This is a genomic window from Oscillospiraceae bacterium, from assembly GCA_035353335.1.
In the GTDB taxonomy this organism is placed as follows: Bacteria; Bacillota; Clostridia; order Oscillospirales; family JAKOTC01; genus DAOPZJ01.
Genome location: DAOPZJ010000013.1, coordinates 1 through 51,369, shown reverse-complemented (window position 1 = coordinate 51,369; position 51,369 = coordinate 1). Strand labels below are relative to the sequence as shown.

Here is a 51,369-nt window from a genome sequence, read left to right as displayed (position 1 = left end):
GCTTGCAATTCTCTCAAACATCACCGTCACATTAAAACCCTATATCCTCGAGCGCGTCATCGACAACAACCTGATGACCGGTTTGAACGATTATAACTCGCTGATGATTTGGGCGGGGTTGTATCTCGGCGTGATTTTATTCGGCGTTGCAATCTCGTACATTCAATCCATCGCTTTGGCTTCACTCGGGCAGCGCATTATGCACAAGCTGCGCACGACGCTGTTTTCTAAAATCCAGAACATGTCGATGCGGTTTTTCGATAAAAACGCCTCTGGCAGCATTTTGACGCGTGTCTCCTCGGATGTCGAATCACTATCCGAATTGTTTTCGGACGTGATCATCAATTTCGTCAGCGAGTTTTTACTGGTGATCAACGTCATCTCCATGATGTTCATTTTGGATGCGAAACTTGCGGTTGCATGTATGATCATCATTCCGGTTGTGATTGCGATCGCATTAATCTATCGTTACCTCGCCCGCAAAATCTTTATTAAAATCAAGGCACAGTTGTCGCGCATGAATGGGTTTTTAGCCGAGAACATCATCGGAATGCGCATAGTGCAGATGTTCGGAAGCCAGAGTAAAAAATACGAACAGTATGACGAACTCGCCAAGGGTTATTATAAACTCAGCATGATGGATATGATTTTACGTTCGCTTTCGAACCCGCTCCTCGGATTGGTCGGTGACATCGCAGTCGGCGTTTTGATCATTGTGTATGCCAAAGATGTGTTCACAGGCGTTTTGCTGGTCGGCGTTCTGCACGCCTTTACCACTTATATCAAACAGTTTATCAACCCGATTTCGCGCATTGCCGAACAGTTCACCAACATCCAGTCGTCCTTAATTTCTGCGGAGCGCATTTTCGATATCATCGACAATACCGCCGATACGGAGGATATCGAAGTCGGCGAAAAAGTGGATAAAGTCAGGGGCGAAATCGAGTTTAAACATGTTTGGTTTGCCTATGACGAGGAAAACTGGGTGCTCAAAGATGTTTCGTTCAAAGTGCTCCCGGGTCAGACAATGGCAATTGTAGGCGATACGGGAAGCGGAAAAACCACCGTGATTTCGCTGCTTGCTCGGTTTTACAAGATTCAAAAAGGCGAAATTCTGATTGACGGAAAGAACATCGAGTCCTTCAACCTCTCTTCGCTGCGCCGTCTTGTCGCAGTCGTAATGCAGGACGTCTTCCTGTTCTCCGGTGATGTTGGTTATAATATCCGTCTCAACGATGAAAACATTTCTGACGAGGACATCGACAGAGCCGTGAAAACGGTGCATGCCGACGATTTTATCCAATCGCTTCCGTGCGGCATTCAAAGCCCTGTCTCAGAGCGCGGTTGTACCTTCTCGGCAGGACAGCGGCAATTGATCGCTTTTGCCCGAGCGGTGGCGTTTGAGCCACGCATACTGGTATTGGACGAGGCGACGGCGAATATCGATTCGGCAACCGAAGCCGCTCTTCAAGACGCTTTGACCGCAGCTTCAAACCAGCGCACAAGCATCGTCGTCGCCCACCGCATCAGCACAATCATGTCGAGCGATATGATTTTAGTCATGCGGCACGGTGAGATCATCCAGCGCGGAACCCACAGTCGGCTGATTGCGGAAGGCGGACATTACGCCGATCTCTGCCGCGCTGCGGGAAATCGAAACGGACAGTAACATTTTGTGTACTTCCCGCATAAAATGAACTATCTGGATGCGGGGAGGGGCAGCGATGATCAGCAGCTTTTTTGAATTGCGGGATAAGGACGTCGTGAATATTAACAACGGAGAAAAACTGGGGCGAATCTGCGATATAGACATCGATCTAGAGACGGCGCGGGTATGCGCGCTGATATTGCCGGGGAGATGCCGAGTTCTCGGACTTTTCGGACGGGAAGACGATATTGCTATTGCCTGGAACGAGATCACATTAATCGGCGAAGACGTCATTTTGGTCAACAAGTGCATGCCGGTTTGCAATAATAAGCGCCCGAAAAGCCAACATATTGACTAAGAATGTATAATCGCGTATAATAATACCCATATGAAAGGGGCGGGTACTAAGATGCGCGTGATCGCCGGCAGCGCAAGACGCAGGCCGCTAAAGAGCACTGAGGAGCCGGAGATGCAGCCCACCATGGAACGGGTCAAAGAAGCGGTTTTTTCAAAGCTCCATTTTGAACTAGAGGGCAGGCGCGTGCTGGACCTTTTTGCAGGTTCGGGGCAGCTCGGTATCGAAGCGCTTAGTCGAGGCGCTGCCCATTGCGATTTTGTGGACAACTCCAAAACATCGCTTGCCTGCGTGAAAAAGAATGTGGAGACCTGCGGCTTTACCGATAAAGCGGGAATTTTCGGCACGGACGCCTTCGGATTTATCAAATCCGCTGACAAAAATTATGACATCATTCTGCTCGACCCGCCTTTTAACCGTGGGATTTTGGACAAGATGCTGCCGCTCGCGGCAAAGCATATTGAAAAAAACGGTGTGATCTATTGCGAAACCAGCGAAGGGGAACGCCTTCCGGAAGCCGCAGGGGATTTTGTGATGGATTCTCAAGCGAAATATGGCTATATCAAAACAACATATTATCGCCATCGGGATTACCTCAGGAAAAATTAAAATGACCGATTAAAGATAATAAAAAAGAAAGAATGATCGAATAATGAAACGGATTGCAATTTGTCCCGGGAGTTTCGACCCCGTGACCTACGGACATATCGACATCATCCGGCGAGCTGCTCAGATGTTTGACGAGGTCATCGTCGTGGTCGCAAGCAACCCCGATAAAAAACGCCATTTTTCGGCGCAGCAGCGCTTGGGGTTCCTGAAAGAGGCCATATACGATATCCCGAATGTCTCGGTTGATGTTTGGGACGGCCTTACCGCCGATTATGCCCGGCAGAAAAAAGCACTGGCGATCGTCAGGGGACTGCGCGCGATGACAGATTTTGAAAATGAGTTTCAGTTGGCATTAACCAATAAAAAACTCTATCCCGATGGTGATACGGTGTTTTTAACCACTAAGCTCGATTATTTATATATGTCGTCTTCGATGGTGCGGCAGCTGGCCGCTTTCGGCGGTGACACTTGTGAATTTGTTCCCCCTTGTGTCTGTGCTGCCTTTAATGCCGAAAAGAAAAAGAATTAGCTTTATACATAGAATAATAACCGGCGGGAATTTCCGACCTTCGTGAAAGGATGAATTGCATCTTATGTCAGAAAAACAGCTCAGTATCGAAGACATCATTGACGAGATCCATGACTTGCTTGACAAGGCCTGGGATCTGCCGTTGTCAAGAGGCCGCAGCGTCGTCGATGCGGCGAAAGTGCGCGAATTGCTGGAGGATATTCGAAACGGTCTGCCCGAGGAGATCGGCCAGGCGCAAAAAATCGTCGCCGACCGAAGCGATATCATCACTTCCGCCAAGCGCGAAGCCGAATCGATCATCACCTCCGCTGAGGAGCGCGCAAAAAAACTCATCATGGAAGAGCGGATTGTGCATGATGCCAAGGAACTGGCTCAAAATATCATCAGTGACGCCGAATACAAAGCCGGGGAAGTCAAGCAAGGCGCAGTTGTTTTTGCCGACAACATTTTAAAACGCACTGAAGACGAATTCACAAAGGGACTCAACGACCTTCGGCAGTCGCGCGCATCTCTTCGCAATACCCGCAGAGAGGAATAAATAGGTTTATACATGGCGCGTAAAAAAGAGATCATCTCAACTTTATTTAATAGCGGTGTCGTCTGTGTTGCTCAGCCGGACCGGCCATTTTGGCGTCCGACCGGACGACTTGCCGCCGTTAAAATCCGTACGCAGCGCATTCTGGAAAACGACGATGCGGCTGCTTCGGCGACGGCGCTTGCCGATACAGCCTCCGACAGCCCGATGCTGATTACGCGGACGCTCGGGACATTATGCAAGCAAATGTTGGAACGGTCACAGGCTTACCGGACGGTGATCGACCGTTCAGTAGATTTCCTGACGTCCGAACTCTCCTGCCAAAAGGCGAATGCGGTGGCAGGGAGTCCGAATAACGGCTGGCTGTTTTCGATCCCAATCGCACAGAGGATGGGACTTCCACACGCGATGATTTTTGACGATAAAAAGATCGTACTCTATAGTGATAACCGCACCGAGCAGGACGGTATTATGGGGAAAAAGATCTTGTTGGTCAGTGATATCATCGGGGGCGGAAATACTTATAACCGTGTCTGGCTGCCCGCAATCAACGAGGCGGGTGCATCTGCCGCAGCCGTCTATAACATCATTGACCGCAGACAGGGCGGGAGTGACCGATTGGTTACGCTTGGCATTCCGCCTTTTTCAATGTGCGAGATTGACACAGCTTTTTTCCGCGAGGCTTTTGATTATAATCTCATCGATCAGGGACAATTGGATTTTGTATTGGCTTATATTGCAGATCCGATCAAGTCGATGCTGGACTTTGTGCGCGACCACCCCGATTTTATTACCAAATCCCTCGAGGGCGATGAAAAAACAAAAGCCGCCGCGACGCTTTGCCTCGAACACGGCTACTATACAGTCAAGTAAAGAGTAATTGTGAGTAGTGAAGAATATGGTGTTTGTTGTTACATTTGTTTAGTTTTACTTTTACTTTTGAATTAAAAAATAACATGCTGACAAAATAAAATAAAAAACAACAGAAAGGTGTTACCATGAAATTCCGCCAGATTCACCTTGATTTTCACACATCCGAATGCGTTCCGGACGTCGGGGGAAAGTTTGATAGAAAGCAATTTCAGGAGGCGCTGCAAGTTGGCTGCGTCGATTCGATTACGCTGTTTTCAAAGTGCCATCACGGCTGGTGTTATCACCCGACCAAGGCCAATATCATGCACCCGAAATTGAAGTTCGACCTGCTCGGCGCTCAGCTCGAGGCCTGTAACGAAATAGATGTGCGCACTCCGATCTATATCTCGGCGGGACTCGATGAAAAAGAAGCGGTACGCCATCCTGAATGGCTAGCGCGCAATGGCGACGAGAGCTTGCTTTTCTGCAAGAGTTTTGACCTGCCGGGTTATCACTGGATGTGCTTCAATACCGATTATTTGGACGTGCTTTTGGCACAGGTAAAAGAAGTTGGCGAGCGGTATCATCCGGTCGAAATTTTCCTGGATATCTGTGCGCCGAAACCCTGTTATTGCAGCCGCTGCCGCGCGGATATGAAGAAAAAAGGGCTTGATGTCACGAATCCCGAAGACGTAATGATACAGGCCGAGGATGTCTACGCCAATTATGCCCGCAGAGTCCGTGAGACCGTCGATTCGGTCGATCAAAACATCGCCGTCTTTCACAATTTCGGTCATCTTCACTGCGGTCGCCGTGATCTGGCAAATACCCAGACTCATCTCGAACTCGAATCCCTGCCGACCGGCGGCTGGGGTTATGATGATTTCCCGTTCTCAGCGCTCTATGCCGAGACGCTGGGTAAAGAATACCTCGGCATGACCGGAAAATTTCATAAGAGCTGGGGCGAATTCGGAGGGTTCAAGCATCCGAACGCCCTTCGTTACGAGGTCTCGCTCTCGGCGGCGCTCGGCGCCGGCAGTTCAATCGGTGACCAACTGCATCCGCTCGGGAAAATGGACATGTCCACTTATAAACTTGTGGGCGCCGCATACAGCGAACTCAAAGAAAAAGAACCGTGGCTCAAAGAGACTCATGCGGTGGCTGATGTCGCACTGCTGTCTTCAGAAGCCGTGGGGGTCTGTGCCGGAAAGAGCGTTCCGAGAACTGCCGACATCGGAGCAAATCGGATGCTGCTCGAGGGGAAATATCTCTACAGCGTCATCGATACCGAAGAGGACTTTTCAAAATTCAAACTGCTTGTCATGCCCGACTGCGGAAGAGTGACCCCTGCGGTTGCGGCGAAACTGAATCAATATCTCAAAAACGGCGGTAAACTGCTGGCTTCCGGCACAAGTTGCTTAGCTGTCGACAAAGACGAATTCGCGGTCGATCTCGGAGTCAAATACCTCGGTGAAAACGAATTTTCATCGACTTATCTGAGCAGTCACGACCAGCTCAAGACCAACAACGGCGTTCTGTTGATGTATGGTAAAAACCATAAGTTCGAGTCAGCGGGCGCAACCGAATTCGTTGCTGTCCAGAATCCCTATTTCAACCGCACCGCAACGCATTTCTGTTCGCATGCCCATACGCCGAACGATCCGGTCGATGTCGGCCCGGGCGCGTCTCTGACCAGGAACACCGCCTATATCGGCTGGGAGATCTTTTCCGACTATGCGACCAAAGGTGCATTACAATGCAAAGAATTGGTCGTCGCCGTGATCGAAGCGCTGATCGGCAAAGAAAAGACTCTCAAGACCAATTTACCCGACCGCGGGATTGTCACACTGCGTAAAAAGGGCGATTCGCTCATCAATCATATCCTGTTCGCGCACACCACTGTCCGGGGCACCAACACCGAAATCATCGAGGATTTGCTTCCGATCTGCGACACCACCGTCGAGATCAAACTTCCGACAGCGCCGAAGTCGGTTATCTTGCAGCCACAGGGCAAGGAGATTCCGTTTACTTATCAAAACGGCGCCCTGTGTTATACTGTTGATAAATTCACCTGCCACCAGATGATTGAAATTAAATAAAAAAGTAAAGCGGGATGAGTATGGGTTATCAGTATATTTTGCGCTATTGCGTCGCGCCGGGTTTTCACGAAGAAGAAGCCGTTGCGCGGCTGCTCGAGTTCTGCCAAAGCGCTAAAATCGACAATGTGATGTTCCATATCAACTGCGAACAGCTCAACCGCGGGCATATTTCGATTGAACAGACAAAGCCGTGGCTCGAGGCGATCCAAAGGGCGGGGGAGCAACTAGCCGAAATCGGCGTAAAGACCTCAATCAACCCTTGGATCACGACGCTGCACACCGACCGGGGCCGCAAGCTATGGGATTTTAATATGTTCGGTACAATGACCGATCCGTGGGGGCAAAAGGCCTCTGCGGTCGCTTGCCCGGCTGATCCCGAGTTTCAAAAATATATCTGCGAGATGTACGCCTATTATGCCTCAATCAACCCCGATACGATCTGGGTCGAGGACGATTTCCGTCTGCACAACCACGCGCCGCTCGAATGGGGCGGGTGCTTCTGCGACCGGCATATGCAGCTCTACTCCGAGCGTGCAGGGAAGGCTTTAACCCGCGAGGAATTTGTCGCGGGTGTGCTCGCACCCGGAGAACCGGGTCTTTACCGCAAAATCTGGCTCGACGTCTCCCGTGAGACCATGCGGGGACTGGCCGAGAAAATCGGAGCTGCCGTACATGCGGTTTCGCCCGAGACCAAAGTCGGTCTGATGAGTTCCGCACCCAAAGTCCACTGCGCCGAAGGCCGCGACTGGGGCGGTATTCTGCAAGGTCTCGCAGGTGAAAACACACCGGTCAGCCGGCCCCATCTGCCGTCTTATCAGGATGCAACGATGGCGCAATATCAATGGAATTTTTGTGCGCACAGCTGCCAAACGGTTGCGGATTGCCCGTCCGAAACTCTGATCTACCCCGAGCTCGAGGGCTTCCCACATGGCCGTTTCGTCAAATCCCGCGCCATGATCAACGCGCAGCTTTTAACCTCGGTTTTGCTTCCGGCAGACGGCATGACGCTGAACCTCTTCGACATGATGGGCGATGTCATCATCAAGGAATACGAATACGATAAAGTTCTTGCACAGGCAAAGCCGGTTTTAGACCGCATTACAGCGCTTGGACTTAAGAATATGCAGCGCAAAGGCGTCTGCGTCCCGATCAGCGAGAAGGCCTCCTATACGCTGCACACCTCTAAAGGCGAGCGTATGGAAGAACTCTATCCCGACCAAAGCTTTTGGTTCTCGTTTTTATCTGCTTTCGGTATCCCGTGCCGTTATGTCAAAACCGCTGAAATCAATAACGAGATCGTCGCGTTCTCAGGGCAGTACTTCCGTTCTCTGTCCGCCGACGCAATTAAGAAATTATTCGCCCACAATTTTGTGCTGGTCGACGGCGAAGCGGCGAATACCCTTTTCGAGATGGGACTCGGAAAACTGGCCTTGATCACCGACTGCAAACGGCAGACCGGCGACGCAGGCCCGGCAATTTATCATCAAGTCGTCAATAACGTCGAATACGCCGGAATTCCCGAGGCCAGGGTCGGCAACGGCGAAAGTTATTTCAACATCCAATACAGCGAAAAGCCCTATTTAATCACAGAAGCCAAGAATTATATGGGCGAAGCGGTCGGCAACGGCATTGCGCTGACCGGATCCAAATGTCTGGTTTTTCCGTTCTCGTCGCCCGATACAATGCCAACCGTCCTTTTGACGCCGGTTTACCGCGATATCCTGTTCGGTGTAATCGCCTCCTGTAAAGCGACGGTGCCCTGCGTGGTCGGCGGGACCTATCTGTTCCCCGAGGTGTTTTCCGACGCCGAAAAAGACATCGTGCTGATCGTGAATTTCTCACCGGACGACGCTGAGGACATCACTGTATTTATTCCGAACCCCGAGCAATATCAAAGAATCACGCTGGACGGATGCGAAGAAAAATATGAGCATAACGGTGAGTATTACAGCTTCCGCAAAAAGCTTGCAGCCGGGGAGGCAGCCATACTCATGCTGTTGAAGTGAGGAGGTAAGCCGGATGCTGGATAAATCCAAAGTAAAGGTTTTTAACGAGCTCAGAATCGGCCTTGTGTTATCGGGCGGCGGCGCAAAAGGCGCTTATCAGGGCGGCGTGATCGCAGCTCTTTACGACCTTGATTTGCACGACAAGATCAAAGCGGTGTCCGGAACTTCCATCGGCGCGCTGAACACGCTGATATTTGCAACCGGCGATCCGACATTCTGTTACAACCTATGGAACGAAACGGACGTAGCGGAGTTCATGTTTAAGAACGGCAGAGTTCCCTCCGAAAAACGCAGAGAGTTTTTAAAATTCGTCAACACCGGACGCGGCTTTCCCGATTTTCATTCGGCGATCTCTTACATAGCTGCCGGAAACCAAACGGCTTTTACGCTTGAGGGCGTTAAAAATTTCATCGAAAAGTCCTGCGACATCGCACCGCTGTGGCGCGACGAGCGAGACTATTATGTCTGCGCTTATAACTGCGAGAAGTATGAGCCCGAATATTTTCACCTCAACGACTGCGATTATAAACGCGCGGTCGACTGCACGCTGGCTTCGGCTGCGATTCCGTTTGTGTTTGAGCCGATTGTAATGGACGATATTCGATACTGTGACGGCGGCATCGCAGCACCCGGTTCCCCGGAGGAAAATGCCGACGGCACGCCTTTCAAGCCCCTTTTGGATCAGGAGCTCGATATTCTCATCGGCGTACATCTGCGGGAGGCGTCGCAGGTCAAGACCATCCCATCAACGTCCGAGCGCGAGGTCATCGACATCATTCCAAGCCGTTCCATCGAACCGGTCAAAGGCATCTCGGCGATGAATTTCACCCATTCCTATCTGCGCGATAAATACGAACTCGGTTATAGGGATGCAATGAATATCTTAGCGCCGAAAATCATCGGGTGGTTAAAAGAAGACAAGGCCGAAGTAAAAACGGTGAAAAAGAAGAAATCGATTTTTAATCGCACTTAAGGCCGTTTATAAGCGAACCAGACATCCACTGTTTCTTTGGAATAGATAAATCCGATGTCCTCATAAACCCGCATCGCAATCGGGTTTTCCACCCACAAATAGATATCTTTATTATTGTAATGCCCGAGTTGATAACGCATCGCTGCGCTCATCATGGCCCGGGCATATCCTTTGCCCCGAAACTGCGGCAGGGTAAAAACATCCTGCACCAAAGCAAGATCGGTAATTTTATCGTGTTCGATGCTGACCGAAGCCGCGCTCTGTTCACCGGAGAGAGCGCCGATTTTTTCACGCCCCACAAACACATCGATGCTTCCGTAATTCATGCAGTCGCGGGTTGCCAGCGCGCACCAGTCGCCGCCGTCATGGGCAAAAAACAGATTATAAATCTCATCGTCAAAGTGTTCTTTATGTGTGATCTGTAAAGCAGGGGAAGTATATTCTTTGGGCTCGCCGCCGCCCCAGAACATCAATTTTCGGTCGATGATCTCGATTGTCCAACCGCGCTTTTCAAGCGTTGGCGTCAGCAGTTCCCGCTCGTTTTCAAAACCGCCGAAAAAGATGCGCGGTGTGACCGCCTTGCTGTAATAAAATGCCTCAATTACCGCCAGTGTCGTCTCCGGGTCGGAAAAATCGGAAATCACCGCATGGTTGCAGTCGTGCGAACTCTTATTGGTATCGGAATAGAAAAGATGCGCAAACGAGGTCTTGACAAGGTTTGCACAGTGACAAATCAAATTGTTTTCGCAGGCCATGATGGTTTTCAAGTCGGTCATATCGTGTATCCTTTCACAGAAAGCGTTAAGTTTATATCTGAGCAATCCTCCTATTTCCATCATACACCAACAAGATAAAAAAATAAACATCTCTTGTAACAAAACGACGAAAAACGCGGTCATATAAGCGGAACGGAGGCGTGAGCATCCGCCTCCGTTCCAACGGCCATACCTAGGGAGATAACACAAACGAGGCAGTCGCAAGACTGCCTCGTTTGTGTTTGGGATTGATTATATCAACGTCAACTGCTCGTCATTCTCTTCCAATGTGTTCATATACTTAAAAATTTGTCCCACATCGTGCATGATACCGCGCTTTTCGCATTCATGATGAAAAATCTTCATCAGCGCCGGGCTGTTGTCGCTGACACAGGAATAGGCAAGCCCGAATTTTTGAATATATTTCTGCATAATCCCCGGGAAATGGCGGTTGAGCGCGGCGAAAAAGTATTCGCGGTCACCGTCTCGAAGCGTCACACCGATGTCAAAACAGATAATACCTTTAACTTTGGCCTCAAAGCAATACGATAGAATTCCGCGCAGATTTTCCTCGGTGTCATTGATGAAAGGCAGCAGAGGACACAGCCAAACCACCGTCGGAATACCGTAATCGCGCAGGATTTTCAACACTTCGAACCTCCTTTTTGTCGTACAGACATTCGGCTCGAGGATTTTACATAAGTTTTGGTCGAAAGTCGTCAGCGTGATCTCAACCACGCATTTGGCCTTTTCGTTGATGCTTTTTAATAAATCGAGATCGCGCAGAATCAAGTCGGACTTCGTCAAAATCGCAAGCCCGAAGCCCAAACGGTCAATCACTTCAAGACAGCGGCGGGTATATTCCAGCTCTTTTTCAAGCGGGATATACGGGTCGCACATCGAACCGGTTCCGACCATGCTCCGGCTGCGTTTTCGTAATAATTCGCTTTCCAGTTGTTCCGGCGCACCGGTCTTGACTTCGATGTCCTCAAAATCGTGGGTAAATTGATAACACAAACTGCGGCTGTCGCAGTAGATGCACCCGTGCTGGCAGCCGCGGTAAATGTTCATGCCGTTATGCGGTGATAAAATGGACTTATATTTTTTAAAATGCATTTATTCGGTGATGAAGAAGCAGATATCGAGAATAACCTCGCAGGTTTCGTTCGGCGTGGTAAAACGCGGGCATGCATACCGCTCAAAAAACCAGCATGCGTCCTGTTCGTCATTTACAATCTTCATGCCGTCGGCTCCAAGTTGTTTACAACATAGATCTTCTTGGCAATAAACTGTATCCTCTTTGCCCTTGACCCAGCAGACGCCGAGGTCTTTGGCGGGGAAATCGTGAAAGGAATATCCGTTGGGAACCGCTGTCTCAGCAGGGAGAAACATACCGATCCAATACTCAAATGGCTCGCTGTTCCTGCACCGCATCAGCCCGATATAAGCGCCGCCGTCTTCATATTCGCCTGAGAATTCCGACGTGCATAATGTTTCAAGCGGAGCAAAACGGTTGTTTTGAAACCACTCGCTCCATTTTACCCCGAAACCCCCATTCACGCGGTCTCCGTCGCCGTATTTAACGCCGATAAACCGTGCGGCGGGTACTTTCTGTCGATAACACTTGATAATCTCCGGCATGGCATCTCCCCCTTTGATAAAATTATGCCTTTTTGATAATTCTTGCACCGGTTACGCCGACGATGCCCAGAATCCGACTTAACAGCTGTTCGTCGTCAGTGAGACCGTTGTCAATATCGATCAATGTATAAGCCCAGTTGCCGCGGCTCTGGTTGGACATATAGTCAATATTGTGCCCGTCGCCGGAGATGATAGAGGTAATCGAGCTGACCATGTTCGGGATATTCTTGTGGCAGATCGTGACGCGTGTTTTTCCGCTGTAAGGCACCTCACAGGCAGGGAAGTTGACCGAGTTGCGGATGATACCGTAACGGAGGTAATTCACCATCTCATCAGCGGCCATCTCGGCGCAGTTGTCTTCGGATTCGGGCGTCGAAGCCCCCAGGTGCGGAATGCAGAGGGTATTCGGCAGCGAAAGCACTTCTTTGGACGGGAAATCGGTGGCATAACAGGCAATAGTGCCGTCGGCGATGGCGTCTGCAAGCGCGTCGGTATCCACGAGTTCCCCGCGCGAAAAGTTCAACAGCCGTGCGCCTTTTTTAGTGGCATTAAAAAGCTCTTTTCCGTACATGCCTTTGGTTTTTTCGGTGTAAGGAATATGTAAACTGATATAGTCGCTGGTCGAGATTAACTCTTCGATTGAGGCGGCTTTCTTTACGGCGCGCGACAAACTCCAAGCTGCGTCGACGCTCAAAAACGGATCATGGCCAGAGACCTGCATCCCAAGTGCATAACCGGTGTTGGCAACCTGCGCGCCGATGGCCCCGAGGCCGATGACGCCGAGCTTTTTACCCTTGATTTCGGGTCCGACAAATTGCGCTTTGCCTTTTTCAACAGCTTTTGCAACATCTTCCGAATCAGTCAGTGTTTTCGCCCATGCGACGCCGTCAGCGATCTTGCGGGAGGACAACAACATTGCTGCGACGACGAGCTCTTTGACGGCATTGGCATTTGCACCCGGCGTGTTGAAGACCACGATGCCGCGCTTGGCGCATTCTTCGAGCGGTATATTATTGACACCCGCGCCCGCTCTGGCAACCGCCAGCAGCGATTTGGGAAGCTCCATCGAGTTCATGTCAAAACTGCGCAGAATGATGCCGGCGGGTTCTTTTGTATCGGGAGAAACCTCAAATTCGAGCGGCGTCAGTCTGCTTAGCCCGCTGTCCGAAATGGCGTTGAGTGTTTGAATTTTATACATTTAGATTACCACTTTCTCATTAATTTAGGGATATTTGGCCCTGGAAAGGCCAAACTCCGAGTTTGAAAAACTTATTTTTCAAACTCTCTCCCTTCGAACTTATCCATAAAGTCAACCAAAGCATGAACGCCCTCGACCGGCATCGCGTTATAAATGCTCGCGCGCATGCCGCCGACGGTACGGTGGCCCTTGAGGTTGACAAATCCGGCCTGCTTGGCCAGTTTGATGAACTTCTCATTAAGCTCTTCGGTCGGCAGCACGAACGGGATGTTCATCAGCGAGCGGTCCTTTTTGGCCACCGTGCCTCGGAACAACTTCGAGTTATCGAGGTAATTATAAAGAATAGCGGCTTTTTTCTCGTTTATTTTCTGCATCACGGCTACTCCGCCGCGCTCGAGCATCCATTTGAATACCAACCCCATCACATAAATCGCATAAGTCGGCGGGGTGTTGAACATCGATTTGTCTTTAGCATGGATCGCGTAGGATAGCATGGACGGCGTGTTCTCCGGCTCATGCCCGATTAAATCGTTACGGATGATCACAACCGTGACGCCCGCCGGGCCGAGGTTTTTTTGCGCCCCGGCATATAACAGACCGAATTTGGTGATGTCAACCTGCTCGGCGAGAATCGACGAAGACATGTCCGCAACAAGCGGAATATTCCCGACTTCGGGCAATTTTGTAAACCGGGTGCCGTAGATGGTGTTATTCAATGTGATATGAAAATAATCCGCGTCCTTGGAAAAGGTCTTTGAGTCAAGGTCGGGGATATAATTAAAAACTTTGTCTGCAGAACTGGCGACCACATTCGCCGTGCCGAATTTCAAGGCCTCTTCGACGGCGCGTTTGGCCCATTGCCCGGTCACCACGAAATCGGCCTTTTTAGATCCGGTCATCAGGTTCATCGGGATCATATCAAACTGCAGCGACGCGCCGCCCTGTAAAAAAAGCACGGTATAGCTGTCGGGGATTGCCATCAAGGTGCGCAAATCGGCCTCGGCGGTCTGTATAATAGCTTCATAGTCCTTAGATCGATGGCTCATTTCCATCACCGACATACCGCTGGTACCATAACTGACCAGCTCGCTCTGTGCTCTTTGAAGGACTTCGAGCGGCAGCATAGACGGTCCCGCCGAAAAATTATAAACTCTTTCCATTTCTGCTTTTCCTCATTTCCCGATGGCAAAATTATCGCCGTAATATGTATCATTATACGATGTTTTTGCATATCGTGCAACCCCGGAGAGGAAAAAGAATTTTGTTCTTCTGAACCGCACTTATTTGACAATAGGTTTCAAAGGATCTCGGACTGGTTGGAAATTGAAAAGGCGGAGATATCCCCGCCTTATAAAATCATGTATTTTACCGCTGAACCCGGCCGCTGCCGTCGCCGCCCGCGAGGGCTTTAACCTCTGCCACCGAGACGTGGTTGAAGTCGCCTTCGACCGCGTGCTTCAGGCAGGAAGCCGCAACCGCGAACTCGAGCGCATCGGCGCTGCTCATTCCGGTCAAAATGCTGTAGATCAGCCCGCCGCCGAAGCTGTCACCGCCGCCAACCCGATCGACAATGTGCACGTCGTAGTCCTTGGAGAAATAGTAGTCTTTTCCGTCATAAAGCATTCCGGCCCAGTTGTTGTCGTTTGCCGACTTGGAGCTGCGCAGAGTGATTGCGACTTTTTCGCAGCCGAACCGCTTGGAAAGTTCCGCCGCGACGAATTTATAGCCCTCGTGGCTCAGCTTGCCGCCGCTGACATCAGTATTCGGAGCTTTGATTCCGAAGACCTTGTCCGCATCTTCCTCGTTGGCGATGCACAGGTCCACATACTTCATCAGCTCGCCCATGACTTTGCCGGCCTTCTCGGTTGACCATAAGTTTTTGCGGAAGTTCAGATCGCAGCTGACCTTGACGCCGAGCTTCTTCGCGGCCTTGACCGCGTCCAGACAAGCCATAGCGCAGTTGTCGGACAGGGCAGGGGTGATACCGGTGAAATGGAACCATGCACAACCCGCGAAAATTTTTTCCCAGTCGAATTCGGACGGATCCGCCGCTGCGATGGAGGCGTATTTGCGGTCATAAATGACTTTAGACGGACGCTGTGAGGCGCCTTTTTCGCAGTAATAGATGCCGAGTCGTTCGCCCCCGCGCACGATCATGGAGGTATCGACACCGTAGCGGCGCAGCTCGTTGACGGCTGCCTGTCCGATCTCGTGCGACGGAACCTTGGTCACAAACGCCGCATCAAGGCCGAAGTTGGCCAAACTGACGCTGACATTCGCTTCTCCGCCGCCGTAGAGCGCATCGAAACTGTCGCATTGGACGAACCGTTGATAATTCGGAGGCGAGAGCCGAAGCATGATCTCGCCGAAACAGACGATTTTAGCCATTTCGAAAATCCCCCTAAAACTTTTTCTGCAGCAGGTGCAGGGTGAAGCCGTTCAGGTCGATATCGAGGTAAGCCGCGTTCAGCTTGCCCTTGTCGTTATACTTCATGCCATCCGGGTTGAACTTGATGCCTTTGTCGGTCATATAGCGCACGCCGCGTTCGGTGCTGTTGGTCGCGATGGCGACATGGCCTTTTTCCGCCAGATAGGGGGTCATAACCTCGAACTCGGTGCCGACAAAGCCTTTTGTTTGGGGCAAGTCGAACGTCATCGAAAGAAACGCCTTGACCGATTCGGTCTGCGCGTCGTCTTTGGTGTAGATACCGACATGGGCGATCTGATAGCCTAAAATCGCTTTGACGGCGGTTTTGGTCAGTTCGGTGATTTTGGCGTAGTTGCCCTCCTTGATCGCAGCTTTGTCAATGACGAACGAGCCGCCGCAGGCAAGGACGTTCGGCAGCGCCAGATAATCTGCGATGTTTTTCTCACTCACGCCGCCGGTCGGCAAAAACTTCATCTGGGTATAGGGGCCCGCGAACGCCTTGAGCGACGCGATGCCGCCCATCTGTTCGGCAGGGAAGAACTTGACCGCAGTCAGCCCCATTTCGAGCGCCGCTTCGATTTCTGCGGTGCCGGAGACGCCGGGCATGACCGGGATGTTATTGTCGATGCACCACTTGACGACTTTTGGATTAAAACCGGGTGCGACAATATATTTTGCGCCGCAATCGACGGCTTCTTTCGCCTGATCCACGGTCAGAACCGTGCCCGCGCCGAGGATGATTTCGGGAACTTCCTTGGCGATGCGGCGGATGCACTCGGTTGCACAAGAGGTGCGGAAGGTGATTTCGGCGACCGGAAGGCCGCCCGCGACCAGCGCTTTTGCCACAGGCACCGCAGTGTCGGCATCGTCTAACGCGATAGCGGGTACGAGACCGTATTCGCCGATAAGTTTTAATAAATCATTCATATTGCTATCCTTTATTTCATGTCAACGGGCTTGATAAAGTCCTGATCGGTAAAAGTGTAGTTCTCACCGGCCATAGCCCAGCAGAAGGCGTAATTCGAGGTACCCGCCGCAGAGTGGATCGACCAGTTCGGGCTGATCACGGCTTCGTGGTCTTTCATGACCAAATGGCGGGTCTCGGTCGGTTCGCCCATCAGGTGGAATACCACGTTTTCAGGGCTGAGGTCGAAGTAGAGATAGGCCTCCATGCGGCGGTCGTGGGTGTGCACCGGCATGGTGTTCCAGATGCTGCCCTTTTCGAGAATCGTGACGCCCAGCATCAGCTGGCAGCTCTTTGCGATACCGTCGGCATGGATGTATTTATAAATCGTGCGCTCGTTGCAGTTAGCTTTGTCGCCCATATGGGTCGGCGTTGCCTTGGTGATGTCAATCAGTACTGTGGGGTAAGCCATATGCGCCGTGCAGGAGACGAAATAGAGCTTGCAAGGGTTTGCCGCGTCTTCGCTGGCGACGGTGACTTCCTTGTTGCCTTTACCGACATACAGTGCGTCTTTGTTGTTCAACACATATTTCTGGCCCTCGACCGTGATTACGGCTTTGCCGCCCGCGGTGTTCAAGAATGCCATTTCGCGGCGCTCGAGGAAATACTCGGTCTTGAGTTCCGGTTCTTCGATCTTCAGGGTCTTTTTGACCGGAATGCAGCCGCCGATGATATAACGGTCGTAATGCGAATAGACCATCTTGATCTCGTCGGCATTGAACAGGTTTTCAATCAAAAACCGCTCGCGCAGTTCGTCGGTGGTCAATAATTTTGCGTCATCGGGATGGGAACAATGTCTGATTTCCAACATAATTATAACATTCCTTTCATTAAGGGCGGGATGTTTGGCCCGTAAGGGTCAAACTACATGGTGATTTGAAAAATCACCTAGCCAGCCAGCCGCCGTCACAGGCGACTGTGAAGCCGTTGACATAGTCGGAAGCGGGTGCAGCCAAAAATACCGCGACACCGGCGACGTCGTCAGGAGTGCCCCAGCGGCCTGCCGGAATGCGTGCAAGGATGCTGGCTTCGCGCTCGGCGTCGGCACGGATCGGAGCAGTATTGTTGGTGGCCATATACCCCGGGGCGATTGCGTTGACGTTGATGTTGAACTTGGCCCACTCATTGGCAAGTTCCATCGTGATGCCCTTGACGCCGCTCTTGGATGCGCAGTAAGACGGAACGCGGATGCCGCCCTGATAAGAAAGCATCGACGCGATATTGATGATCTTGCCGCCGCCCTGTTTCATATATTCTTTGGCGACCCGCTGGGACAGGAAGAAGACGGTTTTGAGGTTGATGTTCATCACGTCGTCCCAGTCCTTCTCAGAGAAGTTGATCGAATCCTCACGGCGGATGATGCCCGCGTTGTTGACGAGGATGTCGACGTGGCCGAACTTGGCAACGCAGTCGGAAACGATTTCGTCGATCGGCTCGACGGACATCAGATTGGCCTTTTGGCCTTCAAACCGTCTGCCGCAGGCCTCGACTGCCGCTTTGATCTCGGCGAAATCACCGGGGAAAGAAGCACCGTAGATGTCCGCGCCCGCTTCGGCGAGACCCTTTGCCATGCCGTAGCCGAGACCGACTTCGCAGCCGGTGACGATCGCGACTTTGCCTTTGAGAGAGAAATTGGTTGACATAAAAACACTCCTTTGAAATGATATAAAATGAACTTGAAGGTGGTTGGACTTTCAAGTATAGGACTTTTATCTCGCTAACCAGCCGCCGTCGCACGCAACCGTGAAGCCGTTGACATAGTCGGAAGCGGAAGAAGCCAGGAATACCGCAACTCCGGCGACGTCTTCAGGAGTGCCCCAGCGGCCTGCAGGAATTCGGGCGAGGATGTCGGCCGAACGCTCTGCATCGTCGGAGAGCGGTGCGGTGATGTTGGTTGCGATGTACCCGGGGGCGATGGCGTTGACATTGATGTTGTATTTTGCCCATTCGTTGGCGAGTTCCATCGTGATGCCTTTGACGCCGCTTTTGGAGGCGCAGTAGGACGGAACCTGAATGCCGCCCTGATAGGAGAGCATCGATGCGATGTTGATAATCTTGCCGCTGCCCTGTTTGATAAACTCCTTTGCTACGCGCTGTGAAAAGAAAAAGACGGTTTTGAGGTTGATGTTCATCACATCATCCCAGTCCTTCTCGGAGAAGTTGATCGCATCCTCACGGCGGATAATACCGGCATTGTTGACAAGAATGTCGACGCGTCCGAACTTCGTGATACAATCGTTGATAATGGATTCTATGGGTCCAACGGTCATCAGGTTAGCTTTCCGACCCTCAAACCGTCTGCCGCGGGCCTCAACCGCTTCTTTGATCTCGGCGAACTCCCCGCGAGAAGACACACCATAGATTTCTGCGCCGGCTTCTGCCAGCCCTTTTGCGATGCCGTTTCCGATCCCGGCACTGCATCCGGTGACAATGGCGACTTTGCTTTTTAGTGAAAAATCAACTGACATGAAACGCCTTTCAGAGATTGTTATTTCAATGTGTTTAAGGCGTTGTCGAGGTCTCCGCACAGGGAATCGGCGTCCTCGAGACCGACCGAGATTCTAAACAGTCCTGACGGGATATCAATTTCGGCGAGCTTTTCGGGTTCGCCGCCGCCCGGGAAGTTGAACAAACTCTCATATCCGCCCCAGCTCGGTCCTTCTTCGAAGTACTGCAGCGATTTCAACGCCTGAAGGACTTTTTCTTTTGGGGCTTTGGCGATAAACGACATCAGACCGCAGTAACCGCGCATCTGTTTTTTACCGAGTTTATAACCCAGATCGCTCTCGAGTCCCGGATAATATACCCGTTCAATCATCGGATGCTGTTCGAGGAATTTTGCGACTTTCAAGCCGTTTTTGCAATGTTGTTCCATACGCAGCGGAAAACTGCGCAGTGAACGGGTCAGCAGCCAGGCCTTCATCGGATCGACGCAAGCGCCGTAGGTAGTGCGCTCGTTCCAGCCGAAGGTGCTGAGTTCGGGGTCTTTGGTAGCGATGACGCCCGCGATAATGTCGCTGTGTCCGCCGAGGTATTTACTGGCGGAATGCATCACAACATCCGCGCCCAATTCGAGCGGATTTTGAAAATACGGCGTCGCCCAGGTGTTGTCAATCAGCACTTTGATGCCTTTGGAATGCGCAAGTTTACTGATCGCGGCGATGTCCTGCACCAAAAAGATGTTCGAAGACGGGCTTTCAAGATAAATGATTTTCGTATTTGGTTGAATCGCCGCTTCAAATTCGTTTAAATCGTCGCCGTGCACATAGGTCACGCCGATATTGTAACGCGGAGAAAGCGTGGTATCAAAAAAGGCTTTGACCGGAACATAGACGCTTCGCACGACAACCGCGTGGTCGCCCGAGGACAACAACGCCATTAATGAACTTGTAATCGCCGCCATACCGGAGGCAAACAACAACGCGTGATTTCCTTTTTCAAGTTGGGCGATTTTCTGTTCGGTAACCTTGACGGTCGGGTTGTCCACGCGGGTGTAAACGTAACCGAAACTCTTTTCCTTGCGCGTAAACAAGGTGTTTTCAAAGATCGGGGGCACGACGGCTCCGAGGTACTGGGTATAATCGTCGCCGAGATGAGCGACGGTATTCGGTACTTTTGAGTAATCCTTTTCCATGGTTGATTCGCACTTTCTGCCCTTCGTCGGGCAAACAAATTAAGATTTAAAACCCCATCCGGGTCCATTTTCCCGCTTCGGTCATCGGGATTCCGAGAATCTCCTTGACTAACGAGACGTAATAGCGATAATTTTCAATCGGAACGCCGTTCGGGATACGGTGGTCGAGCCCAAATGCGATGCCGAGATCGTTTTTGAGAGATCCGACTTTGTATTCAACTTCGCGGCGAATATCCTCTTTGGTTCCGCGCAGAGCATATTTATCGATTCCTGCTTTGAATGCGAGGCGGTTTCCGAACTGTTTGCGGCAAGCGACGATGTCCATTCCGGAGCCGGGTTCCATCGGATAAAACACGTTAATGCCGCTCTCGGCGATGTTTTTCATCAACGGATTCATGTTTCCGTCACTGTCTTGGGAAAAGATCGCGGTGCCCATGGACTTTGCCGCCGTCCATATTTTTTCGTAATACGGCTTGACAAATTCGTCAAATAACGACGGACCAATTAACGGGCCGCTCTTTCCGGCCATGTCTTCGTGCACGAACAGATTGTCGACGACGAGTTTGCCTTCCAACCGTTCCAACACTTTCAACGTGGTGTCGGCGCAAGTGTCGAGCATATCCTGAATCAGTTCCGGCTCGTCGTAATAGGCGATGCACAGGTTTTCCTCGCCCATTAATTCACGCGGCATATCGAATCCGCCGGGAACATCCAGATGCACCAGCGCATCATGTTCACGTGCTTTTGCCGCTGTGTTCACTGCTTCTATGTCGATGCGTTTCTCGTCAAACTGAAACTTCGGCTTGATTTTCAGCCAGCTGTCGAAATCGGTGACGGGATAAGACAAGGGCAGGGGGATCGTCGCGGTGGCGGTGCAGAGCTTGACTTTGCGTCCCATCGCATCCTGCGAAATCACATAGCCGTCGCCTTTTTCAAGCACTTTTTCCTCGTACGGGTCCATCAATCCGCAGTTGATGCCGGCTTGTACGCGGTTTACCCAGTCGAAATTGAAAGCCGAAAGGTCGCGTTCGGCGTCGGTCGCACCTTGTGCCGCCCATTCTTCATCGAGCCCAATCAGTTTCCCGAAAATCTCGATAAACATGGGGCGAGGTGCGCCTTTGAAGGTCATTAGGTCAATGTATTGCTGTCTTGTCCAAAACATGCTATTTCTTGAGTCCGCTGAGATATTGCGTCAGCGCCAGCAGCGTCAGCGACTGGCCGTAGCCGGTGGAGGTCAGGCGGATCTGTTTATAATAATCCTTGGTCATATGCACAACCGTGCCGTAAGAGGCGTTTTTGACAATGCCGTCGGGGCCGATTTCGTTCCAGAGACCTTCCAAACCCTTGTCGCAGACAGCTTTGTAACTGCTGTCGAGCACGCCAGATGCGACGCCTTTTTGCAACCCATAGATGAAACCGGCAGAACCCGAACTCTCGAGATATGCGGTTGGGTCGTCGACCAGCGTGTGGAACAGGCCGGACTCGTCCTGATATTTTTTGAGCGCTGCGCATTGTTTACGATAGCCGTTTAAAATCGCAGTCTTGTCCGGCTCGGGGATTTCGATATATTCGGTCATGTCGATCGAAGCCGCCGTGAACCAACAGTTGCCGCGGCACCAGAGCGCCTTGCCGAAGTTGTGGTGCCCGTCAAAGGTCCAGCCGTGGAATAACAACCCGGTCTCGGGGTCCTGGAGATATTTGATGTGAATTAAAAACTGTTTAATGGCTTCGTCTTTGTAGGCCTGATTTCCGGTGATCTGGCCGATTTTCGCCATCGAGAGCGCGGTCATAAACACCGTGTCGGCCCAGAGCTGTTGGGTGTTCAGCGAGTCGATGGTCAGATGTTGAAGCCCGCCCTCATCGGTACGGATCATATCATGGAGCACCCATTCGGCCCAGCGGATGCAGAAGTCACGGTATTTTCCGTTGCCCGTCTCTTCATAGAGGTGCGCCATGGTCGAAAGCGGCGCCATGGTGTTGACGTTTTTCATGATCTTGTCTTCGTCGGGCATTTTGGAGTCAAACCACTCGATTAAATAATCAAGATATTTTTTTTCGCCGCTGTATTTATAATATTTATAGATGCCGTAAAGGCCGACGCCCTGAGACCAGTCCCAGATGTTCATATTGAGCAGGATGTTGGTACCTTCGGTGCCGATTGCGATCAGGGTATCGATGATCTGTTCGCATTTTTGTTCGACAACCGCTTTATTTTCCAGCATGATGTTAACCTCCGAACCATAATCGGGCGGATTTTATCCCATCCGAACCCATGTTACATTGTACCACGATCCCATTCCGATGTAAACCCTGAAAGACGAGAAAGCCGTGCCGAAAAAGTGATTTCGTCACACAGTTGATTTGTTTAATTCGTCTGTGTTTAAGAGTCGGATAACTGTAAATATTCATCGAAAAAACATAATGAGCTCTTGAAATGGAATGGACGTTTTGGTATAATCTGTAATTGTAAGAATCTTAGAGAAAAACATTTACATTCACCGCAATCATATGAAAAGGAGGACATTATGAAAAGAGTATCAACTGTCTTTTCAATTCTGATGGTTATTTTCCTTTTGCTGGCTTGCCAAAGTTTTGCCAACACTCCCGAGGTCGCAACCTCTACCGAACCCATGACATCCGAGACCACAAACTCACCCGAGTATTCGTCATTCGAGACCACAACTTCTCCCGAGTCCTCAGTTGGAAAAGCAACAGAACCTTCTTATGATCATACTTATTTTAAAACAACACAAGAATTATTGGATTATCTCAAACAAAATTCAGCCGAGAAAGAGATCAACGGAGTAAAAATCCAAAACTTTATTAAGGATAATCAAATTGCAATCTATGAACCGACCTTCACTCCGCCGTATGGTTTTCATTTAAGCAGTGTTGAAATCTGGACGGTATATGGTTCTTACACTTATGTTACCGATGATTTGATCGATTATCTCGATAAGATCAGAAGTTCCGCTCGGGCCGCTTTTGAATCAATATCGCATCCTCAGTCACCATATGTTACGAAAGTTGAAAGTTCGATTCCAAGCGAAATGACTACAAGCAGTGATAAAAGTTCACCCTCCGAAGACTATTCGGCTTTCAGTGCGAAAAACATGATTATCTTGCAATGGTGTACAGCAAAATCAAAAATCCCAGGCGCGGCACTTGCTTGGGATATTGAAAATTCCAATTTACAACCGCTCGGAAATGCCGAGCAAGCAGAGTTTTATTATTCCGCTAACTCTACGGGTCCTGATGGCATTCCGACAAATTACCATATATATTGGGAAACCGACGGATATGTTTGTTTCGCAAGCATTCCCGGCGCACTGTTCAGTGAAGAAAATGTGGAAAAGATTTGTTCGTTCAAGCCCGTCACGGTTCCGCTTGGTTGATATAAAAATCCGCTCCACTGTTTAATTCGGTGGAGCGGATTTTTTAATTATTCTAATACCAGCGTTTCAAAAAGCCGTGCGGCAAAAAGCGCATGCATCTCTCTGGTCGGGTGGTTGATGTGGTTTGCGAGCAGCGAGGTGATGTCCGCACCGGCTTGTTCGAGCTTTTTCCAATCGGCGTAGCAGTCGCACAATTCGACTTCATTTTCACGGCTGACCTGCCTTGCGTCTTCCATATATAAATCCATCACGCCCTCGGTCTGCAGGCGGCTGCAAGAAGCGGCCGCTTTGGCGCAGATGCCGCCCTTGGGATATTCGGGCGAAACCGAAGTGCACATCATGTTCGGTGTCAAAAAAATCGTCTTGATTTTGGCGGCTTGAAGACGTCCGAACAGGAGCGAAAGATTCTTTTTATAACCTTCCAGTCCCACCATCCCACCGCCAACATCATTTAACCCGTAGCAGACAATCGCGATGTCGGGGTTGTGGTCGATCACATCTTTTTGAACGCGGGCAAGTCCTCCGGCGGTGTTATCCCCTCCGATGCCCGCGTTGATGATTGTGACGGGGCATTTCGGAAACACAATATCGAGCATCCGTTTTAAACGCGCATGATAGACGTTTTCATAATCTACGGAGCCGTCAAATTGGCCGTTTGTCTCCCATGTTTCAAAACATCCGTGGGTCACGCTGTCGCCTAAAAACGCGATTTTTAAGGGGTTTTCAATGCGTTTTTCCGTTCTTTGCGCACAAACTTTTTCCAATATGCTGTTCATTTTTAACATCACACTTTCACAGAGGTTTAAAACAAATACTTACCTCTGCAGGATTTGTGGCAATTATACCACACCGTTATTTGCTTGGCAACGCCGCAGATTTATGATAAAATCTTAATGAAACAACTTTTTCAAAGAAAAGGCAACAAAACATATGAAAAAGAATTTAAAAGTTATATCCATTATTTTCGGCTTATTCTTAACCGTATTCGCATTGCTCCCGTATTTCGTCTATGGATTAATCAACATCGGTGTGTGGTTTCCTGCGATACTCGGCGTTTTCTTCATTGCGCTTCCGTTCATCAATCCTGTGGCGAGAAAGCTGTTGAAAAAGGCCTATCTACCCGTAAAGATCTTTTTTTGGTCGGTCTTTTGCGTCGGCGCGGCATATATGCTGGTGATGATGGCTATTGTCGCCCGCGGTTCTTATGTTGCGACTTTTGCCAATCCCGATGCCGTAATTGTAATGGGCGGCGGCATCGAAGGTGATCGTCCGCAATTGCTGTTGCAATATCGACTCAATGCAGCGGTGGAATTTTTAAATGTTCATCCCGGCATCACCTGTATTGTCAGCGGCGGCGAGGACAGCAACAGCGATCGGACCGAAGCTGACGTGATGAAGCAATATCTTGTCGAAAAGGGAATTGCCGCAAGCCGAGTTCTCATGGAGGATAAATCGACCGACAGCCACGAAAATCTCAATTTAAGCGCGGAAATTCTCAAAATAAACGGATTTGGCAATAAAGTAGTGATTATCACCGACCGGTTTCATCAATACCGCAGTGCCCTTTATGCCAAACACGCTGGGCTCGACAGCACTCCTTATTGCTCCGGAAGCCCGTATTTATTGCAGCAATCCTTCTGGATTCGTGAGGCCTTCGCAATGCTGAAGTATTATTTAATCACCGGATCCGGCAACTGACAGGTGCTATTTTGGCACCTGTCGGGTTCTTGACATTTTTGACAAAAAGAACTAAAATTTTCAAATGAAATCCGTATCTTCATCCTGAAAACAGAGGTATTTTTTGTGCGGATTCGGCGAAAGGAATTTTTACTAATGAGTAAGAAAGTACTGCTGATTCTGGTTGACGGAATGCGTCCGGATGCGGTTGCGAAGTGTCCGCATCCGTTTATCAAAGAACTTCAAAATAGGGGAAGTTATACCGCCGAAGCAAGAACGGTTATGCCGTCGGTCACGCTTCCTTGCCATATGTCTTTATTTCACAGCGTGACATCGCAAAGACATGGGGTAACCACCAATCTTTATGTGCCGCAGGTCCGTCCGATCAAAGGCCTTTTCGACGTCCTGCGCGCCAATAAAAAGATTTCCGCAATGTTTTACGACTGGGAGGAACTTCGCGATCTCAACAGACCCGACGCCCTCGCCCATGCTTGTTTTTATTCCGGCCATATCATGTCTTACGAAAAGGCAAATATCTGCATCACCGACGATGCGGTTGAATACATGCGTAAATATTCGCCCGATTTTGCTTTTTTGTATTTGGGTTTCACCGATGAAGCCGGACATAATTTCGGCTGGATGACCGACGAATACATGCGATCGGTTTACGAGAGCTGGATTTGCATCGAGCGGATAATCAAATCTCTGCCAAGCGATTATACGGTCTTTGTGACCGCCGACCACGGCGGACACGAGCGCAGCCACGGCACTGAGATGCCCGAAGATATGACGATCCCGCTGTTCGCGGCGGGAGACGGATTTGCTCCCGGCGGTACAATTGAAAATGCGAGCATCATGGATATCGCGCCGACAGTCGCGAAGATACTCGGAGTTTTGCCCGAAGAAGAGTGGGAAGGGAAATCTTTGCTGTAATCCTTCATAAATGGAATTAAAAAGAACCGCAGACGAATTCGTCCGCGGTTCTTTTATACTTGCTTTAACCTTGGGAAGGTGTAGATGACGTGGCTGTTGAGCTCTGCGGCAGGGAAGATGGGATCGAGTTCTCCTGTGAAGAAGCCGGTTCGCTGGATGCGGTCGGCTGCGAGGAGGTTGTGCTGCCGCTGCCGACGATGCCGTTTGAAGCGAAGTAATCGATGATTCCCTTGACCGTGGCACGAGCAAGGCCGTCCTGGTTGTTCGGATCGATGAGCTTCTGCAATTCCGCGGAATTGCTCATGAATCCGTATTCGACCAATGTGGAGGGGCAATACCAATAACGGGTGACGTAGAACGGGTAATAGTTGCAGCCGCGCTTATAGGCGCTGGAGTTAGCTCCTGGATACATGCCGCTGTCGTAGTAATCGGTCACGCGGTTGTAGATGGAATTTGCGAGATCTTTTGAGAACGGCATGAAGTAGAAGGAGTCGGTGCCGTAGGCACTGACCGCGGGCGCCCAGTTATGGTGCAGGCTGATGAAGATATCGGGTTTATACCGACCGCAAAGGACGGCGCGGTTTTCGATGGAGATATAGACGTCGGCCGAGCGCATCATGATGACTTTCGCGCCGAGCCCTCTGAGAATATCCGCAACCTTGTTGGCTAAATCAAGGTTGACACGCTTTTCGGGATAATTCGGGTTCGCGCCGATTGCGCCGGATGAATTGCCTCCATGGCCTGCGTCGAGTAGAACCGTGATGCCCTCGAGCGAATAACCGTAGCTGTTGGAAGAGGTTGAAATCACGGGAGGGTTATTAAACGAGAATACCAGTGTATCTCCGCTGTATTCGGTATACATGCCATAGAAAGATTTTGCCAACGTCAGCGTGATGCTGTAATTGCTGCCATCTTTTTCCCAATTGCCGACCGATGTGAATATCGGACTGCCGGATAACGCGGGTAAAGCCGAAGCGTCGGTGACGTAATTGAAGGTCAGCTTAATTTTTTGAGCGGTGAAATCGCCGATGGTGAAATTGGGCACAGTACTGGTGGCGTCAACATAACTCTGCGGGAGCAGTTCGACCGTGAACGGCACCTTGCTGCTCATATCCAGATACAACTTGGTATAGTCGCTCGTTACCTCGAATCCGGGATTGCTGATCGTGGTATACGGTACGGTGGAACCTGCTTCGACAATGACGTCTGTCGACGCGACGCCGTCTTTGCTCTTGTAAATGCGCTTACCGGACTGAAGCAGATAGTAGACATAGACATGGCTTGCACCGTCTTCGGAGAAGGGCAGTGTGACTTCGCCGATGATGAAATCGCGCGTGCCCGCGGGCAGCGGATAGGCGGTCGGCACGGATTTATCGTCGACGGTGCCGTACCGGAATACCTCGGCACCGGCCTCTGAGATGACTTTGGCGACCCGGACGGTGCTTTTGTCAATTTCTTTGACCTTGACGTCGGCGCAGTCCTTGGCGGTTGTGTAGCCGTCCCAAACGCCGGTAATTTTTATACCGCTGATCGTGCGTGATTTAGAGCTTTCGGGGACGGTATAAGAACCGGTGTAATTGATGTAATCGCCGAGAGATTCGTTGGATTCATCCAGCAAAATAGCATCTTCGTGCATGTCGATTCTGGTTCCGTCAATATCGGCATAGACCTTGCTGCCTTTTAGTGCGGTCGCGCTGAACACAATCGGCGTTCCGGCAAAAATTGTGATAGATTTGGTCGGATCTACCGTCTTGACGACGAGGATCTTACGATCAACGGTATAGGTCACTTTGGTGCCTTTATGTTCAAAGACATAAGTGTTTTTACCGACAGCCAAATCAAAGTTGAACGAGAAGTAACCTTTTGAAGTGCGTTCGATCGGCTTGCCGTTTAAAATGACACTGAAGTTCGGATCAGAACTACCTGAAAGAGTGACTTTCGATTCATAAGTCGTGGTGTCTTTTTTATTCGGAGAAGTAATGACGAGTTTTCTTAAAATGTCATCTCCGTCGACTTCGCCGCTGAAGGAATTCGTAATAACTGCCGGAATCTCCGAGTATTTCACTAATTTCGAAACGCCGCTGATGATGCTCCCGGCATAAGATTCGGATTTTTGCGCCTCGAGAATTTGTTTAGGAATCTGGTCGTAAAGCGACCACCCGGTTTCGGTCGAAGCAATCTTTTCGCCGGCGTGGACAACCATCAACGGAATATCGGTTCCCGCTGCCCGGGTCCACCATTCGAAGATTGAAGCGAACGGCTGATCTTTATTGGACAGAGAGCCGTAATCTTCAACTTGAAAATAGTCGAAAATACCGTTGGATAGCCAAGCTTTGGTGTCTGCGTAGCCATCGGTATAACTCTCGTAATCACAGACGGCATCGATGCCGTCGGAACTGTTGGAAGAGAGCTGCCAGATCGGTCCGACGCGGACGCCGACCAAAACGGTATCGCTGCCTGCGCGCAGCGTCTGTGCAATGTCAAACAAGGTGTCGGAGAGGGCGCTGCGTTTGTAGACCTCGAAACCGCTTCCGATGTTCGAAGCGGCATAATCGGCATAAGTGCCCTGATTCGGATTATATTCACAGTCTGTAAGAACGTAACTTGCGGCGCCGAGAGCGGCAATCTGAGCAGCGGCGGTAGAAATCAACGCGCGGTCGGACGGTTTAGTCGGATCGAGCGTGACCTGACTGCCGCCTTTGACCCAGGAAAGCGGGGAGAAGGAAAATGAGATTTTTATCCCGTTTTCGCTCCCTTTGGTGACGAGATAAGCAGGAAGCTGTCCGTTGAACAGTGTGTCAAAGTCATTCACTGTGACAAAAGAACCCTCGCTGCATTGCAGCGGGAGAATCAATTCGGTAGCCTTCATGGATAAGGCGAAGGCTATGAGATTATCCAGTTCCTTCATGACTTCGTCAAAAGTCATCCCGGATTTTGTATAGAAGTCCACACCGGGCAGTGCTTCGAGCGCCAGTGTCTTGTCATAAATGGCTCCGCCCGATGTCTGCGAAATGTAACTAAGCGGTTTATATGTATAACGTGCCGCCAGATAATCCGGATCGGTCTCAGAAAGCGGTACGATGTTCACTTCTTCCTGTTTCCAATTGTCCACAAGGTCGAGGATCTGATACCATTTCGCGTACGTCAGCGTACCACCCGCCAATATTAAAACGGCCAAAACCAATGCGGTGATTTTCAAACTGAGGCGGCTGCCGGGCTTTTTCGGCTCCTTTGGCATTTTCTCCGGTTTCTTATCCGGATTTTCGTTATGCTTTGGCAATATTACCTGCTTTTCCGGTTTCTTTCTTTCAACGGCAGTTTCGTTTGAAACGGCGAAAAGAGCCGCAGTATCGATCTTTTCTTCTTTCTTTTCAAAGGCCTTTGGTTTGTCTTTTTTTTCGAGCAGTGATCTGCCGCCGTTTCTGCTGCGCCGCCTGGCGCTGTAATCCTGCATAATGTATTTACCTCCCTGGCGCCTATTTCAATAATTCTCTCAGCGCTTCTTTTTCTTTCGTATTGTTATTGCTGACCATAGCGGTATAACTGTATATGATGAACCCGTCGCATTTTGTCTGCCGTGCAGCCAGTATCATGCGTTTCAAAATCTCCGTATCGGTCTTGAATTCATATTTCCCCGAACCGGCGCCGGAATCGGTTTCACCGAGTTTATAAGCCGGAAGCCCGATATAGAGTTTAACAGTGGGATTGGTTGCAATGCCGAGCCAGTCGTTTAGCACTCCCAAAAAAGGCATAGTGTCGTGCTTAAAGCCCCAATATATCTGAGGGCACAGATAATCGACGTAGCCGCCGGAGCTGCCCCAGAGTGCCACATCGGCGTACATCTGATTCATCACACGGCTGATGTTTCCCGCTGGGCTGACGCCGAACGGAACGTTTTTCGACGCGCAGAGTTCATGTACCTGCAAAAGCAGCTTGTCGACGTTCTGTCTGCGCCAGTCGGCGAGCGCCAGCAGCCCGCCGTCATGTTTATAAGCGTTATAGGAGACGGAGTCGAAGGTAGAGTCTGTTATCGGATAAAAATAATCATCGAAATGGACGCCGTCTACCGCATAATTGTCAAGCATCTCCGCGATGCCTGCGGTGAGCAAATCGCGCACGCCCTGTTCGGCGGGGTTATAATAGAGCCCTTTTCCCGTTGAGAGCACATAATTGTCATTCGCGGGGTTGTCGTCAGTCTCAAAGATATAGGCGGGATTGTTCGTCGACAGGTAAAAGATGTCGGCGGAAAGCGTCCAGATGCGGTAGGGATTCCACCAGGCGTGAATCTGGAGTCCGCGATTGTGCGCGGCGCTGACGGCATAAGCAAGAGGGTCATAACCGGGATCGACGCCCTGAATCGGATCGCCTTTCGGGGTCTTGTAGCCGATGTAATGAGTAAAGGGGAAAATCTTCGACGGATAAAAGGAGTCACCGAAGGGGTGGACATGGAAGAAAATCGCATTGAATCCGATCGCTTTGGCATTGTCGAACATGGTGTCAATGCGGGATTTGTATTCGTTGTAATCGGTGATATCGGAGAGCTCGTAAAAAGAGATCCAAACGCCGCGCATCTCACTTGATCCGGAATTAGGAATCTGCGCGCTTGAAGTCTGGGATGAGCTTGAGACAGCGGATTGAACGGACGCCGGTTGGGAAGAGGTGGGTTTGCTGGACACCGTTTCGCTCGATTTTACAACTTCGCTCAGTTTCGGCCGGCTCGAAGAAGTCGCTTTGGATGAACTCGTTTTTGAGGATTTTGTCGCCGAACTTTTATCAGAGGAAGACGGTACGTTCGAAAGCGCTATGCTTGAAAGATCAGAACTATCGACAGAAACTTCCGAAACGGGTGAGTTTATCGACGCAGGCAAAATCAGCGCGTTCTCTCCGGCGGAGCTGAATGAACCGGAAACAGGCGCGCAAGCGGTCGATACAATACCGACAAATAACGTGAGTAAAACCAGAATTGATATAATTTTTTTCATGTCAATTTGTCAACTCTCCGAAAAGTCTCCGTTACCGCTTGAGTATATCAAAATTCGCATTTCGATACAATCGTTAAAATCAGGGAAATTCAGATGAGCTCAAGGATCTCTTCTGCTCTATCGACGATCTTATCGGTGCCGGCATTCTCCAATTCATCCGGTTCGGAGAAGCCCCAGCGCACCCCGATGGAATAAAACCCGCAGTTCTTTGCAAATAAGGTGTCGAATTTGGAATCACCCACCATTACGCAGTCTGAAGCCGATAAGCCGTGTTTTTGTAAAATGTATTGCCCAAGCTCAGGGCGCGGTTTCGGAGGGATGCCGTCCATCTGCCCGATGACATCGTCAAACAGCCCTGAAAACAGCTTGTCTGCGATAATTTTGGCATAGAGATCGGTCTTATTGGATGCCATGATCAACATACAGCCTTTTTTCCGCAAAGCCCGAAGCAGTTCAATCACGCCGTCATAGACGGTGGTCAGATCGGCCAGATGATTTTTATAATATTCGCCGTAAACGTTTTTTATAACCGAAAGCTCTTCCTCGGTAATGATATGGGGCAGATTGATGTGGCGAAAAAAATCGTCCAGCCCGTGGCCGACGTTTTTTCGGACTTCTTCAAGATTGCGGGTGGGCAGATTCAAAGCGGCAAACGCTCGGTTTGCCGCGGTTTGGATATCGGGCAAAGAATTGATTAAAGTACCGTCAAGATCAAAAATAAATGTTTTCATGAAATCTTTAACTCCGAAAAATTTCGACAAAACCGAACAAATTCTGTCAAGAAGAATTATAGCATAAAAGCACAGATTTGCAAAGCGGAATTCCCGATTTAATGGATTTTTTTCATTTATACAGTTTACTTAATCGGCATTGCCATTTGGATAATTCTGTGATATAGTGTGCAATGTACACAAAACAAAGGGAGGACATTTCAATGCAGGATCAAAAAAAGCCGGTTCATGTGAACTTAAAACTCGGCGAGCCGGTGGTCATCGCACAAGCCCCGCCGCTTCCGTCCGACCAAGACAACTGGGGTATCTGCCAGTTTCCGCTGGTCGAACTGCTCTACGACGGAAAACTGCATTGCGAATATCATATCGGCAAGGATTCCGCGCTGACTTACGGCAAGCCCAAAGGCCATGCGATCAGCACGGACGGCGGTGTGACTTGGCAGGAAAGCGAAAACCCCGGCGGCGGCGTGACCATTCCCGGCGGGCGGTATCTGCGTTATAAAGTTGCATCAGCTTTGCAGTTATCGGACATAACGCTCCCTGAAAAATCCGACGACTTCTTAATCTCTTACGGCTGGAAACGAAACGTCTATAAAGCGGAAAAACTGCCTGAAGAATTTTGGCGGTTCCCCTTTGAAATCACCGAAAAAGACGGAACATTTAAAACGGTTTGGAAAAAGATAAAAGTACCCGATATGGCGGCTTACACAAGTGAAGGAGTGTTGCCGAGGCCGATGTTTTGGCGCATTCGAAAAGCGCCGAACGGCGGTATCTGGGCCATCGGGTATCCCTATTTTCTCATTGAGGGCAAACCCGCGTTATGCGGCGCGCTGTTTTGTGTCTCGGAAGATGACGGCGAGACCTTTTCCTATCTCAGCAAAATCCCCTACGAACCCGATCCGATTGCCGATTGTTATTACCGTGTCCGGGGCGGTTTCGGCGAACCCGACGTCTGCTTTCTGCCCGATGGTTCCGTTTTTTGTTTGCTGCGAACCACCGACGGGAACGGCATCGGACCGACCTATTATGCCAAAAGCACCGACGGCGGAAAAATATGGAGCAAACCGGCGGCGTTTGATAACAACGGAGTCTGGCCGTGCTTATGCACACTCAAAAACGGCGTGACATTGGCGAGTTACGGCAGACCCGGATTGTTTTTACGGACAACAGCCGATGAAGAGGGGCTCGACTGGGACGACCGGATTGAATTGATTCCGCCCGGAGCATATCAAACCGATACATGCTCTTACAGCGAGATGGTTCCGGTCGGAGATAATGAGGCCTACATCGTCTATTCCGATTTTGCCTACCCAAATTCAGACGGAGTGAAAGTTAAAACAATTTTAGGGCGAAAAATAACAGCAGTGGTGAATTGAGCATTCTCTATTCCGCTTTACCAAATCGTTTTGGTTGACAAAAAGGCCGGAAGTGATATAATAGTCGAAAGCGCAAAGCGCGATTCTTATGAATTCGAAAGGTATAGAATTCAAAAATGAAAAAACTGATTCCTGTTTTATTATCTGCGCTCATCCTTTTTTCAGGATGTGCGATCAATGTCCCGGTCTCATCCGCCGCATCTTCGGACGAACTTGCCGTGGGCCTCAATACAATCCTGGCGCCGGGCGTCGAAACCGCTTCCGTCGGTTCCGGAACTGTTACCTCGCAGAAAACCGCAAAGAGTTCAGCGACCGAAGCCGAAGATTCGGCGATTCCCACTGCGCTTCCGGCTTTCACACGGGACTCAAATTTCGATTGGGCGCTGATTTTAGTCAATAAAAGCAATATTCTCTCAGATACTTATAAACCCGAAATCGTCGAATTCAGCTCCACGCGCAAGTTTGAGAAACGGGCACTGACCTATCTGCAGTCCATGATAAAAGACGCCGAGGCAGACGGAGTTAAACTCAATGTGATTTCCTCCTATCGCAGCCCCGAACGCCAGGCGGAGCTTTATAATGCAAAGATAAAAGAATATATGGATGCGGGCGATACCCGCGAAGCGGCCGAAATCGAAGCCGCAAAGATGGTGGCTCCGCCGGGAACGAGTGAACACTGTACGGGGCTCGCGGCGGACATTGTCAGTATTGATTGGTACGAAACCAACAGTTCGCTGACTTCGAAATTCGAAAAGACCAAAGAATATGAATGGCTGAAAGCCAACTGCACAAAATACGGTTTCATTCTGCGTTATCCCTCGGGAAAAGAAGATATCACGATGATCGACTACGAGCCGTGGCACTATCGTTTCGTCGGCCCCGACAACGCGAAATACATCATGGAAAATCATCTCACACTCGAAGAATTCTTGGCTCTGTTTAAATAGTCGTAAATGCACAGGCGGTGCGGATTTGTATCCGCACCGCCTTATATTTGAGTTGTTTAAAAATAAACGAAAAGCGCTTGAAAATCAGGGAAATCTTTGATATAATATGCTCATATGCGGGGAAACCCGCTTTATAATTGAATGGCAGAGTAGGAATTTGCGCGTTAAGTGCTGCCCGAACGGGGAGTTGTCGGGCAGACGAAAAGGTTTCTTGCGGTGCAGATTTCGCATCCCGCTGCTGCATACCGAGCGTCGTCATTATTTTAGTGATGATTGTCGTTGTGGCTTTCACAATTTCTCCTTATGCGGCAAATGCCGGAACATAAGGGGGAATTTTATTATGGATTTTGAACACTCCAAAAAAATGATGCAGGGCTTCATACGGCAGGGAAGCTATCTTGGGCTGGAGAGGGTGTCGGCACTGCTCGCGCTGCTCGGGAATCCGCAGGATAAATTAAAATGCGTGCATATCGCCGGGACAAACGGAAAAGGCTCCGTGGCTGAGATGACAGCGAGCATTTTGCAGGCTGCCGGCTACAAGACCGGGCGATACATCTCTCCTGCGCTGTTTGAGTTCAATGAACGTATTTCGATAAACAAAAAAAATATCTCCGATGGCGAACTTAAAAAGCTGATTGTCCCTGTCAAAAACGCAGCCAAGCAGCTGGGGAAAGACTTCGGTGAATTACCGACCGAATTCGAATTCGTCACGGCGCTGGCGTTATTATATTATGCAAAGGAAAATTGCGATATCGTCGTGCTGGAGACCGGATTAGGCGGGCGGCTCGACGCAACCAATGCGATTAAAAATCCTGTCAGTGTGGTCATCACAGCCCTCGGAATGGACCATATCAAAGAGCTCGGCGATACGCTTGAAAAGATTGCGGGCGAAAAGGCCGGCATCATCAAACCGAACAGCGACGTCGTCAGTTATATTCAGGAACCGGAAGCGGCAAAGGTGATTGAAGACCGCTGCAAAGAAACCGACTCGCGGCTTCATACCGCGGAAAACGAAAAGGTAGAAGTCAAGTCCTGTGACCGAAACGGATTGGTTTTCGATTACGGCGAATTGAAAAACCTGCGGCTTCCGTTATGCGGAACATACCAGAGCGCAAATGTTGCGGTCGTCTTGAAGAATATCGAAGTGCTGCGTAAAAAGGACTTCGAGATTTCCGATTCTGCTGTCCGGAAGGGCCTTCAAAACACGGTCTGGCCCGGTCGTATGGCCTTTATCTCGAAAAAGCCGATCGTCTTATTTGACGGGGCGCATAATCTCCACGGCGTGAAAGCACTTATCTCCTCGTTAAAGCAAATGTTTCCGAACCAAAAATTCATTTTTGTGATGGGCGTCCTCGCCGATAAGGATTATCATGAAATGATCGCGGAATTCGCTCCGCTTGCCGCGCATGTGGTCACCGTTGCGCCGCCGAATCCGAGAGCGCTTCCGTCAAATGAGTTGGCAAGAGATATTTCAACTTATGTCAAAGATGTGCGTCCGGCGGACAGCATCAAAAAGGGCGTCGCCGATGCGAAGGCGCTGCAAAAAGAGACCGGCCTTCCGATTTGTTATTTCGGATCGCTCTATTCGGCAAAAGAGGTCTATGATTGTTTTCCCGAATCCGCAAAACCGAAAATGACCGGTAATAATGTTTTGAAGATGGTCGTCACCATGGCGCTGATGATCGCATTGGAGATCATCCTGCATCGTATTTTATCAATCAAGCTGCCGATGGTTCAATTTCATCTCGGATTCCTTCCGATTGCCGCGCTTGCGATTTTATACGGTCCCTGGGCGGGGCTTGCTTGGAGCATTGCCGAATTCCTCGGCGCGTTGTTATTTCCGGTCGGAGCCTATTTTCCGGGATTCACGATTTCATCCGCCCTTTACGGCGTCGTGCTCGGATTGTTCTTATATCGTTTTCGTTATAAGTTTTGGAAAGTTGTCGTCGCCTCCGTCATCTGTACGATTGCTTTTTCATTGTGCATGGATACTTTCTGGCTTGTTCAGTTTTTCGGACAGGGGCTGTTTGCAATCATTCCGATTCGATTGATAAAAGCGGGCGTCCTTATCGCGCTTCAAATCGCTCTCATCCCGCCGCTGCATCAACTTTTGAAAAAGCAGAAGTTGTTATAATTCATTTATCTGATGAAAAACAGAAGACGCCCCCGGAGTAATTTCCCGGGGGCGTCTTGCCATTGATTATTTAAAACGCGACCTTTTTATATTCGTCCATCACCGATTCGACGATGCCGAATCGTTTGATTTTCTTCGAGGTGTTCTTGACGAACTCTTCTTTTCGTATGATCGTGACGGTCATGCGTTTGTAGGCGGGTACGATCTGATTGACCGTTTCCACGGCCGCTTCAAGTTTCGCCTTGACTTGCTGGCCGGTATAGCCGGGACCGTATTCCTCGGTGAATTTTTCCTCGTCGGGCACGACGATGGCGACAATGTCATAATCGCGCTTGCGCTCATTCATAATGCCGACGATGACGCTCTCTTTGACGAACGGGTCGCGAGCCAGATAGGTTTCGAGTTCCTCGGGGAAAACGTTTTTGCCGTTGGCTGTAACGATGACATTTTTTTTGCGGCCGGTGATATGCAAAAATCCGTCTTTGTCGATGAAGCCGAGGTCACCGGTATAAAACCAACCGTCGCGGATGACTTCTGCGGTCAATTCGGGAGCATTGAAATATCCGAGCATGATGTTTTGGCCCTTGTATCGGATCTCGCCGGTACCGTCGGGACCCGGATTGTAAATCTCCAATTTTCCGTCTACGGGTGCCAGTCCGGCAGAGTCGTCTTTAAAATAATGGTCGCGGTTGAGCGCTGCGATCGGGGCGCATTCGGTCAATCCGTAGCCTTGAATGGCGTTGATGCCGAGGTCGCGTAAACCGGCCAGGACCTGCGGATCGACGGCGGCGCCGCCCGAAATCAGCATGCGCAGATGTCCGCCGAACGTATTATGGATATCCTTGAACAGTTTTCTTGACATATCGATGCCGGTCTTTTTCATGGCATTGTTGATCTTAATCGCTTTTTTAAGGGTCTCGGTCTTGCCCTTTTTTTCTGCGCCCTGCCAGATTTTTTTATACATCGATTCGATCAGCACCGGCACGCACAGCATCATAGTGACTTTGGCTTCCTGCATGTTCTTGGTGATATAACGAAGACCCTCGCAGTAGGCGATGGTGCTCCCGCGATAAATCTGGCATAAAAATCCACAGGTGCACTCATAGGTATGGTGCAGGGGCAGAACCGAGAGGAAGACGTCTTTTTCGTCGATATAGCACATCATACACATCTGCATCAGGTCGAAGCAAATATTGGTGTGGGAGAGCATGACGCCCTTTGAGACTCCGGTTGTTCCGGACGTGAATAATAAAATCCCCAGCACATCGGGATCAATCGGGGCATTGAGATATTTTTCTTCGCCTTTTGAAATCAATTTCGCACCTTTATCGATAAATCCGCAAAGCTGAGAAAAGGGGATTTTAACGACGCCGCGGATCGGTTCAATCTTCGGGGCGACCGAATCGGAATAGACAATCAAAGCGGCCTGAGAGAGACTGACGATGTTCTCGATCTCCTCCGCGGGCAGTTCTTTGTCCACAGGCACGATGACACCGAGCCCGCAGACTGTAGTCATATAGGTCACAGCCCATTCGTAGCAGTTTTCACCGATGACAACGACACGTTTTCCGCTGTATCCGAGATCCCAGAGAGCGGTTCCGAAGCCCTCAACGTCGGATCGGAAACGTTTAAAGCTGATGGGTTTATAAGCGCCGTTATCTTTGACCAAAAAGGCGGTGTGGTCACCGAAAATATCCACGCTGGAACGCATCATCTGACGGATATCGGTAATATATCGGACTTTGTGATTCCTTTTATTCTTCATGTTTCAACCTCTTTTCTTTCGAACTGCAGACTTGTATTAATATATTACATCATAAGGAGCGAAAATGCAACCAAAAAACGAAAAAAGGGACGGAAATCAATCCGCCCCGCTTCTGTGAAATGAAATGCTCAGACAGTGCCGCGTGGGATAACGCCGTATTAGATTGCGCGTGTAACCTTGTTCGAACGCAGGCAGCGTGTGCAGACGTGAACCCGCTTCGGGGTACCGTCGACGATGGCCTTGACACGGCGCACATTGGGTTTCCAGGTTCTGTTGGAACGTCTGTGCGAGTGGGAGACCTTAATCCCGAACACCAATTCTTTTCCGCAAATATCACATTTCGCCATATATAATCATCCTTTCTTGTCTGCGATGAATGTAGAGTAAGCATAAAAGAAACCGCTGTCCTTTGACAGCCCGTCTATTTTAACACAGAAAAGATGAAGATGCAAGCGGTTTTTCGAAATATTTTAAGATTTTTCAAAAATTAGGTTGACAATTGTGTACCTGCCTGTTATACTGTGATTGGGTTGACAAGTGTGTACCAAATGGAGGCGATATTATGAATCTTTCGGACGGCGAGTGGAAACTGATGAACCGGCTTTGGCAGGGCGGACCGTATACGATCATGCGGCTGACTGAAGCGCTAAAAATGGAAACCGGGTGGAGCAAACACACGGTGATCACGATGCTTGCGCGGCTCGAAGCCAAGGGTGCGGTACGCCATGAAGAAGGTGAGCGGGCCAAACGGTATTATCCTGCGGTCGAGCGCGGCGAAATATCGGCGGCAGAGACCGAGAGTTTTCTCTCGAGGGTTTATAACGGGCATTTGGGCGGACTGGTAAACGCCATGGTCGATCAAAAAGCACTTTCTAAACAAGAAATCGACGAGCTCTACGAAATTTTACGTCGGGCGGGAACAACGGAAGAGAGGTCATAAATATGACGGAACTGCTGATCACATCCTCAATATTAATTATCATTGTCGCCGTGTTGCGGTTTACGCTCAAAAACAAACTCTCCCGGCGGATTCGTTATGCGCTGTGGGGATTGGTGGTGCTTCGCCTGCTGCTGCCGTTTTCGCTGTTCACAAGTCCGATTTCAGCTGTTGATAAAAAGACGGTCGCATCAGTGAACAATGCGGCGCAGTCGGTGCGCGTTCCGGTTAGACCTTACGAGTATTACACGTTGCAAGAATATTTGGAAGAATACGGCTCGGTTTTGGAAAAACCGCTTGAACAGGTCAATGGCCTCGACCTCGAAGCGGCTTCGGTCAAGCGCCAAACCGTCCCGCTTGAAACGCTGCTCAAGTGGATTTGGACCGGCGGCGCGGCAGCGGCTGCGGTCTGGTTTTTTATTCAGAATACGATTTTTTACATCAAACTACTGAAAGTTCGCGTTCCGGTCGAGACCGACGAAAATTATAAGTTGAAAGCTTATCGAGCCGATTTTTTGCATTCGCCGTGCCTGTTTGGCTTGCTCAGACCGGCTGTCTATCTCAACGAAAAAGCGCTTGCGGATGAAAACACCCAAAGAAGTGTGTTGACACATGAACTCTGCCATTATGCGCACGGCGACAACTTGTGGTCGTTTGTGCGGTGCGTCCTGCTTGCGGTCTATTGGTTCGACCCGTTTGTCTGGATGGCGGCGGCGATGTCGAGAACCGACTGTGAGTTGGCCTGCGACGAAGCCGCGGTTAATAAACTCGGCGAGGAAAATCGCATTTCGTATGGTAAAGCGCTCGTCGGCATGATCGAAATCAAACAAGCGCCCGTGGGTCTGACCTGCGCGGCGACCACCATGGTATCGGGCAAAAAAGGGATAAAGGAACGTGTGAAGATGATTGCCGATAATCACAAGACACGGGCTTGGGCTGCAATTGCATTAGCGCTGGTAATAATGTTCACCGTCGGCTGCACGTTCGGTATCGCTAAACAAAAAGAACCGGTCACGGCTTCCGAGATGACCGTCGCCGGTCTGCATCTCGGCATGTCGACGGACGAAGTCACACAGTTGTTAGGGGAGCCGCTTACAGCGCAAGAAAAGAAAGTACGGGAAGATTCCCCTTATACTTATCGGATATGGGAATATGATGGCTTAAAACTATTATTTACATATTCCGAAGCGGAAGGCAGGCATTTATTATCAAGCGCGACGATTTCCGATGAGTCTTACCGTCTTCCGAGCGGCTTGAAAGTCGGCGTGAATTATGAAAAAGTACTCAAAACCTACGCCAAGGGTGAAGATTACGGCGAGTCGAATTCCGATTATTCCGCCGATTTATTGATGTTTGGTGCAGACAAAGACATCAGCAGTTTATTTCGACTGATCACAAACGACCCCGCCGATATCACATTAATATACCGCAACATGGCCGACGGCGATCAAACCGGGAGCGGAACCGCTTATTTTTCAAAGACATATGCGGGCGGAATGATCAATTATTGCTGGTACCCCTCGGACTCCGACGCATTTCTCGTGTTATCATTTATCTTTGACGAAAGCGGAAAAGTTACCAAAATCAGTTTTGGCGACGCAGAAAAGAATCCGGTATCATGGTCATGGCAATCCGGTCATGTCGTAACCCCGGATGATATGGCGTTCGGCGAACTCAAACTCGGTCTCACCATGGATGAGGTGCGTACTATTTTAGGCGAGCCGACCAAAATTCTCGACTCCGACGAGCTTGAAGAGAACACTTTCATCTACGGTCATTATTATACTTGGTATTACGGTGAAGAACTTCAATTAACATTCTATCGGTTCGACGGAATCTTGACAGCGCCCTATCAGCTCGGCAGTATTTGGTCGGAAAGCAAGGCCTATCAATTGCTTTCGGGTCTGACAGTCGGAGACAAGTTAATAAATGTGATTGAGGCCTATGCGCAGGATAATCATTTCGGAGAAAAAGTTATCGGCAACGACGGAGAGCCGTTCGGTTATTATCTCTACGGCGGTGTTACAACCGAGGACTTTAACGGACTTCCGCTCACCGAAGCGGTCGGAACAGCGCATGTGGATCATGACACCGGTACCGGCACCGGATCGATTATTTATCACTGGTATCCGGTCGGCAGTTACGGTTTCGAAAAAAGCTATTCGCTCATTTTCGATTTAGATTCTTTTAAAAACGTCACTCGTATTCGATTTTATTATCATTCATTGATGGATCCGCCGCAAGAGGCGCAGTAAGTGTTTCCCACGCGGGGTTATTCTTAATCGATTGTTATGTTTGACAAAATAAGGAATGCGGGTTATAATTGATATATCACAAGCAGCTTGAGGATGTAGTCGGAACACCTTTCGGTAATCTTAGTTCCCGACGGTACGTTCTATTTTACCAAACTCTCTTATGATGACAAACTTAAGGTTACGTGAAATCAGGGTTTGTTACGAGGTTTATCCGTTCGGCATGTTTTCAAGTAAAGCGATTGGGGGGCATTATGGCAAAAAGAACCACAGTTATAATTTCATTGACAGCAGTCATTTTGGTTTTGATTATGGTTACCACCGGTTGTGCTTTTAAAACCAACCGGGAAAAGGAACCGGTCACATCCGCTGAGATGACGGTAGCCGGGCTGCGGCTCGGTATGTCCATGGAAGCCGTGAGGGAATTGATGGGAGATCCGATCACCAACAGCTCAAAAAGTGAATACGGAGACAACCCGCGGTCTTATCAGGTTTGGGAGTTTGGGGGTCTTTCGGTATGCTTCGTCACCTATTGGCAGAGTACACCGGTTGTTTGCCGCGTGACCGTCACCACAGAGGCCTATCAGCTTCCGAGCGGTTTAAAAATCGGATCGCATCGAAGCCGGGTGCTTGATGTTTACGCAAAAGACGATCATATGGGATTGCCGCTCTCGGGTTTTGACGCCGAAATGCAATTGATTGATTATCATGAAAGCGAACTTCGAAAATCCGTTGCCTACGGTTTGTCAAGCGCTTCTTTTGTATATCAGGACTTGACGGACAAATTTGAATCCGGCGGCGGAACGGCGTATCTGTTCGAATCCGAATCCGGCAGTATCCTCAATTATCATTGGACTCCTTCGGACAACGGGACCCCCTGTCAGCTCTCGTTTGTTTTTAATTCGGAAGGGAACGCGGTTGAATTCATATTTTCCAATACGGATGATACGCCGTATTACAATCAAAAACCCGTCAAACCCGATGATTTGGCGTTTGGAGAGATCAAACTCGGTCTCACCATGGACGAGGTGCGTGCCGTCTTAGGCGAGCCCACCAAAATCGAGGACTCTGACGATCTCGAAGAAAACCTGTTTTTTTACGGTCATTATTATAATTGGTATTACGGCGACGATTTTGTTTTAAAGTTTTATGATTTCAACGGAATATACACCGATGAATTTCAATTGGGCAGTGTATGGTCGCAGAGCAGCGCCTATCAGCTGCCGAGCGGGTTGACCGTCGGTGATCCGTTCATCAAGGTGATTGACACCAACGCCCTCGATTCCAATTTCGGCAAAGATGTAATCGGTTATAACGACGAACCCTTTGGGTTTTACCTCTACGGCGGATTTACAAAAGAGGACTTTGAGACAATACCGACCATCGAAATGGCCGGAACGGCTTATGTAAACACTTATGGCGGGACGGTTGCGGGCGACGGATCTTGCATGGTTATTTATGAATGGTATCCGAGAGGCAGTTTCGGCACTGAAAACAGTTTCTCGCTGATTTTCGATATCAATTCCGATAAAACCGTGGAACAAATCCGGTTCTCCTATGATGCGATGCAGTTTGAAAATACCGAACTTGTCGTAGAGCAGCCGCTCGATCAATACTCGGATTGGGATTTTTGGAACAAGCCGGAAGAGCGGTGGGATTTGCTCGATTATAATGAATTGCTTGCCAAAATGCCGGCAATCACCTCCAACGCCGATGCCTCCCGTTTTACGGCAAAAGACGGTACAATCGGCGGTATTGGGGCAGGAGCCACACTTGAAGATATCAAGAAGAAATTCGGCGAGCCGCTTGAAATAAGCTCATCCTACTCCGACGGACCTTTGAATCAGTTTTACCGATATGAAGGCGTTTGGTTCAGCTTTTTCCGAGGGTTCACCGATGAAGATAAAATCCTTTTTTACCCCGACGAAAACGCGAAGTATGTCTCGTCGGCAGTGGTATACGGCAAGGGCATCGAAGGTCCGCGCGGAATCAAAATCGGCGACAGCTTTGAGTCGGTGATGGCGATGTATCCGCAGGATGACGATTATCGCACCAATGTCTTGTTTTACGGGATAGATGAATTTGATATGTCGGGAAAAGTTTATATTTCCGATCTTTCGCGGCTAAAGGATCCTTTTGCTCAATATGAGGGCCCCGGATGTCCAATATGCATGATTTTAGTTCCGGATGAGGAACATCCGTTTATTAAACTTTTTTTCGATGACAATTTAACTTTAAAAGAAATGAGAATTTACTATTAATCATCATCAAGCAATACGCCCTGCGCGAGTTTTCGCGCGGGGCGTTTTTTGTCGATAGAGATATTGCCGACCGGAATGGATATATCTTCTTTTTACCTTGACTCAAAAGGGGAATTACGATATAATAGTAAGGTACAATGCCGTAGGAATCAGCTTGTTTAATTTATAACGGAGCGTAACGTGCGGAATGCTGCGAATGCTTGGCTCGGGAGCGACTATTCCCGAAATATTGATCAATATTCTCTTATTGGGACTGGCACTGGTTATCGTAATGCCGGTGCACGAATTTGCGCACGCATTTGTGGCTTATAAACTCGGTGACACCTCACAGTTGACGCAGGGAAGGCTGACACTGAATCCGCTCAAACACCTCGATCCGTTCGGCGCTGTCTGCATCTTGCTGACCGGCTTCGGCTGGGCAAAGCCCGTTTATGTCAACGGTGCGCTGCTCAAAAAAGGCGGAAAATTCGGTTATAGCCTGGTCTCTCTTGCCGGACCGTTTTCAAATCTTTTACTCGCGATCGTCTTTGCCTTGTTATATCGTCTTTTCGGCAGATTCGTCACTGTCTCCGGTTCTTTTGTCTCGACCGTTATGACGTTTATTATCATAGTGTTCATGATCAGCATCAACCTTGCGATTTTTAACCTGATTCCGATTCCTCCTCTTGATGGTTTCGGCATCATCAATCCGCTGCTTCCGCCGAAAACCCAGATATTCGTGCGGAAATATCAACAGGGTTTTTCCATCATCTTTATCATTTTATTGGTAACCGGTACACTGACGGCGCCGATTTCGGTCGCCTCCGAATGGCTTCAGAACCTGATTATGAGAGGGGTGTCGCTGATTTTATGACCCAGCATCCCACAGTCAAGGTAGAGACCTTTGAAGGTCCGCTCGACCTCTTATTGTTTTTGATTGCCAAAAACAAGGTCAGCATCCTCGAAATACCGATTGCTGAGATTTTTGAACAATACGAACAATATCTCGAGGTATTGCGCGAAGACAACATCGAGATCGCGAGCGACTTTTTGGAGATGGCGGCGCGGCTCGTCTATATCAAGACCGCGATGTTATTGCCAAAGAGCGAAGAGGGCGACCTACTCAAACAGGAACTCGCTCAGGAATTGATGGAATATCAGGTCTGCCGGATCGCTGCCCAGAAATTAAGAGAGATCGCCGCATTTGATACCTTCACACGGGAACCGACGGAGCTTGAAGTGGACAGGCAATATAATCGGACGCACGAAGTCACGATTCTGACGGCGGCTTTTTTGACGATATTAGGCCGCGCAAAACGGCGTATGCCGCCGAAAGAGAGCGATTTTACCGAATATGTAGCAAAACCGGTCGTTCCGGTTGCCTGGGGCGTCTACAGTGTCATTAAACAGTTAAAACGCAGAAAGCAGGCGGCGGTGGAAAAACTGTTTGCCGACTGCACCAAACGCGACCAGATGATCGCGGTGTTTATGGCGCTGCTCGAATTGTTGAAAGCCGGGCGCGTGATCATGAATGAGGACCTCTCGCTGACGCTGAGAGAAAACAGAGGAAATGAAAATGGCGATTGAAGCGGAAGCAATCGAAAAAAATGATTTGAAGCGGCTGGAGAACGCGCTTGAGGCAATTTTATTCACTTCGGGTGAGCCGGTAGAAGCACAGCGGCTTGTACAGGCGCTCGATATTGATGAGTTCACTTTTAAAAAAGTAACGCTTGCGCTTGAAGAGCGACTTTCGCGCGAAAGCGGTTTGGCGCTTTGGAATGCCGACGACCGCTTCCAGCTTGTCACAAAATCCGAACTCGCCGAAGTTGTCCGAAAGTCCATGGAGATACGCCGGGATATCCCGCTTTCACCTGCGTCTTTTGAAGTACTCGCCATCATCGCCTACCGCCAACCGGTCACCAAAGCATATATCGAACAGACTCGCGGCGTCGACTGCAGCGGCATCATTTCGAATCTTGTGATGAAGGGTTTGATTGAGGAAAAAGGGCGGCTGGAATTGCCGGGCAGGCCGCTATTATACGGAACGACGGATAATTTTTTGCGTTGTTTCGGAATCGATACTCTTGAAAAGCTGCCCGACCTGGCTGAAATCGAGCTCGAAGCCGGCCAAAACGCCGCGGACAGCGCCGAGGATTCCGGTCAGGAACCGCTTCCGATCGGAGGGTTAATGGCCGGCGGAACTACGGAGGGCGTCTGAGATGTGGGCGCTGTATGTATTCGGCGGTCTCACGGTGATTATCATCGGAATTCTGCTGTCCGACATCTGCATTGATGTCTCATACGACAAGGGATTCGTCATAAAAGCAGGGATTTGGAAGGCATTTAAAACTATTTTTCCGCAGGAAGAAAAACCGAAAAAAAAGAAAAAGAAGATTGAAAAAGCAAAACACGAGCTGGAGGAAAAACCCGATTTCGATGAGTTTACCGAACAGCTAAGGACGATTATGAATCTGATCGGTTCGGCAATAAAAAAAGTGCGGCTGAAACCCTGTAAAATCCACATCGTCGCGGCGGCGGAAGACGCCGCGAAAACCGCAATTTTATACGGAGCCTGCTGTGCCGGGCTCTCGGTAATCGAAACGGCGCTCAGTGAAATGTTCGGCCGTTATGAAAGCGATTTTTCGGTTATATGGGATTATCAGGGCAAAAAAACGAACGTCGAAGCGAATTTGAAATTTAAAATTCGGGTTTTTTGGATCCTGGTGGTTGTGAGATCGGCGATATTCAAAATCCTCGTGCACCCGAAGCACCCGATGAAAACGATTTTCTCACCGGAAAAAGCAAAAGAAGAATACGACAACGCAAAAAAGTCTATCAAAGCGGAATAAAATGTTAAAACCGGTTCAAACATATACGGTGAAAGGAAGGTCACAAATTATGGAAATGCATCCTCTGTCTTCAATCATGCAGACCACAATGGAGAACATCAAACAGATGGTGGACGTCAACACGATCGTCGGAACGCCTGTCATGGCTCCGGACGGCACAATGATTATTCCGGTATCAAAGGTCTCGTTCGGATTTGCGTCCGGCGGCTCCGATTTTGACGGAAAAACCGCTCCCAAAACCAATTTCGGAGGCGGCGGCGGTGCCGGTGTCACGATCAATCCGATCGCTTTCTTAGTCGTCTCTTCTGAGGGCGTTCGGTTGATTCCGATCGGCACAGCCGGCGAACCGGTGGACAGAGTCGCAGCTTTGGTACCTGAAATGTTCGACAAAATCGTCTCTCTTTTCAGTAAGAAAGCCAAAGATAAGAAAGAAGAAAAAGGCGGCACAACGGCCGAAAACGAATAACGGCGAGCAGGCGGCATAAAATTCAAAAGATGTCCCTTAAATGGGGGACTGCGGCAAAAAGGCCGTTTGTCCGTATGCCGACCTGAGAGGAGTGCCGAATTTTCATGAGGAGAAAACTCACCGTGTTCGCCGTCTTTCTTGCAACAGCATTTGTCTGTTCTCTGTTGGTTCTCGATCCGGATACAAGCGCAGCTGTTGCGAGTGTCAATTTCCTGACACCTGCTTCGAAATTACTGACCGTCTCACAGGGCGATATCAGCGCACAGGCAGCTGTAGTCATCGAGGCAGCAAGCCGCAAAATCATCTGGAGCAAAAATACTGATAAAATACTGCCGATGGCCAGCACAACCAAGATTATGACAGCATTGCTGACGCTTCGTCAGCAAAATCTCGATGAGTATTTCATAGTCGATACCACAGCCATTACAGTCGAGGGTTCCTCGATGGGACTTCGGATCGGAGATCAGGCATCGTTAAGGACGCTTGCGGTCGGCATGCTGACGGTTTCGGGCAACGACGCGGCGAACGCTGCCGCTGTCCGCATCAGCGGCTCTGTCAAGGAGTTTGTTGAGCTGATGAACAAGACCGCCGCAGAGATCGGTATGAAAAATACTTCATTTGTAACACCGAGCGGACTCGATGCGAAAGAACATTATTCCACAGCCTACGATATGGCATTGCTCGCGGCGGAAGCACTGAAAAATCCGGATTTCAAGGCGATCTGCTCCTCAAAATCCAATGAAGCAACCTATGGAAATCCGCCATATCGGCGTCTTCTGATGAACAATAACCGAATGCTGCGCAGTTATGACGGCGCCGTCGGCGTCAAGACCGGTTTCACTAAAAAATCGGGTCGTTGTTTGGTCTCGGCAGCCGAGCGAAACGGCATCACGATCATCTGCGTGACCTTGAATGCGCCCGGTGACTGGGCGGATCATACCGCGTTACTGGACATGGGTTTTTCTTCGGTCGAGATGCTTTCGTTTACGCCAGCACACATCGAATATGATATTCCTGTTGCGGGTACGGCTGACAAAATCTCGGTAATTCCCTCCGGTAGCGCCGGTGTTGCCTGTCTAAAAGGGGATCAGAGCGCCATTATCACAAAAGTAAATCTCCCGAGCTTTGTTTATGCCCCGATCCACGCAGGAGATACCCTCGGGAACATCGAATACATTTACAACGACTATGTGGTCGGCAAAGTCTCACTGATTGCTTTAAGCGACTGTATTGAACCGCAGACAAAAAAGCCTGGATTTTTTGAACGCCTGTTCGGCGGAAAAGGTTAACACTCAATTTGTGAAAGGACGCAAATATGCCTGAAGACGGAGAACGCATTCAAAAATTGATGTCGGAGTGGGGGATTTGCTCCCGCCGCGCCGCCGAAAGATTGATCGAAGAGGGCAGAGTCAAGCGCAACGGCAGGGCCGCTGTGCTCGGAGAAAGAGCTGTTCCTAAAGATGTTCTGACCCTTGACGGCACGCGCATCGGACCGACTTCCGAACGAAAAATTTACATAATGCTCAACAAACCGCGCGGTTATGTCACGACTGCGAAGGACGAGCTCGGGCGCAAATGCGTCACCGATCTGGTAGCTGAGATTGGTGCTCGGCTATATCCGGTCGGTCGGCTTGACCGCGAATCGGAGGGACTTTTGCTGCTGACAAACGACGGCGCTTTCGCGCAAAAAGTTTCGCATCCGTCTTATGAAGTCGGAAAAACCTATCGCGTTACTTTAAAAGGCAAAATTAAACCGGAAACCGAGCTGGCCTTTTTGGAAGGCGTGGACAGCGAGGGAGAACACCTGACTGTAAAGCGCATTGATATCATCGAAGAAAAAGAAGATCGTACCGTGATCGAAGTTGCGCTCACCGAGGGCAAGAACAAGCATATCCGCCGTATTTGCGAAGCCTTGAAACTGGAAATTCTCCGCTTGAAAAGAATTGCCGAGGGCGGTGTAAAATTAGGCGGTCTGCCGGTTGGAAAATACCGTGAACTAACCGCTGCGGAGATTGCGACATTAAAAGATCGATAAAAATCGCACCTTATCTTGAAAGGATTAAAAAATACATCATGATATATATCAAGCATATAGAAAAGGAAGACGGGCAGTTTTACTGGATCGCTGAGGACGCGGATGGTATGATCGGGCAAATAGCCGTCAAGGCAGGGCCGGTTCCCGTGATCACGCAATTGGAATTTGAACAGTTCGAGATCGGTGACGGCCTGATCAAGACCGCCGCCGTGTTTTTTGCCGATGCGGGCGTTTCAAAGATGCGTTTTTCCGTTACTTCCGATAAAGCTGTGAAAGCCGCGGCTGCCGTGGGTTTTTTAAAAACGGAGAACGGGTTGGAACTGAACCCTGCTCATGCCATACACAGCTGCGGAGGGAATTAACTTCAAAACTACGCATTGTCAAAAGGGCTAACTTGATTTTATACAGAAAACGTAGTATAATGAACCTGTCACTTGATAGATTTCATACTGGTGATATCTGTGCAATTCATAAAATGGATATTTATGCTCTAAAGAAAAGCAGCGCGAATTTATGTTTAAATCGTTCTGCGGAAGGATGGCAAACCTATGCGTGCGGACTTACACTGCCATACCAAAATTTCCGACGGTTCCATGGGGATCGCGGAACTTTTAATGGTGGCAGCGCGGTTGAAAATGAAATATCTCGCGATCACCGATTGCGATACGATGGGCGGGGTCTCCCGTGCGGTTGTGGTCGGAAAACGGCTCGGTATCGAAGTCATACCGGGTGTTGAATTGACGGCCAGCGACAGCGAGACAGGCAAAGACGTACATCTTTTATGCTACCTGCCCGATTTTCCCGATCGGCTGGAGGGATATTTCAAACGCATGTCGGATGCCCGTAACCAAGTCTTTGAAAAGCGAATCCGGATGATATGCGAAAAATTACCGATCAGCCCTCAGATGGTAAAACTTCACACACAGGGTTGTACAACCGTGTTTGACGTCCATATCATGCATACATTGATGGACTGCGGTTATACCGATAAAATTTTCGGTGATTTGTATAACGCGTTTTTCGGAAAAGGAAAACCCTGCGATATTCCGGTCGAATGCGGCAGTTATACCGAGGTTATGCAACTAATAAAAAGCGCCGGCGGGCTTGCGGTACTTGCGCATCCCGGCAAATCGGACAACCTGGACCTTGTTGAAAAACTGGCGGATCTCGGGCTGGACGGCGTTGAGTGGGAACATATCCGCAATAATGCCGAGTCCAAAGAAAAAATCAAGCAGCTCTGTGAGCAATACGGTTTACTGATGACCGGCGGTTCCGATTTTCACGGAATGTACGATACGCCGATTCGGCCGCTCGGCGGAAACACCGTGACCGAAACCGAGATCAAGGCCCTTTATGACCGAAAACAAAAGCAACTGAAAGCTGCGGTTATGATATGACGGAAAAGAAAAAAGCGCTCGAAAAAAACTGTGAATGGAAAAGCAAGATCGAAGTCGTCTCGTGGATAAAACTCGACGGTAAAGAGGCCCAAGCGGTAATCAATGACGATGTCGCGCAGAAAGCGGGAAAAATAAATGTCTAAGCATACTTATAACACCGAAGGCACCTGCAGTCACAAGATCGAATTTGTCCTGACGCCCGACAACAAGGTGGAAAATATTCAATTCATCGGTGGGTGTGACGGAAATCTGAAAGGCCTCTGCATGCTTTGCGACGGCATGAAAGCCGATGAATTGATTCAAAAGCTCTCGGGCATCCGCTGCGGCCGAAAATCAACCTCTTGTCCCGATCAGCTCTCCCGCGCACTGAAAAAGGCATTGTCAAAACTTTGAAATTATGGCGGCTCCTAAACGGACAGCCGCCTTTTTTATTTAGATTATTTTACGCACAGAGTGAATAACGCCCAAAATATGGTGCATCTATGGCAAAGAAAGAAATAAACCGCAAAATTACTGGAACGCGGGCAGCCGATGACGCATGACGAATATCAGCTTTACCGTGCATTTCCGTACTTATAATTCACGCGGCGAGTGGCTGTATTCCGTAAGCACGCCGGACAAGTCTTCGGTGCCGTTATGCCCCCAAGAAAACAGTGCACAACCACCGGCACAGCCGGAGGTTATGGTATTAATTTTTCGCTAAACAATTTAAATAAAGCGCAAAATATAGATATAAAAAATGATATAAATTTATAAATTGTATATAAAGTGTAACTAATTAAACTTCATTCTTACGTATAAGAAACGTATGGAATAATATAGCTTATGTTTAATTGTACAATTGTACAAATGGTAAAAGAGTTTAATGTGAATGTTCGCCATGAATCCTGGATAAATATGCATAGAAGTAGTAATATTATAATTAGTAGGAATATAATGTTTAAAAATTTAACAATTTGTGCTACAATTTTTTTCAACAGGGTTGTGATGGCTCAATTTTAAAGGAGAATTTAAGCATTAAAAAAAA

49 protein-coding genes and 1 riboswitch are annotated in these 51,369 nt (G+C 49.4%); of the genes, 30 read left to right on the top strand and 19 right to left on the bottom strand.

The features are described from left to right. From PKH29_04415 to PKH29_04375, 9 genes are all read left to right on the top strand, one after another. On the top strand, positions 1 to 1,669 hold a 1,669-nt coding region (locus PKH29_04415), incomplete at its 5' end, for an ABC transporter ATP-binding protein (GenBank protein ID HNX14078.1). Between the two features lie 55 nt (positions 1,670 to 1,724). Then, positions 1,725 to 2,006 (top strand): YlmC/YmxH family sporulation protein, encoded by a 282-nt coding sequence (locus PKH29_04410; GenBank protein HNX14077.1) that lies wholly within the window; start codon positions 1,725 to 1,727, stop codon positions 2,004 to 2,006. Positions 2,007 to 2,057: 51 nt separating this feature from the next. Then, the gene (gene rsmD / locus PKH29_04405) at positions 2,058 to 2,612 is read left to right on the top strand and encodes a 16S rRNA (guanine(966)-N(2))-methyltransferase RsmD (GenBank protein ID HNX14076.1); all 555 of its coding nucleotides are present in this window, start codon (positions 2,058 to 2,060) and stop codon (positions 2,610 to 2,612) included. Between the two features lie 43 nt (positions 2,613 to 2,655). Further along, positions 2,656 to 3,141, top strand: coding sequence for a pantetheine-phosphate adenylyltransferase (gene coaD / locus PKH29_04400; GenBank protein HNX14075.1), 486 nt, complete (start codon positions 2,656 to 2,658; stop codon positions 3,139 to 3,141). Between the two features lie 64 nt (positions 3,142 to 3,205). Continuing rightward, the gene (locus PKH29_04395; GenBank protein HNX14074.1) at positions 3,206 to 3,679 is read left to right on the top strand and encodes an ATPase; all 474 of its coding nucleotides are present in this window, start codon (positions 3,206 to 3,208) and stop codon (positions 3,677 to 3,679) included. Positions 3,680 to 3,691: 12 nt separating this feature from the next. Then, positions 3,692 to 4,549 (top strand): hypothetical protein, encoded by an 858-nt coding sequence (locus PKH29_04390; GenBank protein ID HNX14073.1) that lies wholly within the window; start codon positions 3,692 to 3,694, stop codon positions 4,547 to 4,549. A gap of 125 nt (positions 4,550 to 4,674) precedes the next feature. Beyond that, entirely contained in the window at positions 4,675 to 6,627 is a 1,953-nt protein-coding gene (locus PKH29_04385) for a hypothetical protein (GenBank protein ID HNX14072.1), read from the top strand. 20 nt (positions 6,628 to 6,647) lie between these two features. Continuing rightward, positions 6,648 to 8,633: a hypothetical protein gene (locus tag PKH29_04380; protein ID HNX14071.1), complete on the top strand. Its 1,986-nt coding sequence runs from the start codon at positions 6,648 to 6,650 to the stop codon at positions 8,631 to 8,633. A gap of 13 nt (positions 8,634 to 8,646) precedes the next feature. Further along, on the top strand, positions 8,647 to 9,606 hold the full coding sequence (locus tag PKH29_04375; GenBank protein HNX14070.1) for a patatin-like phospholipase family protein: 960 nt from the start codon (positions 8,647 to 8,649) through the stop codon (positions 9,604 to 9,606). Here the strand turns inward: PKH29_04375 and PKH29_04370 are convergent. The 13 genes from PKH29_04370 to PKH29_04310 all read right to left on the bottom strand — a co-directional run bounded on the left by PKH29_04370 (position 9,603) and on the right by PKH29_04310 (position 22,448). Continuing rightward, complete coding sequence (locus tag PKH29_04370) at positions 9,603 to 10,382, bottom strand: GNAT family N-acetyltransferase (protein ID HNX14069.1); 780 nt, start codon at positions 10,380 to 10,382, stop codon at positions 9,603 to 9,605. The genes PKH29_04375 and PKH29_04370 overlap by 4 nt on opposite strands. A 231-nt stretch (positions 10,383 to 10,613) precedes the next feature. Continuing rightward, positions 10,614 to 11,477, bottom strand: a complete 864-nt coding sequence (locus tag PKH29_04365) for a radical SAM protein (GenBank protein HNX14068.1) — start codon at positions 11,475 to 11,477, stop codon at positions 10,614 to 10,616. Beyond that, positions 11,478 to 12,002, bottom strand: a complete 525-nt coding sequence (locus PKH29_04360; GenBank protein ID HNX14067.1) for a hypothetical protein — start codon at positions 12,000 to 12,002, stop codon at positions 11,478 to 11,480. A gap of 22 nt (positions 12,003 to 12,024) precedes the next feature. Next, positions 12,025 to 13,200 carry a phosphoglycerate dehydrogenase gene (locus tag PKH29_04355; protein HNX14066.1) on the bottom strand — a complete coding sequence of 392 codons (1,176 nt, stop codon included), beginning with the start codon at positions 13,198 to 13,200 and terminating at the stop codon, positions 12,025 to 12,027. A 71-nt stretch (positions 13,201 to 13,271) separates the two neighbouring features. After that, the gene (gene serC / locus PKH29_04350; protein HNX14065.1) at positions 13,272 to 14,360 is read right to left on the bottom strand and encodes a 3-phosphoserine/phosphohydroxythreonine transaminase; all 1,089 of its coding nucleotides are present in this window, start codon (positions 14,358 to 14,360) and stop codon (positions 13,272 to 13,274) included. 205 nt (positions 14,361 to 14,565) lie between these two features. Next, the gene (locus PKH29_04345) at positions 14,566 to 15,588 is read right to left on the bottom strand and encodes a sugar kinase (protein HNX14064.1); all 1,023 of its coding nucleotides are present in this window, start codon (positions 15,586 to 15,588) and stop codon (positions 14,566 to 14,568) included. 13 nt (positions 15,589 to 15,601) lie between these two features. Next, complete coding sequence (locus PKH29_04340; protein ID HNX14063.1) at positions 15,602 to 16,555, bottom strand: bifunctional 4-hydroxy-2-oxoglutarate aldolase/2-dehydro-3-deoxy-phosphogluconate aldolase; 954 nt, start codon at positions 16,553 to 16,555, stop codon at positions 15,602 to 15,604. 11 nt (positions 16,556 to 16,566) lie between these two features. Further along, positions 16,567 to 17,400, bottom strand: a complete 834-nt coding sequence (gene kduI / locus PKH29_04335; GenBank protein ID HNX14062.1) for a 5-dehydro-4-deoxy-D-glucuronate isomerase — start codon at positions 17,398 to 17,400, stop codon at positions 16,567 to 16,569. 76 nt (positions 17,401 to 17,476) lie between these two features. Beyond that, on the bottom strand, positions 17,477 to 18,235 hold the full coding sequence (kduD, locus tag PKH29_04330) for a 2-dehydro-3-deoxy-D-gluconate 5-dehydrogenase KduD (protein ID HNX14061.1): 759 nt from the start codon (positions 18,233 to 18,235) through the stop codon (positions 17,477 to 17,479). 66 nt (positions 18,236 to 18,301) lie between these two features. Beyond that, on the bottom strand, positions 18,302 to 19,060 hold the full coding sequence (gene kduD, locus PKH29_04325; protein ID HNX14060.1) for a 2-dehydro-3-deoxy-D-gluconate 5-dehydrogenase KduD: 759 nt from the start codon (positions 19,058 to 19,060) through the stop codon (positions 18,302 to 18,304). A gap of 20 nt (positions 19,061 to 19,080) precedes the next feature. Next, the gene (locus PKH29_04320; protein ID HNX14059.1) at positions 19,081 to 20,226 is read right to left on the bottom strand and encodes an aminotransferase class I/II-fold pyridoxal phosphate-dependent enzyme; all 1,146 of its coding nucleotides are present in this window, start codon (positions 20,224 to 20,226) and stop codon (positions 19,081 to 19,083) included. A 46-nt stretch (positions 20,227 to 20,272) separates the two neighbouring features. After that, positions 20,273 to 21,328 (bottom strand): uroporphyrinogen decarboxylase family protein, encoded by a 1,056-nt coding sequence (locus PKH29_04315; protein HNX14058.1) that lies wholly within the window; start codon positions 21,326 to 21,328, stop codon positions 20,273 to 20,275. Between the two features lie 61 nt (positions 21,329 to 21,389). Then, complete coding sequence (locus tag PKH29_04310; protein HNX14057.1) at positions 21,390 to 22,448, bottom strand: glycoside hydrolase family 88 protein; 1,059 nt, start codon at positions 22,446 to 22,448, stop codon at positions 21,390 to 21,392. Positions 22,449 to 22,751: 303 nt separating this feature from the next. Here PKH29_04310 and PKH29_04305 point away from each other — a divergent pair, with 303 nt between their 5' ends. After that, a complete protein-coding gene (locus PKH29_04305; protein ID HNX14056.1) occupies positions 22,752 to 23,621 on the top strand; it encodes a hypothetical protein in 870 nt (289 codons plus the stop codon). Between the two features lie 47 nt (positions 23,622 to 23,668). Here the strand turns inward: PKH29_04305 and PKH29_04300 are convergent, their stop codons facing one another. Beyond that, a complete protein-coding gene (locus PKH29_04300) occupies positions 23,669 to 24,397 on the bottom strand; it encodes a GDSL-type esterase/lipase family protein (GenBank protein ID HNX14055.1) in 729 nt (242 codons plus the stop codon). A 154-nt stretch (positions 24,398 to 24,551) separates the two neighbouring features. Here PKH29_04300 and PKH29_04295 point away from each other — a divergent pair, with 154 nt between their 5' ends. Both PKH29_04295 and PKH29_04290 read left to right on the top strand, forming a co-directional pair. Continuing rightward, positions 24,552 to 25,319, top strand: a complete 768-nt coding sequence (locus tag PKH29_04295) for an ElyC/SanA/YdcF family protein (GenBank protein ID HNX14054.1) — start codon at positions 24,552 to 24,554, stop codon at positions 25,317 to 25,319. Positions 25,320 to 25,454: 135 nt separating this feature from the next. After that, entirely contained in the window at positions 25,455 to 26,231 is a 777-nt protein-coding gene (locus PKH29_04290; GenBank protein HNX14053.1) for an alkaline phosphatase family protein, read from the top strand. Positions 26,232 to 26,295: 64 nt separating this feature from the next. On the opposite strand, the gene PKH29_04285 is transcribed toward PKH29_04290, so the two are convergent. Together PKH29_04285 and PKH29_04280 are read right to left on the bottom strand one after the other, a co-directional pair. Next, positions 26,296 to 29,685, bottom strand: a complete 3,390-nt coding sequence (locus tag PKH29_04285) for an N-acetylmuramoyl-L-alanine amidase (GenBank protein HNX14052.1) — start codon at positions 29,683 to 29,685, stop codon at positions 26,296 to 26,298. A gap of 22 nt (positions 29,686 to 29,707) precedes the next feature. After that, positions 29,708 to 30,802 carry a family 10 glycosylhydrolase gene (locus tag PKH29_04280; GenBank protein ID HNX14051.1) on the bottom strand — a complete coding sequence of 365 codons (1,095 nt, stop codon included), beginning with the start codon at positions 30,800 to 30,802 and terminating at the stop codon, positions 29,708 to 29,710. A gap of 94 nt (positions 30,803 to 30,896) precedes the next feature. Here PKH29_04280 and PKH29_04275 point away from each other — a divergent pair, with 94 nt between their 5' ends. Then, entirely contained in the window at positions 30,897 to 31,310 is a 414-nt protein-coding gene (locus PKH29_04275) for a hypothetical protein (GenBank protein HNX14050.1), read from the top strand. Here the strand turns inward: PKH29_04275 and PKH29_04270 are convergent. After that, entirely contained in the window at positions 31,303 to 31,944 is a 642-nt protein-coding gene (locus PKH29_04270; GenBank protein ID HNX14049.1) for an HAD family hydrolase, read from the bottom strand. The two genes, PKH29_04275 and PKH29_04270, sit on opposite strands and share 8 nt — an antisense overlap. A 203-nt stretch (positions 31,945 to 32,147) precedes the next feature. Here PKH29_04270 and PKH29_04265 point away from each other — a divergent pair, with 203 nt between their 5' ends. From PKH29_04265 to PKH29_04255, 3 genes are all read left to right on the top strand, one after another. Continuing rightward, positions 32,148 to 33,320: a sialidase family protein gene (locus tag PKH29_04265; protein ID HNX14048.1), complete on the top strand. Its 1,173-nt coding sequence runs from the start codon at positions 32,148 to 32,150 to the stop codon at positions 33,318 to 33,320. Between the two features lie 116 nt (positions 33,321 to 33,436). Beyond that, positions 33,437 to 34,267, top strand: a complete 831-nt coding sequence (locus PKH29_04260; GenBank protein HNX14047.1) for a M15 family metallopeptidase — start codon at positions 33,437 to 33,439, stop codon at positions 34,265 to 34,267. 143 nt (positions 34,268 to 34,410) lie between these two features. Then, positions 34,411 to 34,507, top strand: a riboswitch (THF riboswitch). Positions 34,508 to 34,607: 100 nt separating this feature from the next. Beyond that, positions 34,608 to 36,401 (top strand): folate family ECF transporter S component, encoded by a 1,794-nt coding sequence (locus PKH29_04255; GenBank protein HNX14046.1) that lies wholly within the window; start codon positions 34,608 to 34,610, stop codon positions 36,399 to 36,401. Positions 36,402 to 36,471: 70 nt separating this feature from the next. Here PKH29_04255 and PKH29_04250 read toward each other — a convergent pair whose 3' ends face one another. Continuing rightward, positions 36,472 to 38,166 (bottom strand): AMP-binding protein, encoded by a 1,695-nt coding sequence (locus PKH29_04250; protein HNX14045.1) that lies wholly within the window; start codon positions 38,164 to 38,166, stop codon positions 36,472 to 36,474. A 158-nt stretch (positions 38,167 to 38,324) separates the two neighbouring features. Next, positions 38,325 to 38,513 (bottom strand): 50S ribosomal protein L28, encoded by a 189-nt coding sequence (gene rpmB, locus PKH29_04245; protein ID HNX14044.1) that lies wholly within the window; start codon positions 38,511 to 38,513, stop codon positions 38,325 to 38,327. Between the two features lie 215 nt (positions 38,514 to 38,728). On the opposite strand from rpmB, the gene PKH29_04240 reads away from it, so the two are divergent. From PKH29_04240 to PKH29_04175, 14 genes are all read left to right on the top strand, one after another. Continuing rightward, the gene (locus PKH29_04240) at positions 38,729 to 39,106 is read left to right on the top strand and encodes a BlaI/MecI/CopY family transcriptional regulator (GenBank protein ID HNX14043.1); all 378 of its coding nucleotides are present in this window, start codon (positions 38,729 to 38,731) and stop codon (positions 39,104 to 39,106) included. A gap of 2 nt (positions 39,107 to 39,108) precedes the next feature. Continuing rightward, positions 39,109 to 41,358: a M56 family metallopeptidase gene (locus PKH29_04235; protein ID HNX14042.1), complete on the top strand. Its 2,250-nt coding sequence runs from the start codon at positions 39,109 to 39,111 to the stop codon at positions 41,356 to 41,358. Positions 41,359 to 41,609: 251 nt separating this feature from the next. Then, entirely contained in the window at positions 41,610 to 43,616 is a 2,007-nt protein-coding gene (locus tag PKH29_04230; GenBank protein HNX14041.1) for a hypothetical protein, read from the top strand. A 187-nt stretch (positions 43,617 to 43,803) separates the two neighbouring features. Further along, positions 43,804 to 44,469, top strand: a complete 666-nt coding sequence (locus PKH29_04225) for a site-2 protease family protein (GenBank protein HNX14040.1) — start codon at positions 43,804 to 43,806, stop codon at positions 44,467 to 44,469. Then, positions 44,466 to 45,182 carry a segregation/condensation protein A gene (locus tag PKH29_04220; protein ID HNX14039.1) on the top strand — a complete coding sequence of 239 codons (717 nt, stop codon included), beginning with the start codon at positions 44,466 to 44,468 and terminating at the stop codon, positions 45,180 to 45,182. The genes PKH29_04225 and PKH29_04220 overlap by 4 nt, the downstream gene beginning before the upstream one ends. After that, complete coding sequence (gene scpB, locus PKH29_04215) at positions 45,172 to 45,813, top strand: SMC-Scp complex subunit ScpB (protein ID HNX14038.1); 642 nt, start codon at positions 45,172 to 45,174, stop codon at positions 45,811 to 45,813. Before PKH29_04220 ends, scpB begins: the two co-directional genes overlap by 11 nt. Before the next feature lies 1 nt (position 45,814). Further along, positions 45,815 to 46,444 (top strand): hypothetical protein, encoded by a 630-nt coding sequence (locus tag PKH29_04210; GenBank protein HNX14037.1) that lies wholly within the window; start codon positions 45,815 to 45,817, stop codon positions 46,442 to 46,444. A gap of 49 nt (positions 46,445 to 46,493) precedes the next feature. Next, on the top strand, positions 46,494 to 46,910 hold the full coding sequence (gene ytfJ, locus PKH29_04205; protein HNX14036.1) for a GerW family sporulation protein: 417 nt from the start codon (positions 46,494 to 46,496) through the stop codon (positions 46,908 to 46,910). Positions 46,911 to 47,014: 104 nt separating this feature from the next. Further along, the gene (locus PKH29_04200) at positions 47,015 to 48,199 is read left to right on the top strand and encodes a D-alanyl-D-alanine carboxypeptidase family protein (GenBank protein HNX14035.1); all 1,185 of its coding nucleotides are present in this window, start codon (positions 47,015 to 47,017) and stop codon (positions 48,197 to 48,199) included. A gap of 26 nt (positions 48,200 to 48,225) precedes the next feature. Beyond that, positions 48,226 to 48,945 (top strand): pseudouridine synthase, encoded by a 720-nt coding sequence (locus PKH29_04195; protein HNX14034.1) that lies wholly within the window; start codon positions 48,226 to 48,228, stop codon positions 48,943 to 48,945. Positions 48,946 to 48,983: 38 nt separating this feature from the next. Then, a complete protein-coding gene (locus tag PKH29_04190) occupies positions 48,984 to 49,307 on the top strand; it encodes a hypothetical protein (protein HNX14033.1) in 324 nt (107 codons plus the stop codon). A gap of 186 nt (positions 49,308 to 49,493) precedes the next feature. Beyond that, positions 49,494 to 50,342: a PHP domain-containing protein gene (locus PKH29_04185; protein HNX14032.1), complete on the top strand. Its 849-nt coding sequence runs from the start codon at positions 49,494 to 49,496 to the stop codon at positions 50,340 to 50,342. Beyond that, positions 50,339 to 50,485, top strand: a complete 147-nt coding sequence (locus PKH29_04180; protein HNX14031.1) for a hypothetical protein — start codon at positions 50,339 to 50,341, stop codon at positions 50,483 to 50,485. The genes PKH29_04185 and PKH29_04180 overlap by 4 nt, the downstream gene beginning before the upstream one ends. Further along, the gene (locus PKH29_04175; protein ID HNX14030.1) at positions 50,478 to 50,735 is read left to right on the top strand and encodes a TIGR03905 family TSCPD domain-containing protein; all 258 of its coding nucleotides are present in this window, start codon (positions 50,478 to 50,480) and stop codon (positions 50,733 to 50,735) included. Before PKH29_04180 ends, PKH29_04175 begins: the two co-directional genes overlap by 8 nt. The last annotated feature ends 634 nt before the right edge of the window (positions 50,736 to 51,369 follow it).

Coding starts and splice junctions, on each gene's coding strand:
- PKH29_04230 (HNX14041.1), top strand. CDS start 41,610: ATGGCAAAAAGAACCACAGTTATAATTTCATTGACAGCAGTCATTTTG.
- PKH29_04375 (HNX14070.1), top strand. CDS start 8,647: ATGCTGGATAAATCCAAAGTAAAGGTTTTTAACGAGCTCAGAATCGGC.
- PKH29_04360 (HNX14067.1), bottom strand. CDS start 12,002: ATGCCGGAGATTATCAAGTGTTATCGACAGAAAGTACCCGCCGCACGG.
- PKH29_04365 (HNX14068.1), bottom strand. CDS start 11,477: ATGCATTTTAAAAAATATAAGTCCATTTTATCACCGCATAACGGCATG.
- PKH29_04305 (HNX14056.1), top strand. CDS start 22,752: ATGAAAAGAGTATCAACTGTCTTTTCAATTCTGATGGTTATTTTCCTT.
- ytfJ (HNX14036.1), top strand. CDS start 46,494: ATGGAAATGCATCCTCTGTCTTCAATCATGCAGACCACAATGGAGAAC.
- PKH29_04355 (HNX14066.1), bottom strand. CDS start 13,200: ATGTATAAAATTCAAACACTCAACGCCATTTCGGACAGCGGGCTAAGC.
- PKH29_04385 (HNX14072.1), top strand. CDS start 4,675: ATGAAATTCCGCCAGATTCACCTTGATTTTCACACATCCGAATGCGTT.
- PKH29_04280 (HNX14051.1), bottom strand. CDS start 30,802: ATGCGCGGCGTTTGGATCTCTTTTTACGAGCTCTCCGATATCACCGAT.
- PKH29_04285 (HNX14052.1), bottom strand. CDS start 29,685: ATGCAGGATTACAGCGCCAGGCGGCGCAGCAGAAACGGCGGCAGATCA.
- PKH29_04240 (HNX14043.1), top strand. CDS start 38,729: ATGAATCTTTCGGACGGCGAGTGGAAACTGATGAACCGGCTTTGGCAG.
- scpB (HNX14038.1), top strand. CDS start 45,172: ATGGCGATTGAAGCGGAAGCAATCGAAAAAAATGATTTGAAGCGGCTG.
- PKH29_04210 (HNX14037.1), top strand. CDS start 45,815: ATGTGGGCGCTGTATGTATTCGGCGGTCTCACGGTGATTATCATCGGA.
- PKH29_04300 (HNX14055.1), bottom strand. CDS start 24,397: ATGAACAGCATATTGGAAAAAGTTTGTGCGCAAAGAACGGAAAAACGC.
- rsmD (HNX14076.1), top strand. CDS start 2,058: ATGCGCGTGATCGCCGGCAGCGCAAGACGCAGGCCGCTAAAGAGCACT.
- PKH29_04260 (HNX14047.1), top strand. CDS start 33,437: ATGAAAAAACTGATTCCTGTTTTATTATCTGCGCTCATCCTTTTTTCA.
- serC (HNX14065.1), bottom strand. CDS start 14,360: ATGGAAAGAGTTTATAATTTTTCGGCGGGACCGTCTATGCTGCCGCTC.
- PKH29_04390 (HNX14073.1), top strand. CDS start 3,692: ATGGCGCGTAAAAAAGAGATCATCTCAACTTTATTTAATAGCGGTGTC.
- PKH29_04395 (HNX14074.1), top strand. CDS start 3,206: ATGTCAGAAAAACAGCTCAGTATCGAAGACATCATTGACGAGATCCAT.
- PKH29_04175 (HNX14030.1), top strand. CDS start 50,478: ATGTCTAAGCATACTTATAACACCGAAGGCACCTGCAGTCACAAGATC.
- PKH29_04190 (HNX14033.1), top strand. CDS start 48,984: ATGATATATATCAAGCATATAGAAAAGGAAGACGGGCAGTTTTACTGG.
- PKH29_04265 (HNX14048.1), top strand. CDS start 32,148: ATGCAGGATCAAAAAAAGCCGGTTCATGTGAACTTAAAACTCGGCGAG.
- PKH29_04380 (HNX14071.1), top strand. CDS start 6,648: ATGGGTTATCAGTATATTTTGCGCTATTGCGTCGCGCCGGGTTTTCAC.
- PKH29_04200 (HNX14035.1), top strand. CDS start 47,015: ATGAGGAGAAAACTCACCGTGTTCGCCGTCTTTCTTGCAACAGCATTT.
- PKH29_04345 (HNX14064.1), bottom strand. CDS start 15,588: ATGGCTAAAATCGTCTGTTTCGGCGAGATCATGCTTCGGCTCTCGCCT.
- rpmB (HNX14044.1), bottom strand. CDS start 38,513: ATGGCGAAATGTGATATTTGCGGAAAAGAATTGGTGTTCGGGATTAAG.
- PKH29_04270 (HNX14049.1), bottom strand. CDS start 31,944: ATGAAAACATTTATTTTTGATCTTGACGGTACTTTAATCAATTCTTTG.
- kduD (HNX14061.1), bottom strand. CDS start 18,235: ATGTCAACCAATTTCTCTCTCAAAGGCAAAGTCGCGATCGTCACCGGC.
- PKH29_04315 (HNX14058.1), bottom strand. CDS start 21,328: ATGTTTATCGAGATTTTCGGGAAACTGATTGGGCTCGATGAAGAATGG.
- PKH29_04370 (HNX14069.1), bottom strand. CDS start 10,382: ATGACCGACTTGAAAACCATCATGGCCTGCGAAAACAATTTGATTTGT.
- PKH29_04180 (HNX14031.1), top strand. CDS start 50,339: ATGACGGAAAAGAAAAAAGCGCTCGAAAAAAACTGTGAATGGAAAAGC.
- PKH29_04225 (HNX14040.1), top strand. CDS start 43,804: ATGCTGCGAATGCTTGGCTCGGGAGCGACTATTCCCGAAATATTGATC.
- PKH29_04235 (HNX14042.1), top strand. CDS start 39,109: ATGACGGAACTGCTGATCACATCCTCAATATTAATTATCATTGTCGCC.
- PKH29_04410 (HNX14077.1), top strand. CDS start 1,725: ATGATCAGCAGCTTTTTTGAATTGCGGGATAAGGACGTCGTGAATATT.
- PKH29_04185 (HNX14032.1), top strand. CDS start 49,494: ATGCGTGCGGACTTACACTGCCATACCAAAATTTCCGACGGTTCCATG.
- PKH29_04195 (HNX14034.1), top strand. CDS start 48,226: ATGCCTGAAGACGGAGAACGCATTCAAAAATTGATGTCGGAGTGGGGG.
- PKH29_04310 (HNX14057.1), bottom strand. CDS start 22,448: ATGCTGGAAAATAAAGCGGTTGTCGAACAAAAATGCGAACAGATCATC.
- PKH29_04295 (HNX14054.1), top strand. CDS start 24,552: ATGAAAAAGAATTTAAAAGTTATATCCATTATTTTCGGCTTATTCTTA.
- PKH29_04320 (HNX14059.1), bottom strand. CDS start 20,226: ATGGAAAAGGATTACTCAAAAGTACCGAATACCGTCGCTCATCTCGGC.
- PKH29_04340 (HNX14063.1), bottom strand. CDS start 16,555: ATGAATGATTTATTAAAACTTATCGGCGAATACGGTCTCGTACCCGCT.
- PKH29_04250 (HNX14045.1), bottom strand. CDS start 38,166: ATGAAGAATAAAAGGAATCACAAAGTCCGATATATTACCGATATCCGT.
- kduD (HNX14060.1), bottom strand. CDS start 19,060: ATGTCAGTTGATTTTTCACTAAAAAGCAAAGTCGCCATTGTCACCGGA.
- coaD (HNX14075.1), top strand. CDS start 2,656: ATGAAACGGATTGCAATTTGTCCCGGGAGTTTCGACCCCGTGACCTAC.
- PKH29_04255 (HNX14046.1), top strand. CDS start 34,608: ATGGATTTTGAACACTCCAAAAAAATGATGCAGGGCTTCATACGGCAG.
- PKH29_04290 (HNX14053.1), top strand. CDS start 25,455: ATGAGTAAGAAAGTACTGCTGATTCTGGTTGACGGAATGCGTCCGGAT.
- PKH29_04220 (HNX14039.1), top strand. CDS start 44,466: ATGACCCAGCATCCCACAGTCAAGGTAGAGACCTTTGAAGGTCCGCTC.